41 protein-coding genes are annotated in these 42,520 nt (G+C 33.7%); 17 read left to right on the top strand and 24 right to left on the bottom strand.

Features of this window, described 5'->3' with window-relative positions; genetic code table 11:
* Nucleotides 1–423: 423 nt before the first annotated feature.
* Together OEW74_RS13140 and OEW74_RS13135 are read left to right on the top strand one after the other, a co-directional pair.
* Entirely contained in the window at nucleotides 424–1,119 is a 696-nt protein-coding gene (locus tag OEW74_RS13140; RefSeq protein ID WP_265428907.1) for a pseudouridine synthase, read from the top strand.
* 331 nt (nucleotides 1,120–1,450) lie between these two features.
* On the top strand, nucleotides 1,451–2,488 hold the full coding sequence (locus tag OEW74_RS13135; RefSeq protein WP_265428906.1) for a quinone-dependent dihydroorotate dehydrogenase: 1,038 nt from the start codon (nucleotides 1,451–1,453) through the stop codon (nucleotides 2,486–2,488).
* Between the two features lie 145 nt (nucleotides 2,489–2,633).
* Here the strand turns inward: OEW74_RS13135 and OEW74_RS13130 are convergent, their stop codons facing one another.
* Both OEW74_RS13130 and OEW74_RS13125 read right to left on the bottom strand, forming a co-directional pair.
* Nucleotides 2,634–3,878 (bottom strand): DUF445 domain-containing protein, encoded by a 1,245-nt coding sequence (locus OEW74_RS13130; RefSeq protein WP_265428905.1) that lies wholly within the window; start codon nucleotides 3,876–3,878, stop codon nucleotides 2,634–2,636.
* Between the two features lie 117 nt (nucleotides 3,879–3,995).
* Nucleotides 3,996–5,732 (bottom strand): APC family permease, encoded by a 1,737-nt coding sequence (locus tag OEW74_RS13125; RefSeq protein WP_265428904.1) that lies wholly within the window; start codon nucleotides 5,730–5,732, stop codon nucleotides 3,996–3,998.
* A gap of 266 nt (nucleotides 5,733–5,998) precedes the next feature.
* Here OEW74_RS13125 and msrB point away from each other — a divergent pair, with 266 nt between their 5' ends.
* Together msrB and OEW74_RS13115 are read left to right on the top strand one after the other, a co-directional pair.
* Nucleotides 5,999–6,442: a peptide-methionine (R)-S-oxide reductase MsrB gene (gene msrB / locus OEW74_RS13120; protein ID WP_265428903.1), complete on the top strand. Its 444-nt coding sequence runs from the start codon at nucleotides 5,999–6,001 to the stop codon at nucleotides 6,440–6,442.
* Between the two features lie 111 nt (nucleotides 6,443–6,553).
* Nucleotides 6,554–7,315, top strand: a complete 762-nt coding sequence (locus OEW74_RS13115) for a murein L,D-transpeptidase catalytic domain family protein (protein ID WP_265428902.1) — start codon at nucleotides 6,554–6,556, stop codon at nucleotides 7,313–7,315.
* A gap of 203 nt (nucleotides 7,316–7,518) precedes the next feature.
* Here the strand turns inward: OEW74_RS13115 and fabF are convergent, their stop codons facing one another.
* The 9 genes from fabF to OEW74_RS13070 all read right to left on the bottom strand — a co-directional run bounded on the left by fabF (nucleotide 7,519) and on the right by OEW74_RS13070 (nucleotide 17,017).
* On the bottom strand, nucleotides 7,519–8,760 hold the full coding sequence (gene fabF, locus OEW74_RS13110; RefSeq protein WP_265428901.1) for a beta-ketoacyl-ACP synthase II: 1,242 nt from the start codon (nucleotides 8,758–8,760) through the stop codon (nucleotides 7,519–7,521).
* An 89-nt stretch (nucleotides 8,761–8,849) separates the two neighbouring features.
* On the bottom strand, nucleotides 8,850–9,275 hold the full coding sequence (locus tag OEW74_RS13105; protein WP_265428900.1) for a PaaI family thioesterase: 426 nt from the start codon (nucleotides 9,273–9,275) through the stop codon (nucleotides 8,850–8,852).
* A 5-nt stretch (nucleotides 9,276–9,280) separates the two neighbouring features.
* The gene (locus OEW74_RS13100) at nucleotides 9,281–9,889 is read right to left on the bottom strand and encodes a TetR/AcrR family transcriptional regulator (RefSeq protein ID WP_265428899.1); all 609 of its coding nucleotides are present in this window, start codon (nucleotides 9,887–9,889) and stop codon (nucleotides 9,281–9,283) included.
* A gap of 311 nt (nucleotides 9,890–10,200) precedes the next feature.
* The gene (locus tag OEW74_RS13095; protein ID WP_265428898.1) at nucleotides 10,201–10,617 is read right to left on the bottom strand and encodes an OsmC family protein; all 417 of its coding nucleotides are present in this window, start codon (nucleotides 10,615–10,617) and stop codon (nucleotides 10,201–10,203) included.
* Nucleotides 10,618–10,772: 155 nt separating this feature from the next.
* Nucleotides 10,773–13,466: a TonB-dependent receptor domain-containing protein gene (locus tag OEW74_RS13090; RefSeq protein WP_265428897.1), complete on the bottom strand. Its 2,694-nt coding sequence runs from the start codon at nucleotides 13,464–13,466 to the stop codon at nucleotides 10,773–10,775.
* Between the two features lie 109 nt (nucleotides 13,467–13,575).
* Nucleotides 13,576–13,938, bottom strand: a complete 363-nt coding sequence (locus OEW74_RS13085; RefSeq protein WP_265428896.1) for a hypothetical protein — start codon at nucleotides 13,936–13,938, stop codon at nucleotides 13,576–13,578.
* 22 nt (nucleotides 13,939–13,960) lie between these two features.
* Nucleotides 13,961–14,587 (bottom strand): hypothetical protein, encoded by a 627-nt coding sequence (locus tag OEW74_RS13080; protein ID WP_265428895.1) that lies wholly within the window; start codon nucleotides 14,585–14,587, stop codon nucleotides 13,961–13,963.
* Between the two features lie 159 nt (nucleotides 14,588–14,746).
* Nucleotides 14,747–15,433 (bottom strand): response regulator transcription factor, encoded by a 687-nt coding sequence (locus OEW74_RS13075; protein ID WP_074230805.1) that lies wholly within the window; start codon nucleotides 15,431–15,433, stop codon nucleotides 14,747–14,749.
* Between the two features lie 36 nt (nucleotides 15,434–15,469).
* A complete protein-coding gene (locus OEW74_RS13070) occupies nucleotides 15,470–17,017 on the bottom strand; it encodes a sensor histidine kinase (protein ID WP_265428894.1) in 1,548 nt (515 codons plus the stop codon).
* Between the two features lie 181 nt (nucleotides 17,018–17,198).
* On the opposite strand from OEW74_RS13070, the gene OEW74_RS13065 reads away from it, so the two are divergent.
* Nucleotides 17,199–17,696, top strand: coding sequence for an SRPBCC family protein (locus tag OEW74_RS13065; protein ID WP_265428893.1), 498 nt, complete (start codon nucleotides 17,199–17,201; stop codon nucleotides 17,694–17,696).
* A gap of 162 nt (nucleotides 17,697–17,858) precedes the next feature.
* Here OEW74_RS13065 and OEW74_RS13060 read toward each other — a convergent pair whose 3' ends face one another.
* The 5 genes from OEW74_RS13060 to OEW74_RS13040 all read right to left on the bottom strand — a co-directional run bounded on the left by OEW74_RS13060 (nucleotide 17,859) and on the right by OEW74_RS13040 (nucleotide 22,010).
* A complete protein-coding gene (locus OEW74_RS13060) occupies nucleotides 17,859–18,200 on the bottom strand; it encodes a hypothetical protein (RefSeq protein WP_265428892.1) in 342 nt (113 codons plus the stop codon).
* Between the two features lie 46 nt (nucleotides 18,201–18,246).
* Entirely contained in the window at nucleotides 18,247–18,429 is a 183-nt protein-coding gene (locus OEW74_RS13055; protein WP_265428891.1) for a hypothetical protein, read from the bottom strand.
* A 26-nt stretch (nucleotides 18,430–18,455) separates the two neighbouring features.
* A complete protein-coding gene (locus OEW74_RS13050) occupies nucleotides 18,456–20,498 on the bottom strand; it encodes a S9 family peptidase (RefSeq protein WP_265428890.1) in 2,043 nt (680 codons plus the stop codon).
* A 90-nt stretch (nucleotides 20,499–20,588) separates the two neighbouring features.
* On the bottom strand, nucleotides 20,589–21,329 hold the full coding sequence (locus tag OEW74_RS13045; RefSeq protein ID WP_265428908.1) for a uroporphyrinogen-III synthase: 741 nt from the start codon (nucleotides 21,327–21,329) through the stop codon (nucleotides 20,589–20,591).
* Nucleotides 21,330–21,341: 12 nt separating this feature from the next.
* Nucleotides 21,342–22,010 (bottom strand): DUF4271 domain-containing protein, encoded by a 669-nt coding sequence (locus tag OEW74_RS13040; RefSeq protein ID WP_265428889.1) that lies wholly within the window; start codon nucleotides 22,008–22,010, stop codon nucleotides 21,342–21,344.
* 75 nt (nucleotides 22,011–22,085) lie between these two features.
* Between OEW74_RS13040 and OEW74_RS13035 the strand changes: the two genes are divergently transcribed.
* From OEW74_RS13035 to OEW74_RS13020, 4 genes are all read left to right on the top strand, one after another.
* Nucleotides 22,086–22,802, top strand: coding sequence for a polyprenol monophosphomannose synthase (locus tag OEW74_RS13035; RefSeq protein WP_265428888.1), 717 nt, complete (start codon nucleotides 22,086–22,088; stop codon nucleotides 22,800–22,802).
* Nucleotides 22,775–23,173: a DUF4296 domain-containing protein gene (locus OEW74_RS13030; RefSeq protein WP_265428887.1), complete on the top strand. Its 399-nt coding sequence runs from the start codon at nucleotides 22,775–22,777 to the stop codon at nucleotides 23,171–23,173. The genes OEW74_RS13035 and OEW74_RS13030 overlap by 28 nt, the downstream gene beginning before the upstream one ends.
* Nucleotides 23,174–23,214: 41 nt before the next feature.
* Nucleotides 23,215–24,345, top strand: coding sequence for a tRNA guanosine(34) transglycosylase Tgt (gene tgt, locus OEW74_RS13025; protein ID WP_265428886.1), 1,131 nt, complete (start codon nucleotides 23,215–23,217; stop codon nucleotides 24,343–24,345).
* Between the two features lie 75 nt (nucleotides 24,346–24,420).
* Nucleotides 24,421–25,533 (top strand): LptF/LptG family permease, encoded by a 1,113-nt coding sequence (locus tag OEW74_RS13020; protein ID WP_265428885.1) that lies wholly within the window; start codon nucleotides 24,421–24,423, stop codon nucleotides 25,531–25,533.
* On the opposite strand, the gene OEW74_RS13015 is transcribed toward OEW74_RS13020, so the two are convergent.
* Nucleotides 25,527–26,243, bottom strand: coding sequence for a biotin--[acetyl-CoA-carboxylase] ligase (locus OEW74_RS13015; RefSeq protein ID WP_265428884.1), 717 nt, complete (start codon nucleotides 26,241–26,243; stop codon nucleotides 25,527–25,529). The two genes, OEW74_RS13020 and OEW74_RS13015, sit on opposite strands and share 7 nt — an antisense overlap.
* Nucleotides 26,244–26,329: 86 nt before the next feature.
* On the opposite strand from OEW74_RS13015, the gene rsfS reads away from it, so the two are divergent.
* From rsfS to OEW74_RS12985, 6 genes are all read left to right on the top strand, one after another.
* Nucleotides 26,330–26,698 (top strand): ribosome silencing factor, encoded by a 369-nt coding sequence (gene rsfS / locus OEW74_RS13010; protein WP_265428883.1) that lies wholly within the window; start codon nucleotides 26,330–26,332, stop codon nucleotides 26,696–26,698.
* Nucleotides 26,699–26,714: 16 nt separating this feature from the next.
* Nucleotides 26,715–28,727 (top strand): ATP-dependent zinc metalloprotease FtsH, encoded by a 2,013-nt coding sequence (gene ftsH / locus OEW74_RS13005; RefSeq protein WP_265428882.1) that lies wholly within the window; start codon nucleotides 26,715–26,717, stop codon nucleotides 28,725–28,727.
* 139 nt (nucleotides 28,728–28,866) lie between these two features.
* Nucleotides 28,867–29,448, top strand: coding sequence for an LUD domain-containing protein (locus OEW74_RS13000; protein WP_265428881.1), 582 nt, complete (start codon nucleotides 28,867–28,869; stop codon nucleotides 29,446–29,448).
* Between the two features lie 23 nt (nucleotides 29,449–29,471).
* Entirely contained in the window at nucleotides 29,472–30,344 is an 873-nt protein-coding gene (locus OEW74_RS12995; protein WP_265428880.1) for a phosphatidate cytidylyltransferase, read from the top strand.
* A 63-nt stretch (nucleotides 30,345–30,407) separates the two neighbouring features.
* Nucleotides 30,408–31,061, top strand: a complete 654-nt coding sequence (locus tag OEW74_RS12990; protein ID WP_265428879.1) for a phosphatidylserine decarboxylase family protein — start codon at nucleotides 30,408–30,410, stop codon at nucleotides 31,059–31,061.
* Between the two features lie 195 nt (nucleotides 31,062–31,256).
* Nucleotides 31,257–32,585 (top strand): peptide-N-glycosidase F-related protein, encoded by a 1,329-nt coding sequence (locus OEW74_RS12985; protein WP_265428878.1) that lies wholly within the window; start codon nucleotides 31,257–31,259, stop codon nucleotides 32,583–32,585.
* A gap of 57 nt (nucleotides 32,586–32,642) precedes the next feature.
* On the opposite strand, the gene OEW74_RS12980 is transcribed toward OEW74_RS12985, so the two are convergent.
* From OEW74_RS12980 to OEW74_RS12965, 4 genes are all read right to left on the bottom strand, one after another.
* On the bottom strand, nucleotides 32,643–32,990 hold the full coding sequence (locus OEW74_RS12980; RefSeq protein WP_265428877.1) for a DUF1801 domain-containing protein: 348 nt from the start codon (nucleotides 32,988–32,990) through the stop codon (nucleotides 32,643–32,645).
* Nucleotides 32,991–33,012: 22 nt separating this feature from the next.
* Complete coding sequence (locus OEW74_RS12975; protein ID WP_265428876.1) at nucleotides 33,013–34,851, bottom strand: ABC transporter ATP-binding protein; 1,839 nt, start codon at nucleotides 34,849–34,851, stop codon at nucleotides 33,013–33,015.
* Between the two features lie 50 nt (nucleotides 34,852–34,901).
* Nucleotides 34,902–35,825, bottom strand: coding sequence for a M28 family peptidase (locus OEW74_RS12970; protein ID WP_265428875.1), 924 nt, complete (start codon nucleotides 35,823–35,825; stop codon nucleotides 34,902–34,904).
* A 453-nt stretch (nucleotides 35,826–36,278) separates the two neighbouring features.
* Nucleotides 36,279–36,668: a DUF4293 domain-containing protein gene (locus tag OEW74_RS12965; RefSeq protein ID WP_265428874.1), complete on the bottom strand. Its 390-nt coding sequence runs from the start codon at nucleotides 36,666–36,668 to the stop codon at nucleotides 36,279–36,281.
* Nucleotides 36,669–36,813: 145 nt separating this feature from the next.
* Here OEW74_RS12965 and rho point away from each other — a divergent pair, with 145 nt between their 5' ends.
* The gene (rho, locus tag OEW74_RS12960; protein WP_265428873.1) at nucleotides 36,814–38,691 is read left to right on the top strand and encodes a transcription termination factor Rho; all 1,878 of its coding nucleotides are present in this window, start codon (nucleotides 36,814–36,816) and stop codon (nucleotides 38,689–38,691) included.
* Between the two features lie 59 nt (nucleotides 38,692–38,750).
* Here rho and OEW74_RS12955 read toward each other — a convergent pair whose 3' ends face one another.
* Nucleotides 38,751–39,344 (bottom strand): hypothetical protein, encoded by a 594-nt coding sequence (locus tag OEW74_RS12955; protein ID WP_265428872.1) that lies wholly within the window; start codon nucleotides 39,342–39,344, stop codon nucleotides 38,751–38,753.
* A gap of 149 nt (nucleotides 39,345–39,493) precedes the next feature.
* Between OEW74_RS12955 and OEW74_RS12950 the strand changes: the two genes are divergently transcribed.
* Complete coding sequence (locus tag OEW74_RS12950; protein WP_265428871.1) at nucleotides 39,494–40,090, top strand: superoxide dismutase; 597 nt, start codon at nucleotides 39,494–39,496, stop codon at nucleotides 40,088–40,090.
* A gap of 58 nt (nucleotides 40,091–40,148) precedes the next feature.
* On the opposite strand, the gene OEW74_RS12945 is transcribed toward OEW74_RS12950, so the two are convergent.
* Both OEW74_RS12945 and OEW74_RS12940 read right to left on the bottom strand, forming a co-directional pair.
* Nucleotides 40,149–41,834 (bottom strand): T9SS type A sorting domain-containing protein, encoded by a 1,686-nt coding sequence (locus OEW74_RS12945; protein WP_265428870.1) that lies wholly within the window; start codon nucleotides 41,832–41,834, stop codon nucleotides 40,149–40,151.
* Between the two features lie 3 nt (nucleotides 41,835–41,837).
* Nucleotides 41,838–42,497: a hypothetical protein gene (locus tag OEW74_RS12940; protein ID WP_265428869.1), complete on the bottom strand. Its 660-nt coding sequence runs from the start codon at nucleotides 42,495–42,497 to the stop codon at nucleotides 41,838–41,840.
* Nucleotides 42,498–42,520: the final 23 nt, after the last annotated feature.

Genomic DNA, 42,520 nt, shown 5'->3' with positions numbered 1-42,520 from the left:
CGTCTGAGTTGCAAAAATAGTGAAAAAGCGGGAAGTAGGGAGATGGAAGATGGAAGTTTTTAACTTTGAAATTATTAGGAGCCGGGAACCTGCTTTCGCTACTCGCTATTTTCTTAGATTTTTTGCGGCGGCGGAGCCGCCGCAAAAAATCTAAGAAAATGAGCTCAAACATGTCGCTCAATCAGGGCTAAAATTATTCGAGAGTTTCATTTTTTCGCAAAATTCAAACCTAATGGGTTTTCGAAACCCGTTAGGTTTTTAGTACTACAACTTATATCAAAGATGAGGATAAGAATTTCCTAGTGAGCTTTGCATTAAAAAAATATTATTAAACTGTTTTTCAATTTTTTTGAAAAACAGACTTTTAAAGTAATTTGAGTAAAGGTTCTTATCAAATAGATTTGAAATCTCTACTTTTGCCGAATGTTAGAAATTCTTTATCGAGACGAGCATCTTATTGCCATCAATAAACCAAGCGGATTATTGGTTCACAAATCTTTTTATTCCGGCGAAGCAGATACGTATGCAATTCAGGAATTGAGAAATCAGATCGGGCAAAAAGTGTATCCTGTTCATCGTTTAGACCGAAAAACTTCGGGCGTTTTGTTGTTTACTTTAGATAAAGATACGCTGAGAATAATGAGCACTCAATTTGAGGAAAAAAAGGTTGAAAAGAAATATATAGCCATTCTGCGAGGCTGGGCAAAAGAAGAAGAAACCATCGATTATGATTTGATTAATGAAAATGAAGTCAAACAAAATGCAGTTACAAATTATCGTCGTTTGCAGACTTCAGAAATAGATTTACCTTTTTTAAAACATCAAACTTCAAGATATTGTTTGGTAGAGGCAATTCCTGAAACAGGAAGATTTCATCAGCTGAGAAAGCATTTTAAGCATATTTTACATCCGATTTTGGGGTGCCGTAAACACGGTTGCAACAAGCAGAATAAATTGTGGCTTCAAACATTTGGTATTAGCAAAATGACGCTTCACGCTCATCAATTGATTTTTAACCATCCTATTTCTAACGAAAGAATCAAGGTAAATGCGACTATAGATGATGATTTCAAAAGAGTAGGAGATATTTTAAATTTTGATTTGAGTTTGTATAGTTGAGAGTTTAAGAGAATTTATTTAAACGCAAAGATTTATTTTAATATCACAAAACTTCAAGGAGCAAAGAGGAATCAACAAGTTGATTGATGAAGCTGACGTTCAAGCTTTGCGCAGCAAATTTATTTGCCTTTGCCTCTAAAAATAAGAAGCTTATTCAATAAATATTTGCGTTAAAAAACTCTCGCAGATTTAGGAAATTAAGCAGATTTTAATTGTCTATTCGTGCAAAATATTTGTGTTTAAAAGAATTAATAACCTTTATTCAAATAAAATATCACACATCAAGAATTCATTCAATTTAAAATGAGTATTTTTGTAAAACTTTTTTTCAATGTACAAATCGCTCATTCGTCCGATTCTTTTCAAATTTGATCCCGAAGAAGTGCATCACTTTACTTTTTCGATGCTTAAAAACTTTGGATTCTTAACTAAATTATTCCTTCCAAAACCTATTGTAGACAAATGTCTGGAAAGAGAAGTTTTCGGATTGAAATTCAAAAATCCAGTTGGCTTAGCGGCAGGTTTTGATAAGAACGCTGTTTTATTTAATGAATTAGGAGATTTAGGTTTCGGATTTGTGGAAATTGGAACAGTCACTCCAAAAGCTCAGGCTGGAAATCCTAAGAAAAGATTGTTCCGTTTGATTGAAGATGGCGGAATTATCAATAGAATGGGCTTCAATAATGACGGTTTGGAAGCTGCCATTCAAAAACTGAAAGGCAATAAAGGAAAAATTATCATTGGTGGAAACATCGGAAAAAACACCAATACAACGCCTGAAAACTATACTCAGGATTACTTAGATTGTTTCGAAGGTCTTCATCCTTATGTAGACTATTTTGTACTGAATGTAAGTTGTCCGAATGTTGGAAGTCACGCAAAACTAGAAGATGTAGAATATCTGAGAGAATTGATTACTGCTGTAAAAGGAATTAATCAAACTAAAGTAAATCCTAAACCGATTCTTCTAAAAATTGCTCCAGATTTAAATAATCAGCAATTAGACGAAATTATCGAACTGATTGCAGAAACAAAAATTGATGGGATTGTGGTTTCAAATACATCAGTCAACAGAAAAGGTCTGAAAACTTCTCCTGAAGTTTTAGCAGAAATCGGTAACGGTGGTTTAAGCGGAAAACCGATTCGTGAAAGAAGTACAAAAATGATTAAATATCTTTCAGACAAAAGCAACCGAGCATTCCCAATTATTGGAGTTGGCGGAATTCATTCTGCAAAAGATGCCATGGAAAAACTGGATGCGGGAGCGACCTTAGTTCAGCTATACACCGGATTTATCTACGAAGGGCCACAATTGATCAACGATATTAATCAGGAACTTTTAACGAGAGCAAGTAGGATTTCGAGGTAAATTTTACTTTAAAATATATTGAAAAGCAAAATCGATATGGTTTTGCTTTTTTTCTTAAAAAATATCTCGCAGATTTAAAATATCTCGCAGATTTTATTATAATTTTTATCTGCGGAATTTGCTGAATCTGCGTGAGAAAATTAATCTAAATGAAAAAATGTGAGATCGTATAAATAATCAATCCAACCAATCCGCCAACTAAAGTTCCGTTCACACGGATAAATTGGAGATCTTTTCCAACTTCAAGTTCCAGTTTTTCGCTGAGCTCTTTTCCTTGCCAGTTTCCGACGGTTGAACTGATGAGGTTTCCGGCTTGATGGGTATTTTTCAGAATATATTTATAAGCGGTTACTCTTACCCAATGATCGATTTTATTCTGAAGATTTTCATCAGTTTTCAGATTTTGAGAAAACTCATTCAAGTTTTTTGTGATGTATTTTTTTAATGAAGACTCTTCTTCTTGCAGTTCTGTGCTTAATGTTTTTTTGATGGAAAGCCAAATGTCATTAGAATATTCTTCCAGTTTGTCATTTTTAAGGAAATCATTTTTGATGGTTTTAAACTCATCATTCCATTTTGGGTCTTCCTTTAAATCATTAGAAAATTCGTAAATCTTTTTTGTAATTAAACTTCTGATTTCGTGATCAGGATCTTCTTCAACTTCTTTAAAAAAATCTGAAAGTCCGCTTGCAATTTTGTCGGCAATTTTATTGTCTACAAACGAAGGTATAAAAGAATAACTGCCCTTTTTTACCCTTTCCTGGATCATTTCATCATTCTCGATTATATAATCTTTAATTTGTTTTGAAAGATTGGTAATGATTTTTTGATGATCATTTTTATCTAAAAGATAGATAATTCCGTTTCCGAGAATAGCATTTAGTTTAATATTATCAGTCATTTCAGATACTTTTTTGCTGATAAACTGGCTTACTTCAGAATCATCAAGCTTGTTTAGAATATCTAAAATAATTTCCGAAACATTTTTAATTAAAATTTCCTGATTTTTCTCCTTTCCCAGCCATTCTCCTACAAAACCAGAGATTTTCAGTTTCTGAATATAAGGTCGGATTGTTTTTGGCGAAAGAAAATTAGATACAACAAAAGTTCCCAGATTATCACCCAGTTTTTCTTTGCTGTTTTCAATTAAATTGGTGTGTGGAATCGGAAGTCCCAAAGGATGACGGAAAAGCGCCGTTACTGCAAACCAATCTGCTAAAGCACCGACCATTGCAGCTTCAGAAAATGCACGAACATAACCAATCCAATGAGAGTCGTGAGTCTTTTGTAAAATTGTAGTAACAATGAAAATAATCGCCATCAAAACAAAAAGTCCTGTGGCAAAAGCTTTATATTTTCTGAGCTGTTTTCTTTTGGCTTCATCAGTCATATTCTCAAAAATTATAAGTAAAAATGGCGTTTTTTAATATTACATCAAAAAACAATCCATATTTATTCAAAAATATTAAGTAAAATTATCTATGCTAAAATAGTCAATATATATAACTTACAGAATAAGTCTTACGCCGCCTAAATCTTCCACTCTGTGACTGAATCGCTCTCCTGGTGAAGAAATAAACATGAAGTTTTTTGGGATATTCCAGCGGTTGCTGAGCTCATCTACTTTTTGTGGCGTAAACTGTCCTTGTTCGATAATATATTCCATATCTACTTCCGGATAAGCCCTGTCTAGCGCATCAAAGTCTGAAAGAAACTGATTCGTAGGCATTTGATATTCTTCCAGTACAGATACTATTTTTATTCTGTTGGTAACTTCGTTCTCATTAAGGTACATCATTACTTTGTTTAATGTAGAAATATCATCTCCTTTAGAGAAAAATACAAACTGCTGCTCGGTAAGTCTTTTGATGGAGCTGTTTAGTGATCTTTCACTTTTAATAATATGTTTTCTGTAGTTTGGGTTGGTAGATTTAAAAGTTTTTACAATAAAAAACATAATATCTTTCCGAGCCAACATTGCAGAAACGATCAATACCGAGGGAAGAAAATAAGTAAGAAAAGTGAGCAGATATTCTGGTTTTGTTTTTATATTTCCGTAGATAGCAATTATAACGGCAATTAAGGCTATCAATACCGAAATTGGAGATGCATACTCCGGTCTCGGAAGTCTCGCCCTGCGAATTTTAAGCAAAATATTTCCAACTGCAAAAAAGGCCATCACTGTAAGAAAAGATAAGGCATAAACACCTGCCAAAGGACCGATTTCTCCTTTTGTAACAAGAAGAACCGATACACAGAGTAAAAAGAATAATATCAAAATTCTGTACGTACTTCCTTTTTTGTTTTCTTTTAAGAAATAGTTGGGAAGAATCCTGTCCAAGGTCATTCTTTTAATCAATCCATTAACGCCGACAAAAGAGGTGAGAACCGCTCCGCTTAAAACCAGAACTGCATTTACCGAAATAATTGTTGCAAGCGTTTTTCCACCGGTAAGCTCAGCCATGTGTGAAAGAAAAGAGTTTTTATATTCATTTACTTCAGAAAGCGGCATAATTCCTATTGCTAAAATCGCCATTAAAGGATTAAGCACAGAAACAGCAATCCACATATTTTTTAAAGTTTTTGGAAAAATACCGGCTTTTTGTTCTTCCACAAAGTTGGCCGAGCTTTCAAAACCTGAAATTCCGAGCATTGCAGCGCTGAATCCTAATATCAAAGCTTTAAAAATTCCGCCTGTCTGTAGAGGCGAATGCCAATTATGAACGAAGAAATCGATACCGTGCTGGAATATAAAAATGCTGCAGAATATAACCAAAACCACCATGCAGGTAATGTGCAGTATAAAAATAATTAAGGCGACAATAGCACTTTCTGAAATTCCCTGAACGGTAAGAAATAAGAAAAGAAGCAATAAGCAGAATGTGGCGATTATAACATTAAAGCTTGGGAAAATATGATGCAGATAATGCATTCCTTCGGATGCAGATATTACTGCAGTCGCCATATAAGACAGTATGGTGAGTGTAGCAGCAATAGCGGCATTATTTTTTGAAGATGAGTTTAGCAAAACGTTATAAGCTCCTCCATTTAAAGGAAGTGCTCCTACAACTTCACTATATATTTTCCTAAAGAGAAAAAGAGTTCCGGCCACCATAAGTAGAGAAATCCATGCATATTGTCCGGCAACGCCAATCGTAAGAGCAGATACATATAAAGCAGATGAGGTAATATCATTTCCGCAAATAGCGGTAGCGTACCATTCGCCAAGTTTTTTTTGAGACATCAGATGTGTGTTTAGTTACTATTTCAATTAGATTACTAAAATATAGTATATTGCGCATAAAGCGTTATAAAATCGAGTTGTTTTTCGTATTAAAATATAATTTTTAATAGATTTTTTCTAAAATAGAAATTAATTAGTACTAAAAATATTAAATTTAATTCAGCTTTTAATTTTTAAATACAAATAAACTCAACCACAAAAGCACTCTTAAAAAGCAAATATTAAAATAAACTTTTGTGATGTATTACTAATTTTAAATAAATTCTATGCAAAACGAATTAAAAAACAATCCATATTATTCAAGGACTGATACTGCAAAACTGAACGTATCAAATGATGAATGGTTTAAAATTCTTTCACCAGATTTGTACGCTATTGCAAGAGAAGCGGCAACAGAAAGACCTTTTACGGGAAAATACAATGAATTTGATGAATTGGGAGAATATTATTGTGCGGTTTGTGGAAATCACCTTTTCCGTTCTAATCAGAAATTTATGAGCAGCTGCGGATGGCCAAGTTTTTTTGAAGCCGATAAAAATGGAGTAGCTTACAAGCGCGATTCTTCTCATGGTATGGAAAGAATTGAAGTGGTCTGCAAAAGATGTGATTCTCATTTAGGTCATGTTTTTAATGACGGGCCTGCTCCAACAGGGACGAGATACTGCATGAACTCTATAAGTTTAGAGTTTGTTCCGGATTCTGAGAATTAATTTTTCAGAGTTAAAGTTTCTTAAATTGAGTTAAACTTTTTTCATTTTAACTCATTGATAATTATGATTTTATAAATTTGTACCCGGAATTTTAATTTAACATAATATTTAATGAAAGGATTTTATAGCTTATTAGGCATTGTGTACATGGTAACGACTTCTTTTTATGTTTCACCAAAAAACGAGACTGTAAAGAATGAAAATACCAACACAAAAAAAATAGAAACTGCAGTTGAAATTAAATCTAATAAAAGCACAAATGAAATGAGTTCTTCTGAAGAACTTTACAATTCAATACTATTCGAAACAGATCATAAACTCAATTTTGATGTTTTTTCTAAAGCAATTTTAGGTTTTAATAATCTTAAAAAAGCCGGAAAATTAGATGAAAATGCACACTTATTAACAGTTTGTGATTTTTCTATGTCATCAAATACCAAAAGACTTTGGGTGATTGATATGGATCAGAAAAAAGTACTGTTCAATTCATTAGTTGCTCACGGGAAAAATACAGGAGAAGAATTTGCAACCAATTTTTCTAACATAGAAAGCTCACTTCAAAGCAGTATGGGTTTCTATATAACAGAATCAACCTATAATGGTGACAATGGATATTCTTTAAAACTTTTAGGAATGGATAAAGGATACAATGATGCAGCTTACAAAAGAGCTGTTGTAATGCATGGAGCAGATTATGTAAGTGAAGAATTTGCTGCAGCACACAAAAGAATCGGAAGAAGCTGGGGTTGTCCTGCAATTCCGAGAGCATTAACGGAGCCGATTATCAATACAATAAAAGGAAAAAACGTTCTTTTTATTTATTATCCTGATCAGAATTATCTTTCTTCTTCGGAGTGGTTGAAAGAAGCATAAAACAAAAGCAGTCAAAAAAATGACTGCTTTTTTATTTGCATTAAATTGATTCTAATTTTTCCAATGTAATGTCATTTTGATGAAGAGAGAATCGATTAAATCTTTAATCTTAAAAATTTTTTCTCTCTTAGATTTTACAAATGACGTAGATTTTTTATAAATAATTATCTGCTAAATTAGCTTAATCTGCTAGAGAATACAATTTAAGAGAACTTCTTAAATACCAAAGTTGCATTATGTCCTCCAAATCCAAAGGCGTTACTTAATGCAAATTCGATATTTTTTTCTTTTGCTTCCCCAAAAACAATATTTACATCTTTCGGAATGCTTTCATCGATATTGTGAAGGTTAATCGTTGGCGGAATAATTCCTTTTTCAATTGCTTTGATCGAAAGAATGGCTTCTGCTGCTCCTGCTGCACCCAACAAATGACCGGTCATCGATTTTGTAGCGCTTACATCAAGATTCTTACTTCCTTTAAATAATTTGCTGATTCCTTTTAGCTCAACCAAATCTCCAAGTGGAGTAGAGGTTGCATGAGGATTTAGATAATCAATATCTTCAGTATTTGCTCCAGCTTCTTGTAATGCCAATTGCATTGCTTTTATAGCACCAACTCCATCAGGATGAGGTGCGGTCATGTGATAGGCATCGGCAGTCATTGCGGCTCCAGCTAATTCTGCATAGATTTTTGCACCTCTTGCTTTCGCGTGTTCGTATTCTTCCAAAACCAAAGCTCCGGCTCCTTCTCCCATTACAAAACCATCCCGGTCTGCATCGTAAGGTCGGCTTGCTGTTGCAAAATCGTCATTTCTTGTAGACATTGCTTTCATCACCGAAAATCCGCCAACGGAAGCGGGAGTAATGGCTGCTTCAGAACCACCGCTGATAATTACTTTAGCTTTTCCTAAACGGATGTAGTTGAAAGCATCCATCAAAGCGGTATTTCCTGTAGCACAAGCTGAGATCGTTGTGTAATTGATTCCCTGAAGACCAAATTTCATAGAGATCATTCCTGAAGCCATATTGGCGATAAATTTAGGAACGAAAAAAGGGTTGAATCTCGGATTCTGATCATTCGCTGCAAAATTCATTACTTCGCTTTCGAAAGTCCACATTCCACCTTGTCCTGTTCCCCAGATCACGCCGGTATCAAAAGGATCCATTTTTTCAAATTCTAATCCTGAATCTTTGATTGCTTCTGCAGATGAATACATTGCGTATTGCGAAAAAAGGTCGCTTCTTTTTATTTCATTGTGATTTAAATATACTTTGGGATCAAAGTTTTTTACTTCACAAGCAAAGTGTACTTTAAATTTTTCGGTATCGAAATGAGTAATTTTATTTGCTCCGCTTACTCCGTTGATGCTGTTTTGCCAGAATTCTTCAACATTATTCCCTAAAGGCGTCACGGCGCCCAATCCTGTAATGACAACTCTTTTCATAGGTGGTCTTTTATATTTTTTAAGTCATTTAAAATCACAATTTTTACTGTTCTACTTACAAAAGATATTCAGTAATAATGATTTTATATTTAGTTATTAATTTTAAATAAATTTGAGGTTCCTCTTGCGATGAGCCTTGTTTTGTCTGCGTTCCAAATTTCACATTCGGCGTTTACAAACTGCTTTCCTCGTTTGATAATTTTGGTTTCGGCGATGATCTCTTCATTTAATTTAGCGGTAGAAAAATAATCGATGCTGTTGTTGATGGTCACGATAAAATTATTTTCATTTAAAGAAAACATTGTGGCACCAATAATATCATCTATGATTGCCGCCGTAATTCCGCCGTGCATATTTCCCATCGGGTTTAGCCATTCTTCTCTTACGGTATATTGAAATTCAATCTGACCTTCTTCAGCCGAAATAACCACAGGATTCAGCCATCTCATAAAAGGAGAGGGTGATGCTGTAAATTCTTTTCCGACAAATGATTGTAATGCCTGTAATTTATCCATACCATTTATTTTAAAGGATTTTGTTTAATTTCTTTGTCAACGAGTATTAAAATTCTGTCTAAAGCCAAATTTAAATGTTTCTCGTCGCCTGTTGTTTTTGAAAGTAAAATTCCACCTTCAATAAGAATAATGAAAAGTGAAGCATATTGCTCTGGATCTATTTCCTGACTGAACTCATTATTGGTTTGCCCGGTTTTAATAATTTTAGAAATAGTTTCTGTCCAGTCTTGAAAAGATAATTTCACCTGATTGTTTAATGCAGGGAAAGTGTCATCAGATTCTGTTGCTGCATTCATTAGAGGACAACCGCCATGTAGAAAAACCAATTGCCAGTTTTTTCTGTAAAAAGCAACAAAAGCATATAATTTATCAGTCATCGTTGGAAATTCTTCGCTGAATGATCTCATCAAATTTTTTTTGAGAATTCCCGAATTGTATTTGTAAACTTCGAGTGATACTTCGTCTTTGTTTTCAAAATTTCCATAGATGCTGCCTTTGGTGAGACCTGTTGCTTCTGTAATATCAGATAAAGACGTAGCGGTATAACCTTTGGTATTAAACAAAGTTGCCGTTTTTTCAATAATGAATTGTTTAGTCTTTTCTGCTTTTGACATTTTCAAAAATCAACGTACAAATATACGTAAATATACCAATCGGTATATTTTTAAAACTTAAAATTTTATTAATTTATTTGTTGAAATGGAAAGAGTGTGATCTGAAGTTATAGTTCCAAGCTATTTAGATTTGTTTTAAAATGAAAAAACAGGCGTTAGCCCGTTCCTATTGATGATGTAATTTTTATTTTATTTTTTTCAAATTTGTCATTCCGTAGGAATCTAAGCATTGATTTTGTAATGTAATAAATAATACATTAACCCAGATTCTTACAGAATGACAAAAATGCTGTTCGATTTTTTAAATAATCTTAAGCCAAAGTAGCATTCAAGCTAATCTCAAAACTGAAAGCCTGACTTACAGGACAACCTTCTTCGGCGATCTTCGCATACTTTTGAAAATCTTCTTCAGAAATTCCAGGGATTTTAGCGGTTAAAGTCAATTCAGATTTTGTGATTTTTCCTGCTGCAGGATCTAATGTGATTACTGATTTTGTGGTTAATTCTTCAGGTGTAAAACCAGCTTGAGTTAATTCTGCGCTCAGTTTCATGGTAAAACATCCTGCGTGAGCTGCAGCCAATAATTCTTCAGGATTGGTTCCAACTCCATCCTCGAAACGACTTCCGAAAGAATATTGAGTTTGGTTTAAGGTAGTGCTTTGCGTTGTTAAATGTCCTTTTCCTTCCTTTACGGTACCGTTCCAAACGGCTGTTGCATTACGTTTCATATTAAAATTTTTGATGTTTAATTTAACATAAAGATACAAAAAAGCATGATTTGATAATCATTAAATTATCGAAACCATGCCTTTTTAATTTGAGAATTTGAAAATGAGATAATTTGGAAATTAATCAACTTACTATATTAATCTTAGCCTCAATATTAAAATGTTACATCAAACCCAACATAAAAATTGGCTTTCATAATGGGTGCGTAAACCATTCCGCCATCAAAATAATTTCCGAAAGGATTTCTAAAATCCATAATCGCATTTTTTTGGTGATAAGAAGTTAGGTTTTCACCTCCTAAATAAGCTCTTAACTTTTTATTGAAATTTCTAGAAATCTGTGCATTCAAAATGGCATAAGATTCAGAATACATAGGTAATTGAAATTCTGCCGGATTGCTTGACGTATTTGGAAGTCTTTGTTTTCCAACCCAATTCAATGTCGTATCAAAGCTCCAGAATCCTTCGTTTTTATTTTTGTTGGTAGCATAAGCCAGGTTTACGAAACCTCTGTGTTTTGCCATAAAAGGAACTTCACGTCTTCCATCTAAATAATCTGCCTGTACGTCATAGTATTTGTAAGCCAATCTTACATCAAAGTTTTTGAAAGGAGTAAAATCCCACTGTGTTTGGAATGAGTTGGCAAAAGATTTTCCATCTAGATTATAGAACGTCAGTTGCTGAGGCGAACGGTCAAGATCTACTAAAACTTGATTCTGGAAATCTGTTCTGAAAAAATCGGCAACAATAGTAGATTTTTTACCGAAAATTTTAAACTCCTGTTGTAAACTTACCCCGTAATTCCAAGCAACTTCCGGTCTTAAACCATAAATGTCTCCGCCGTTTTGTAAAATCTGAATATTTCTGTTCGATGCAAAATATTGCTGACTTTCTGCAAAAACATTCGCTGTTCTGAACCCTCTTCCCGCAGAAAGTCTAAAAATAGTTTGTGGAGTAAGGTCATATTTAAAATTCATTCTCGGTGTGAACTGTGTTCCTGCCAAGTTGTGGAAATCTGCTCTTGCGCCCGCAACTAAAGTATATTTTAAACCTGTTAAAGTATATTCTGCAAAAACTCCCGGAACAATATCGTTTCTTTTAAAGTTATCAATTAAATAGTTTTCTTCATAACCATCGTATAAGAAACTCGCTCCAGCTTTGTATTTATGGTTGGTATTTCCTAAAATACTTTCAAAGATCAAATTAGAATAATAAGTGTGTTGCTGCCCCGAGTAGTTTCTTAAACCAAAAAAACTGTCTTGCTGATGATAGGTGTATTGGTTCATCCAGCCCAAACTTTGGTAAGGCTTTCCTTTAAAAACATAACCCGTTTTGTTCCAAACCTGAAATCTTGAAATATCAATTCCAACACCGTAAAGTGACTGCTCCTTTTGAGAAAGCTTTTTATCAAATCCTATTTGTCCTGCAGTTCGTTCATCTTTAATGAAATTAATTCCAAAATGCGATCCAAAACCTGAACGCTCTAAATCGTTATAATTCAATAAATAAGCTGCATTGATCTGAGTTCCTTTCGGACGGTCAAGGAAATTGTCATCATTCATATCAGTGTCTCCGAAAGTTCCGTTTCCGTGAAGGAGAAAAGTTTGAGACCATTTATCATTAATCGCTGCTACGTGCGTAACGTTTGCTTCAGCTCTTCCGTTGAAATCGGCAAAAAGGTTTAATGACGTTTCAGGTGTTTTAGCATTCTTAATAAGCTCTGTATTGATTTGTCCGGTAATACTTTCATAACCGTTTGTTACCGTGCTTCCTCCTTTTGTTAACTGAATACTTTCGATCCATCTTCCTGGAATAAAATTCAATCCGTAAGCGGAAGCCAAGCCTCTAATCTCTGGTAGTAATTCTTTCGTTAAACTCGTATATTTTTGGTCTAAGCCTAACATTTTAAGCTGTTTCGTTCCCGTTACAGCATTGCTGAAAGAAACATCAACAGTAGCATTGGTTTCAAAACTTTCAGACAAATTACAACAAGCTGCTTTTAAAAGTTCTTTAGAATCGATATTAAATACTAAACCAGCTTCCTTTTTACTGATAGAAGTTGCTGCTTTTGATGCAGTAATCATTACTCCTTCTATATTTTTCTCACCAGTTGCATGAGAACTGTGGTTGGAAGCTTCTGTGTTGGCTTGTTTTTCTGCAAATTCCTTTTCGGTTTCGTTAGAGTGTACTTTTTCGTTTTTTTCTCCAAACTCAGTATCTCTGTCATACAAACAGCATCCCGGAAGTTTTTTGTAAACATCATCAGTTGTTTTGTACTTCTCATTATCATGACCTACTTCTGCTATTTTTTTAAGAATTTGATCGGCAGATGTTTTAGAAGAATCAAAGTTTAACGTTACTGTTTGTTTTTCAGCGCTCCATTCTGCGGAATTTGCTCTGGCAGATTTTGCCACTTTTTCTATTCTGGCTTTGCATGATTCGCAATTTCCTTTCACGAAAAATTCGTTTTCACCTTTAGTATGATTGTGATTTTCTACGTTTGAATTTTCCGTTTTTAGGCCTCTGTCGTAATGACAACATCCCGGAAGTTTCTCATACGTTTCATCAGAAGCTTTGAATTTTTCATTGTCATGACCAGCTTCTGCAACATTTTTTAGAACGTCTTCGGGCGAAACTTTTTCTGAAGTTTCTATAGTAAGAGTGTGTGAATCTATGGAATATTGTGCTGATTTTGCACCTGCTTTTTTAGCCGTTGTTTCTATTCTCTCTTTGCACATCTCGCAGTTTCCTTTTACCTTAAATTGGTTTTTAGAAAGGTTTTGAGCTGATACAAATGTTGCGAATAGTAAGAATACGCCAAGGATTACCTTGGTAAAATATAATTTCATTTTGTTTAAAATTTAGATTAATTGAATTAATGTAACATTCTAACAATGTAAATAGCCTTACAATCATTGGAAGATTGGTAAACTGATACATCGTTAAATTAATTTTTAATTAACCTAGTTTAGGCGGTTGCCAGATTTCTTTTAAACCGTTTGAAATGTAAGGATCAGCGTACTGAACCTGAATTTTTGAGATTGTTTTGAATGAGGGAATTCCCCAAGTATTGTTTTTCGCAAAATTATTTTCTACGAAAGTATTGCAGGTCATGCAAGACGAACAACAATCATCATTACAAGATTTATGGTTGCTTTTATTGTCTTTAGAATTGTGCTTGTCGTGATTTTTTTCACAACACGACATTTTAGATTCAGATTTGCAGCAAGTTTCTTTTGAAGCTTGAGCATAAAAATTATCTTTAGGAATTAAAAAAATTCCCAGACAAAAGATAATTAATAGTAGCTGAATCGGTTTCACAGTACAAATTTACAAAAAATAATTAAAGTGGCGCACCTACTTGTTTTGCGCAGTCATGCCAAGGTTGACCATGCGCAGGATTATTTTTTGGCTTTGGTCCTGTATTGGCAACTACCGATTGCGGAGTTGGAGCTGGTTGTGGAGCTTGTACAGGAGTTGTATTTTGAGCTGTAGGTTTACTGTTTAAAGGTTGTCCAACGGCAATATCACATCTATGACCAGGTTCTCCGTGTGGAGGATTCATTCCTGGAGCCGTTTTTACAGGTTGATTGTTTTGGGTAGGTGTAATTTGCGTAGGCTTTACAGAATTTGGGTCAATCTGAACAGTATTGTTGCCATTTACCTGAATAGCTTGAGGTGCAGAATTTTGAGCTGTAGGAGCACTGTTTAAAGGTTGACCAACAGGAATTTCACATCTGTGACCCGGTTGTCCATGAGGAGGATTCATTCCTGAAGCAGTGACCATTGTAGATCCGCTGGAAGTTTTTATTCCTGCCTGATCAATTAAAGAAGGTTTTGGAGTATTATTCATTGCAACATTGGGTTGCTGAGTTCCATCTTCATCTTTTAAATATGTTGGTTTTTCGTCTTTTTTACAAGAAACAGCAATTAAAGAAGTTGCCAAAAGCCCAAAAAGTAAATTTTTCATAATTAGATTTCTATTTTTCCTGACAATAATTAAGTTTGTATTTACTTTTATTCAAAGTTTACAATTTTACATTAAAAATTGCCCTGAAAAACAAAATTAGCAAAACATTTTGAATTGTTTTGCTAATTTGAATTTTTATGTTGCTATTTTAACGTTCGGTTAGTTCTTAACCAAAAGTCTGAAACCTTCACCATGTACGTTGATGATTTCTAAACCTTCATCGTCTTTCAGCAATTTTCTAAGTTTGGCAATATAAACGTCCATACTTCTTGCTGTAAAATAGTTTTCTTTTTTCCAGATTTTTCTTAATGCTAAATCTCTAGGCATAAAGTCGTTTCTGTGAAGACAAAGTAATTTTAAAAGTTCATTTTCTTTAGGCGAAAGTTTGTATTCGTTATCACCAACTCTCAATTGTCTCAGCATAGAATCAAAGAAAATATTACTGATTTTAAATTGCTCCTGCTCTTCATTTTCCAAAGTAGAGCTTCTCTGAAGAATCGCTTTAATTTTATATAAAAGTAATTCAGTGTCAAATGGTTTTGTGATGTAATCATCTGCTCCCAACTGATATCCTTTCAAAATATCTTCTCTCATGTTTCTTGCGGTCAAGAAAATGATCGGAGTATTTTTATCAATCTTTTTTACATCTTCTGCTAATGAAAAACCATCTTTTTTCGGCATCATCACGTCGAAAATACAGATGTCAAATTCACTCTCTGTGAATTCTTTTAGACCTTGTTCGCCATCTACGGCAAGGGTAACCTCAAAATTGTTTATCGTAAGATAATCTTTCAGTACCGCACCGAAACTCTGATCGTCTTCTACTAATAATATCCTGTTGCTCATATGTTTTTATATTTTATTATTTGTTTAAATTATTTTTTATGCCATTGGAAGTTTGATAATAAACTTGCTTCCCAGATCTTTTTGTGATTCTACAATGATTTGCCCTTTATGGAGCTCTACTATTTTTTTAACATAAGAAAGCCCCAAACCTTGCCCTTTTACATTATGAATATTTCCGGTTTCTTCTCTGAAGAATTTTTCGAAAATTTTGGTTTTGTTGTGGGTTTCCATTCCCATTCCCTTGTCTGCAACTTCCAGAACGTACCAGTTTCCTTCGTTTTTAGTTTTAATGCTGATTTCAGGAGCTTCCGGTGAATATTTGTTGGCGTTGTCTAAAAGATTCACCAGCATATTTGAAATATGGAATTCGTCAATTTTAAAGTTGTAATGAGTTGCATTAAATTCCTCAGTAAGCTTTCCGTTTCTCTGTTGGATAATCAGATTAAATGATTCTGTTGTCTTCTTAATTAATTCTCGTACGTTGGTTTCTTTTAAGAATAACTCTACTTCATTTCGTTCTAATTTAGACATGTTCAGAACATTTTCAACCTGCTTTTTCATCCTCAGATTTTCCTGTTTAATAAGGTTTGAGTAATATTTTACCTTATCAGGATTGGTCGCAATTTTATCATTAGCCAAAGAATCTGTAGCTACAGAAATTGTTGCGAGTGGCGTTTTGAATTCGTGCGACATGTTATTGATGAAATCAGTTTTTACTTCTGCCAGTTTTTTCTGTCTCATCATATAATTAATTGAGATGATATAAATTCCCAAAATTGTCAAAAGTGAAAGAAAAGTTCCCAAAAGCATCGGCCAATTGTTCATTGCCAAAGAGTATTCTTTTTTAGGGAAAACCAAAGCCAAAGTATATAAAGTACGGTCTTTATTATCGGTAAATAAGGGGTAAGAGTAAGAATTGGCATCTTTTTTCTCTTTAAAGACTTTGTTTACAATGTTCGTTAGTTTATTGTTTTTATCTGTCACTCCATAGCCGAATTCTGCACTGATTCCTTTCATTCTAAGTTCTTTAGTAATCACAGAATCTAAAACTGCACGGTCTACTCTTTTATCAAGAGGAAGATTGTTTCCATATACTTCAACAAATTCTTTTAGGCTATAATCACCACTTCTAATATCCTGATTCAGTTCTGAAGTGAGTATTTCTCGTTTAGTTGTATCTTTTTTTACTTTATATGCTGCGTCGTCAGTATACATGGTTGTGAGGCGCAGAGAATCTCCCTTGAGAGAAATAGGGAGCTTTATAGTTTCAGTAAGGTTTCTGTAATATACAATCGATTTTTGAGTTCCTGAATCCTGTGTCTGTTGAATCGTAGTGAGGGAGGGCTTGTCTTTATTTGCTTTTACATTGTCTCTTAAATTTGCATAATTCTCATTAAAAAGCTTTTCTACTTCAATTTCTGCTATGTTTTTTGAAGTATTTTCCAAAGCGGAATAAACTTTGTTAGAAAACTCTTGTTCTAATGCAACGTAATAATTTTTAAGCCAATAAAACTGCAGCGTGACAAATACAATGAGAGATATCGTCATAAAAACCGAGATTATCGGGATGAATTTGTTATTCATTGCATTGGAAAATTAAAGTTGTGAATGTTAAAATTACTCATTTTAAGATTTGATAAACAAAAAATGCGCCAAAATATTGTTTATTTTTTCTTAAAAATAAAGCTTTTAACATTTTATTATAAATTTTGACTAATTTTCTTAAAGAAACTTGTGATAATTATTAACCAAAATCAAAATAACTATGAGCTCAAAAATTGTTTTTAATCAAGATTTTCATACCAAAAGTATTTATGTGATGAAGATCTATTCTGCCGAAGTATCGAAAGTGTGGGAGTATTTTACAAAACCAGAATTACTGGATCTGTGGTGGGCTCCCAAACCCTGGAAATGTGAAACCGAAAAATTAGATTTTCAAGAAGGTGGAGTCTGGTTATATTCTATGAACGGACCGGAAGGAGAAAAAATATTTTCGCTGGTAAAATACGGTAAAATAGATGAGCATAGAAGTGTAGATGGGATTGATGCTTTTTGTGATGCCAATGGAAATGTTGACGAGAGATTTCCGCAAACACAATGGCTGATTGGTTTTACAGGAGTTGAGCAAGGAACGAAAATTTCTCTCAACATTCATTTCAATTCTGAAGATGATATGAAAAAACAATTGGAAATGGGCTTTGAAGAAGGTTTTAAAATGGGTTTAAACCAGCTGGAAGAGATTTTTAGTAAGTTGAAAATTTGAAAATTTGAGAATGTGTTAATTTGAAAATTATTAATTGAAAAAAACTCTATGTGATTTTTTGAAAATTTACTTCAACTGATGATTTCTAAAAAAACAAAATGGAAAGTAAAAACTTACTCTCCATTTTTTATGTAATTAACCAATTTTCAAATTCTCTCATTTTCAAATTAATTGCTCATCCTGAAAATACTGAATGATTGCTTTTTTCATCAGGATTTGTTGCTCGTTCGGTTTAAGTTCCGGAAGCTTTTCCGTTTCCTCAAAATGAGGATAACCGTCGTCGTCGTAATGTGAAAATTTAAAATATCCGAAAGGTTCCAGCAAACGACAAACGGCAATGTGAAGAATGTTTAGTTTGTCATCTTTGGTATATTTTTGTTGTCCGCTTCCCAATTCCTGTACTCCGATTAAGAATAAATAGGTTTCAATCGGAGCGTTTTTTTCGGTATCAAAATTTTCAATAAAAAATTGTTCTATTTTTTGCCAAATTTCACTTTCTGTCATAATATATGGTCTGTATTCATCCAGCTTTTAGAATGATACATTTTATTTAGAGATTGTTTTGTTCTTCTTTTTTCTTTAAATCTTCTTCTTTTGCCTTTTTTAGAAGTTCGGCAAGTTTTTCTTCCTGTTTAAATTTTAAAATCTCCCTCTTTTCATTTCTAATGATCCTGTCTCTTTGAATAAGATAGTAAATGACAGTGATCGTAATCATTATTATAAGAAGTATCATATCATTGAAATTTGAGTTAGATTAAATTACATTTTGTCAATTTTCAGCAAGAATGCATATTCTAATGCGTCTTCCTTTAATGATTCAAATCTTCCACTTGCACCACCGTGTCCTGAGCTCATGTCGGTTTTGAAAATCAAAAGATTATTGTCTGTTTTTAATTCTCTTAGTTTTGCGGTCCATTTTGCAGGTTCCCAATATTGCACCTGAGAATCGTGGAAACCAGTCGTAATCAATGTGTGCGGATAATTTTTTGCTTCAACATTGTCATAAGGCGAATATGCTTTCATATAATGATAATATTCTTCGTCATTCGGATTTCCCCATTCGTCGTATTCTCCGGTTGTTAAAGGAATGGTTTCGTCCAACATCGTAGAAACTACATCCACAAAAGGAACCTGCGCTACAATTCCGTTGAATAGAGTAGGTTCATAATTCATCACAGCTCCCACCAATAATCCTCCTGCGCTTCCGCCCATTGCATACAAATGCTTTGAAGAGGTGTAATTTTCTTTAATTAAATGCTTCCCTGCATCAATAAAATCGAAGAATGTATTTTTCTTAAACAGCATTTTTCCATCTTCATACCATTCTCTTCCCAGATATTCTCCACCACGAATATGAGCAATGGCATAAATAAATCCTCTGTCTAGAATTGATAATCTTACATTAGAAAAACTTGCATCAACTGTATGACCATAACTTCCGTAACCATATAAAAGAACTGGGGTTTCTGCAGATTTTTTTGTGTCCTTATGATAAACCAAAGAAATAGGGATTTGTTCTTCGCCATCTCTTGAGTCTGCCCAGATTCTTTCAGAAATATAATTTTCAGGGAAAAACTTTCCACCCAAAACTTCTTGTCTTTTCAAAAGCTTGGTGGTTTTTTCTTTTAAATTATACTCGTAAGTCGAATTTGGCTGTGTTAAAGAAGTATATCCATAACGAAGAACTTCGGTATCAAATTCTAAATTAGTTCCAATATAAGCAGTATATGTTGGGTCTGAAAAAGGTAAATAATACGATTCCTGAGTTTTTTCGTCGATGATTTTTATTTGCAATAAACCTTCTTTTCTTTCTTCAAGAATGAGATAATTTTTAAAAATCTCAAATCCTTCCAATAAAACTTCTTCACGATGCGGAATAACATCTACCCAGTTTTCCATTCCGCAATTGTCGATTTTTGCTTTTACAATTTTAAAATTGGTAGCGTCATCTGCATTGGTAATAATATAAAATTCATCTTCATAGTGTTCTACAGAATATTCTAAATCATCAATTCTTGGCTGAATGACTTTCCATTCTGCAAAAACATTATTTGCCGGAATAAAATGATGCTCATCTGAAATCGTACTTGAGCTCGCCATGAAAATGTATTCCATAGATTTTGTCTTGAAAACATTCACATCAAAAGTTTCGTCTTCTTCATGGAAAACCAAAACATCTTCAGAAGTGTCGGTTCCTAATTTATGTCTGTAAACTTTATAAGCTCTTAAACTTTCATCTTTTATGATGTAGAAAACATGTTCGTTATCATTTGCCCAAACAGCTTTTCCGGTTGTATTTTCAATTTTATCAGAAAGAATTTCATTGGTTTTTAAATCTTTAAAATTTAAAGTATAAATTCTTCTTCCTACATTGTCTGATGAAAATGAAGCTAATTTGTTATTGGGACTTACCGCAACATTGGCTACTTCAAAAAACTCTTCTCCTTCTGCAAGAATATTAACATCAAGAACAATTTCCTCTTCGTTTTCGAGAGTTTTATATTTACGGCAGAAAATCGGATATTCTTTTCCTTCTTCGTAACGCACGATATACCAATATTCATTAAAGAAATAAGGCAAAGACTCATCATCCTTTTTATATCTGGCTTTCATTTCCTCGAAAAGTTCTTCTTGAAATTCCTCAGAATCTTTCATTACAAAGTCTGCGTAGGCATTTTCTTCTTCAAGATATTGTATAACTTCCGGATTTTCTTTTTCATTCATCCAGAAATAATTGTCAATTCTTCTGTCACCGTGTATTTCGAGTACTTTTTCTATTTTTTTTGCCGTGGGAGCTTTCATTAATGTTAATTCTTGTTCAAATTTAATTAAAAAAAAACCATCTTTTCTTTTTATCGAAAAGACGGCTGTTTTGTATCAAATATTTTAAAACTATTTGTGTAGGCTTTTGATGTATTTTTCAAGTGCCATAGTCATAGAAGGCGTTTCTTTTGTTGGAGCCATTAAATCTATTTTTAAACCTGCATCTTCTGCTGCTGCTGAAGTTGTAGGTCCGAAAACTCCTATTTTGGTGTCTTCCTGTTTGAAATCCGGGAAGTTTTGCTGTAGAGATTTTATTCCTTGCGGGCTAAAGAAAATCAACATATCGTAATCTTTAATGTTGATGTCTGTTAAATCACTGCAAACCGTTCTGTACATAATTGCTCTTGTCCATTCGATGTTGGCTGCATCCAAAGTTTTTGGAATATCCGGGCTCAAAACATCCGAAGAAGGCAATAAGTACTTTTCCGAAGGAAATTTTTTGAAAAGAGGCAACAGGTCGGCAAAGTTCTTTTCACCAAAACTGATCTTTCTTTTTCTATACACAATATGCTTCTGAAGATAATTGGCAATCGCCTCAGACTGACAAATGTATCGCATTGTGTCTGGTACGGCAAACCTTAATTCTTCAGCAAGCCTGAAATAGTGGTCTATCGCATTTTTACTGGTAAAAATAATACCGGTATATTGCGTAAGATCTATTTTCTGTGTTCTAAGTTCTTTGTTGTCTACTCCTTCGACGTGGATAAAAGGGCGGAAGTCAATCTTTATTTTTTCCTTCTTCGCAATTTCCAGATATGGAGAAGACTCACTAGGCGCTGGTTGAGAAACCAATATTGACTTTATTCTCATCATGTACTTTTATTAAATAAATAATAACTTCCAAAGCATCAACAGTGGTGCGATTTGGAGGGTGCAAATATACAAAAATTTATAATACCATTTTTGTGGTAAGATGTTGTTTCTGTGAAACAAATAAAAAAACACCTTGAAAATGAACACAAAAGAGAAAAAATAAATATAATAAATAAATGCGCTATTTCTGTCTATCGGGAAATAGTAGTGGGTTACACACAAAATAATCAGTAAAACTGAAAGAATGAAGTGGAATTTTGTGGAGGTAAAATAAAAAATACTCCATTTTTTACCATCACCTATCGCTTGGTAAAATAAAAAGCCAAAGGCTGTTCGGATGAAATAAAAAAGTGAAATAATAATTAAAGTATATCCTATTTTATTAAGTTGATAACCAAAAGGTTGGAAATCGGCAACATATTTGGGCACAATCGGGATGTATTGAGATACCAGAACACTTAAGCTTAAAGCGGTAACAAGCGAAGTAATTATCCAGCTCGGAAGATTATTGCTTGCATCATAGTATTTCTGCAAAAGAAAGTCTTTAAGGTTGGCTTCACGTTCTATCACATTCATCATAAAAATGTACAAAAAAAGGCAGCCGATAAGGATAAAAACTACCCAATCATTATTTTCAGGTATTCTTACTTCGTTTTTGAAAGTTTGTAATAATGGCAAAGGAAATTTTTTGCAAAATTATAGATTATTTTGTATAAAATAAAAAACTTAAATAAACTATCTTTGCAAATTGAAATGAAAAAACTCGTCATAATTCCGACCTATAACGAAAAGGAGAATATAGAAAATATAATTTCCGCTGTTTTTGCATTGGAAGAAGAGTTTCACGTCTTGGTAGTAGACGATTCTTCGCCAGATAAAACGGCAGACATTGTAAAAGAACTTCAAAAAAAATTTCCTCACACTCTTCATCTTTCCATAAGACATATTAAAGATGGCTTAGGGAAGGCATATATTCATGGTTTTAAATGGGCACTTCAAAACAATTATGATTACATTTTTGAGATGGATGCCGATTTTTCTCATGATCCAAAAGATTTACCAAAACTTTTTGAAGCCTGCCAAAATGCAGATATGGCAGTTGGATCACGTTATTCTAAAGGAGTGAATGTTGTGAATTGGCCAATGGGAAGAGTTTTGCTTTCTTATTTTGCTTCGAAATATGTGAGATTTATTTTAGGTCTTCCAATTCATGATACAACGGCGGGCTTTGTGTGTTTCTCAAGAAAAGTTTTAGAAGAAATCGGTTTAGATAATGTAAGATTGAAAGGGTATGGTTTTCAGATTGAAATGAAATTCAGAACTTTCAAAAAAGGATACAAAATTGTAGAGGTTCCTATCATTTTTACCAACAGAATTTTGGGCGAAAGTAAAATGAATGGCGGAATCATCCATGAAGCAGTGTTTGGTGTTTTAAATTTAAAATGGAAATCAATTATCAACAGATTATGAAAAAGCTGATTTTCTTTTTTGTTTTAATGTGTTTATTTTCATGTAATGAATATATAGATAAACCGAAAAATCTTGTTGGGAAAACCAAGATGGCAGAAATTATTGCTGATTTGGCGATTAATGATCAGGTTATCTATCTTTATCCTAAAACAAATTTAGAAAGCGGAACAAGATTTATTTTAAAAAATCATGAGGTGAAAACTGAAGATTTTCTTGCGAGTTACCGTTATTATATCGTAAAGCAAAAAATGAAGGGGATTGTAGAAGATGCCCAGAAAATTATTATAGAAAAAGACCCGAAGTCTGAAAAGAAAATAAAAGGTGATATTGATTTAAAAGATACAAAATTACCAAAACTGGAAAGACGATAATGAAGTAATGCTTTCTCGCAAAGCAGTTAAAATGTATAAGAATGAATTTTTTTAATATAGAAAAAACCTCAGAAGGCAAAGCAAGAGCCGGAGTTTTGAATACAGACCACGGAACTGTTCAAACACCGATTTTTATGCCTGTAGGAACTGTAGCAAGTGTAAAAACCGTTCACCAAAGAGAAATAAAAGACGATATTAAAGCTCAGATTATTTTGGGAAATACGTATCACCTTTACCTTCGTCCGGGAATGGAAGTGATGGAAGCTGCAGGAGGTTTGCATAAATTTATGAATTGGGATCTTCCGATTCTTACCGACTCAGGAGGTTTTCAGGTATTTTCTCTTTCAGGAAGCAGAAAAATGTCTGAAGAAGGCGTAAAATTCAAATCGCACATCGATGGAAGTTATCATTTGTTCACTCCGGAAAAATCGATGGAAATCCAAAGACAAATCGGAGCAGATATCTTTATGGCTTTTGATGAATGTGTTGCTTATCCTGAAGAATATAATCAGGTGAAAAAATCGATGGAGATGACGCACCGCTGGTTAAAAAGATGTCTCGATTATAATGCAGAAAATCCTGAATTATACGGTTATAAACAAAGATTCTTCCCAATCGTTCAAGGTTCTACTTATTCAGATTTAAGAAAAATTTCGGCAGAAGTTATTGCAGAAGCAGGAGCAGAAGGAAATGCTATTGGCGGACTTTCTGTAGGCGAACCTGAAGAAGAAATGTACAGAATTACCGATGAGGTAACCGATATTTTGCCAAAAGATAAACCAAGATATTTGATGGGAGTAGGAACTCCGTGGAATATTTTAGAATCAATCGGTTTAGGAATCGATATGATGGATTGTGTGATGCCTACAAGAAACGCAAGAAATGCTATGCTTTTCACTTGGCAAGGTGTGATGAATATGAAAAACGAAAAATGGAAGAAAGATTTTTCTCCGTTAGACGAGTTTGGGACAAGTTTTGTAGATCAGGAATATTCGAAAGCTTATCTGCGTCATTTGTTTGTGTCTAAAGAATATTTAGCGAAACAAATTGCATCAATCCATAATCTTGCATTTTATTTAGATTTGGTGAAAGTGGCAAGAGAACATATCTTAGCAGGAGATTTCTATCAGTGGAAAGATTCTATAGTTCCTGTGTTGAGACAAAGACTTTAGAAATAAAAATGAGAAATCCTGAATGAAGGATTTAATAGAAAATAGGACGGAATTTTATTTAAAAAATAAATAAAAATGCTTAAAATAGTAGACGGATATATCGTAAAAAAATACCTTGGAACTTTTAGTTTCATGTTGATATTGCTGTCTATTGTGGTTTTGGTAATCGATGTTCAGCAGAAAATTCCAAGAATTGAAAAAGCAACTGAAATTGATCCTAAATTAGATTTAACCTACTTTCTTATTCACTTTTATCCATATTGGATTATCAATTTGGTGATTACATTCTTGGCGATTCTTGTTTTTATATCGGTGATTTATTTTACCTCAAGAATGGCAAATAATACCGAGATTGTTGCGATCATAAGCAGTGGTGCCAGTTTTCACAGGTTTGCAAGACCTTATTTGCTGACTTCTTTATTTATTGCTCTTATTTCTTTAACGGTGAATCACTTTGTTTTGCCTTGGGCAAATGTTAAGAAAAACCAGTTAGAAGCCTATACTTACAATGCCGCTGCTAAAGAAAAAATTTTAGGAACCGCTCCTGTTTCTGCGCAGATAAGTAAAACCGAATATATTTTCATTAACTCCTGGAATAAAAGAGAAAAAAGAGGATATGGTTTTCTATATCAGAAGTTTGATAAAGATAGAAAACTCATTTATGAACTTAAAGCAACCGATGTTTTCTGGCAAGAAGACAAAAAAAGTTTTGTGCTGAATAGTTATTTGGAAAAGACCATCAATAAAGATGATCCCGAAAAACTGGGACAGGGTTTTGAGTTGAAAAAAAATTACGGCCAAGATCCCGAAGAGTTATTTCCAAACGAACTTTTAGGTCAAAATAAAGTAACTCCGGAGCTTATAAAATTCATTGAGCGTGAAAAAAATAAGGGAAACAGCAACCTGAATTCTCACCTAAACGAGTTGCATCAGCGTACTTCAATGCCGGTTTCAATTATTATTCTGACGTTTTTGGCGCTTTCTCTTTCATCACAAAAGAAAAGGGGAGGTTTGGGAATTAACCTTGCGATTGGTATTTCTTTGGCGTTTGTATTTGTATTCTCTTTTGAAGCTTTAAAAGTGGTTTCGGAAAATAAAAGTATGTCGCCCGCATTGGCGATGTGGTTCCCGAATATTATTTTCTTCCCGATTACTTTGTTTTTATATTTAAAACGTGCTAATCAATAAAGGAGCTTGATTTCTTTGTGATAAAAAGATTGCAGTCCGGATTGTTCCAATTCTATCCAGATATTACCATTTTCGTCGGCATTTTTAATGATGCCATTTTGTCTTACTTTGTTCAATTCGAAAACTGAAACTTCATCTTTTCTGAATAAATTTGAATTAAACTGAGCCAAGATTTCTTCGTCATCAGGAATATGGGTTAGTTTTTCAATTAAAAATAAGTGCAGATCTTTTGTGAATTGTTTTAGATTAAATCTTTTTCCGGTTTGCGTTAAAAGTGATCCTGCATTAGAAATTTCGTCAAATTTTTCCTGTAAAATATTAATTCCTATTCCAATAATAAAATAATTTTCCTGATTGATTTTTTTCTTTTCAATCAGTATTCCTACAACTTTTTTATTTTTTACGATAATATCATTGGGCCACTTTATTTTTACTATCTTTTCAGTCAGATTGGCAAGATAATTTTGTACAGCGATTGCGGTATAATAATTGAACAAGAAATCTGAGTGAAGAATGCATGAGGTTTTTACAGCCAATGTATAAGCAAGATTCTGTTCTGCTACTGATGCCCAAGAGTTTCCGTATTGTCCCCGCCCTTTTATTTGATTGAATGTGTAAAGACCAACAAAATTTGATTGCGGATAAAGTAAAACGTCAGATATTTCGTCATTAGTAGAAGAACACGCATTGCGGTAAAATAGCTCACTCATTTAAGAAAACTTTAAGACTTTAAAACCCTAAAAGTAAGGCTAAAGTAAAAGAAAAACAATAAATTTGCAGATTATAGTATATTTTAATGAATAAAACAGCAGAAAAGCAAGCGCTAATAGATAAAATTGTAGAGGCAATTCAAGACGTAAAAGGGGAAGACATTATGATCTTTGACCTTACTAAAATCGAAAACTCAGTTGCAGAAACGTTTATAATTTGTAGCGGAAACTCAAATACACAAGTTTCGGCATTGGCAGGAAGTGTAGAAAAAAAGGTAAGAAACGATCTACAAGACAGACCTTGGCATGTAGAAGGTACAGAGAATTCAATGTGGGTATTGGTAGATTACGTTACCGTGGTAGTGCATATTTTCCAAAAGCAGACTCGTGAATATTACGACATCGAAGAACTTTGGGGAGATGCAAAAATCACAAGGATAGAAAGTGAAATATAAATTTTAAAAGTAATAAATGAATAATAAAGGATTTAACTGGTTTTTCCCTGTCATAATTATAGCACTTGTGCTATTTTTTATCGCCAGCTCTATGGGTGATAACAGTGCAAAATCGATCGATGAAGATTCATTCTTCAAAGAGATGCAGGCTGGGAAAATTCAGAAAGTGTTAATAGACAAGCAAAAACAAAACGCTGAAGTTTATTTAACGCAAGCTGCTAAAACGGAAACGGTAAAAGCTCAGGATAAAAGTTCTAACCCGTTCTCATCATTGGGAATGACTCCGAAAGCAGATTATACACTTAAGTATGGTGATTTACAGTTGTTTTTGTCAAAGTTTGAAACTTTGAAAGCTGAAAATCCCGCATTAAAAACAACAAAAGATTATGCAGAAGGCGAAAGTCCGTTAATGAGCATTCTTATTCAGGCATTAATCTGGATTGCAATCTTAGGACTTTTCTATTTTATTCTTTTCAGAAAAATGGGCGGCGGTGGCGGTCCTGGTGGACAAATTTTCTCTATTGGAAAATCTAAAGCTAAACTTTTTGACGAGAAAGAAAGAATTCAGGTAACATTCAAAGATGTTGCAGGTTTGGAAGGTGCTAAAGAAGAAGTACAGGAAGTGGTAGATTTCTTGAAAAACTCTGAAAAATATACAAAACTGGGAGGCAAAATTCCTAAAGGTGTACTTTTGGTAGGTCCTCCGGGAACAGGTAAAACTTTATTGGCGAAAGCTGTTGCGGGTGAAGCTAAAGTTCCTTTCTTCTCATTGTCGGGTTCAGATTTTGTTGAAATGTTTGTTGGGGTAGGTGCTTCTAGAGTAAGAGATCTTTTTGCTCAGGCTAAAGCTAAATCTCCTGCAATTATCTTCATCGATGAGATTGATGCTATTGGTAGAGCAAGAGGTAAAAATAATTTCTCAGGCGGAAACGACGAAAGGGAAAATACCTTAAACCAGCTTTTAACAGAAATGGATGGTTTTGGAACCGATACCAACGTTATTGTAATGGCGGCAACCAACAGAGCAGATATTTTGGATAAAGCCTTAATGAGAGCAGGTCGTTTTGACCGTTCGATTTATGTAGACCTTCCGGAACTTCATGAGAGAAGACAGATATTTGATGTTCACTTAAAGAAAATCAAATTAGACGAAAATATAGACAGAGAATTTTTATCTAAACAAACTCCTGGGTTTAGTGGAGCAGATATTGCAAATGTTTGTAACGAAGCAGCATTAATTGCAGCAAGAAACAATCATGAGTCTGTTACAAAACAAGATTTCCTGGATGCTGTTGATAGAATTATTGGTGGTCTTGAAAAGAAAAATAAAGCAATCAAACCTTCTGAAAAGAAAAGAGTTGCTTATCACGAAGCAGGTCACGCAACGATTTCTTGGTTGGTAGAGCACGCTTCACCGCTTCTTAAAGTAACAATTGTTCCGAGAGGACGTTCTTTAGGGGCAGCTTGGTATCTTCCTGAAGAAAGACAGTTGACAACAACCGAGCAAATGTTAGACGAAATGTGTGCTACTTTAGGAGGTAGAGCTGCAGAGCAGGTAATATTCAATAATATTTCTACAGGGGCGCTTTCTGATCTTGAAAGTGTTACTAAAAGAGCTCAGGCAATGGTTACAATCTACGGTTTGAGTACAAATATTGGTAATATTTCTTATTACGACAGTTCAGGTCAGTCTGAGTATTCTTTTGGAAAACCTTATTCTGAAGAAACGGCTAAGAAAATTGATGTTGAAATCAAAAGTATTATCGAAAATCAGTACGACAGAGCAATTCAGATTCTTACAGATAATAAAGATAAGCTGGATGCTTTGGCAAACAAACTTTTGGAAAAAGAAGTAATCTTCCGTGAAGATTTGGAAGATATTTTCGGGAAAAGAGCTTGGGATCCTGAGTTGACAGAAAAGCCGGTAACCAACACTATTCCTTTGAAGGAAAAAGAAGAAGAGCCATCAAGTGAGCAAGAAGTAAACGAAAGTGAAATTCAGGCTCCTGAAAGTTCTACTCAAATCTAAAAATATCCTTATTGGATTTAAAATAACTCCCGACAAATAAATCTATTTGTCGGGTTTTTTGTTATTTAAACTATATTCTTAGACGAATTATAATTATATTTTCTATTTTTGTATATAAGTTGACTAAAAATATACTAAGTTGAGTTTATTTAAAAGAATTGTAAGCAAACTAACCAACCAGCCCGAAGATGATGAAAAACAGAGCCTGGAAAAGCTTGGAGATTCGCTGAAAAATGCTGATCTCGACTACAAGTTTGCGCAATTATTTACGCATTCTGGTGGCTTTTTCAACTATTGTGCAGATGAATCAGAAGCATTGCAGACTTTGAATCAGATTTTAAAAATCGAGGGAATTAATTCTGTTTTTTGCTGTGATAAAGATCTTCAGGGATTTTTGAACGTAATAAAAATTAATAATACGCCCGAGCTGGAATCGCGTAACGATGCCGCTTTTATATCATGCGAATACCTTATTGCGTACGATGGCAGAATCATGCTTTCGCACAATAACATTCTGCATTATCATTCTTCAAGACTGCCGAGCAAAATAATTATTATGGCAAATGTTTCCCAAATCGTCAATAATCTGAATGATGCAATGGGCAAAATAAAACGCACCGGAAACATCAAAAACCTTACTTCAATCAGCGGAAACCACTCTAAGCTGGATGCTGCTGCAAACAATAATACGAAGCTATTTTTACTTTTACTGGAAGATTAGCATCGCTTTCTAAATTTTAAATTTTGGACAAAAATCTTATTCAGAGAACGCTTTCAGGGCTGGTTTATGTAGCCGTAATATTTCTTTGTGCAACACCTTTTGGTGCACAGCTTTTAGACTCGGTTTCTCCCGGTCTCGTTCAGCAGCAATATTTGTATTATGCTTTAATAAGCTTTCTTTTGCTGGTTGGAACATGGGAATGCATGAAAATTATGAAATTCGGAGACGGATACGAAAAGTGGATTGTTTTTCCGTTAGTCATTTTTATTTTCTATGTTTTCTCTAAACGATATTTTCAGCACGGATTTTATTTTGATTTCAGGCTGTCGGAAATATTAGCCCTTTCTTTAACGGTTATTGCGGTTATTACTTTATTTAAATTTTCAAACGAACTTTATATCGACAGCGGAAAACTTATTTTTACCGTAATCTATGTCGCTTTACCGTTTTCTTTTGCCTTAGGTTTGCCTAAATATTCTTCAATTGAAAATACATTTTCGCTTGAAGTTATTTTCTTATTTATTTTAATTTGGAGCAGCGATACCTTTGCCTATCTCGTTGGGAAATTCTTCGGGAAACATAAAATGGCACCGAAAATTTCACCAAAAAAAACCTGGGAAGGTTACATTGGAGGTGTTGTTCTAACTTTAGTGCTTTCTTATTTTGTTGAGCTGTATCAACCACAGCTTCGCGGAAACTGGATGGTTGTAGGTTTTCTGATTGCTGCATTTGCACCTTTGGGAGATTTGGTAGAAAGTCAACTGAAAAGAAATTTTGGCGTAAAAGACAGCGGAAACATCATTCCGGGACATGGTGGAGTATTAGATCGATTAGACAGTTTTTTAATTTGTGTTCCTGTCGTATATTTGTACTTTATTTTAGAAAAATTTATTTAAACCTATATTTTTGTTATACTTCGTAAACTGCGTTGGCAATAACAAACAACAATTAATACCATTATGAAATTACATAAAGAGTCGAAAGGAACCATCACGGTAGCGTCTATACTTTTCGCAATTATTGCTGCTGCATCTATTTATTTTCTTGAAATATGGTCGCTTTTGATCATTGTACCATTATTGGTTATTTACAGTTTGGTATTTTGGTTCTTCAGAGTTCCGAATCGTGATATTTTGGATCACGTAGAAAATGTAATTGCTCCTGTTGACGGAAAAGTGGTGATGATTAAAGAAGTAGAAGAGGATGAATTCATTAAAGGAAAGGCAATTCAGGTTTCTATCTTTATGTCTCCTTTGAATGTTCATATTTGTAGATATCCGGTTTCTGGAGATGTAATTTATAAAAAATATCACCCTGGGAAATACTTGGTTGCATGGCACGAAAAATCGTCTACAGAAAATGAAAGAACAACGGTTGCGGTACAAAGTTTAACCAATCATAAAGTGGTTTTCAGACAAATTGCGGGATATGTAGCGAGAAGAATTGTTTTCTATTGCAATGAAGGGGATGCTGCAAAAGCGGGTCATGAGTTTGGTTTCATTAAATTCGGTTCAAGAATGGATGTTTTCTTGCCGCTCGATACCGAGATTATCTGTAAAATAGGTGATATTACCAAAGGTGGAATCGATGTGATTGCTAAAATGAGAGATTAATATTTAATGAAAATATATAAAGACCGTTTCGAGAGAAGCGGTCTTTTTTTGTTTCAAATAAATCATAATATTTTTATTGAATCGAGATTAAAAATTAAAATGTATTGTTATTGTGATACTCATTTAATACTTTGATGCTTGTAAATACTATTTTACGTTGTAGTTTTGATGCCAAATCAAAAATCTAATTTTTTAATGAAAAAAATTCTACTTCCTTTAATGGTCTTTACCGGACTTTTTAACACGTATGCTCAAACCAATATTAATGTATTTTCCCAAATCGTTTTTTATGACGGATATGCATCGAATGTATCCAACCCGGTTCCTGCAAATACAATAAGACTTGCTAATTACAGATACGCTAAAAAACTTACAGATGCCGAGCTGAATTCTTTTCAGAATAAAATTACCATGAATGTTACCATTGGAGCTTTATGTGATAATTATGACAGAATTGGAGGGGTACATTTGGCTTTAGTTCCAAAAGATCAATTGACTTATTCTTTAAGTGATACAAATGTCAAAAGAATTGAAATTGGAAGATATATTACTCCTTTTATGAATAAAAATATTTCTCCGACTTCTGTTCCTTATACCTATAATGTTGATAATTTGTATTCTATTTTCAGTAATACAACTTTAAGAAATACCTATGATATTTATGTGGAGCTTGATGTTTTTGGAGTTCCTTATGCTGCAAATACGCAAGTTGCGGGTTGTTCAGGAAGAAATGATGTCTTTGCCGGAACGCTTGATTTTGTTACTTCTAATGATCCTGCAATCACCACTTCTTACAATAATTTACTTCCGTTATTAGATTCAAACGAACTGAATAATTATAACAATACAGATCAACCCGGACAAACGGTAAGACTGGTTAATTTTAATTTAAACCAAAGTACAGACAATGCAAAGTTTTTTATTATCTCTACACCACACGGAGCAGGTTCTGGCGGTGAAGAATACGTAAGAAGACAAAACTTTGTTTCTTTAGACAATACTCAGGTTTTAACGTTTACACCGGGAGGAAAATCTTGTGAACCTTACCGAATGTATAACACACAAGGAAATGGTATTTATGGACAAAACGCGCAAAGTCAGTCTTGGTGGACATCCTGGAACAATTGGTGTCCCGGAGATTCTGTCCCTATTCGAAGCTTTACTACACCTACGCTTTCAAGCGGAAGTCACACTTTGAAATATGAAGTTCCTGCCGCTGTTTTCAATGGGCAAGACGGTAGAGTAGTGCTTTCTATTTATATGCAAAGCAACAATCAGTTGTTATCTGTAAAAGACGTTTCTACGGTTGATGTTTCTGTTTTTCCTAATCCTACTGCAGATTTTGTGAATATCAGATCCGATAAAAAAGTAAGAAATGTAATTATTTACTCACTTGATGGAAGAAGATTGAATGAAACTAAAGATTCTAAAATTGATTTATCAGCATACCCATCCGGAAATTATTTGTTAGATATTACATTGGAAGGTGGAACTCAGTTTAAGCATAAAGTTATTAAAAAGTAGTTTAAACATTCATTATAACAGAAAAGAGAAGCCAATTTAATTGGTTTCTCTTTCTTTTTATTTAATATGCGTTTTCACCTCTGTAATGAGGCTTAAAATAAATTCCAAGGGCAAATCCTCATTTTCATCAATTAGAAGGATTTTAAACTTCTTTCTGCCTTCACTAATGAGTAATGGATGGTCTAATCGATCGCCGTGATAAAAGCTGATGTAATGTTTCTTATGCTTTTTGCTGTAATAAAGATAGCAGAGCATTTTCTTTTTAAACTTAAAAAAGGGCAGTCCGAAACTCAGAGTTTCTGTAATGTTTTCGGGATCAGATTCTAAGATTTTTTTTCGTAAAAACAAAAGAGTACTTCTTTCAGGCTCATCGATTCTGTAGAAGTACTCTTGTATAGGATTCATTTTAAATAGAATTTAAAATTGTTTAGTCAAAATTCTGAAGCTCTACCAATTTGTGATAAGTGCCTCTTTTTGCCATTAATTCTTGGTGGCTTCCCTGTTCTACAATGTCACCTTTCTCCATCACTACAATCCAGTCTGCTTTCTGAATGGTTGAAAGTCGGTGAGCAATAACCAGTGAAGTTCTGTTTTCCATCATTTTCTCAAGGGCATCTTGTACAAATTTTTCAGATTCTGTATCTAAAGCAGAAGTTGCTTCATCCAAAATCATAATCGGTGGGTTTTTCAGAACGGCTCTTGCGATAGAAACTCTCTGCTTTTGTCCGCCGGAAAGTTTTCCTCCGTCGTCACCGATGTTGGTATCATACCCATTTGGAAGCTGCGTAATGAAATTATCTGCGTTGGCGATTTTTGCTGCAGCAATTACTTCATCTCTTGTTGCTTCAGGTTTACCCATCAAAATATTGTTGTAAACGGTATCATTAAACAATACAGACTCTTGAGTAACCATTCCTAAAAGTTTTCTGTAATCGGTTAATTTTAGATGTTTGATATCAGTTTCGTCAATTAAAATCTGACCTTCTGAAACATCGTAGAATCTGGCTAAAAGATTGGCAATCGTCGTTTTTCCACTTCCACTTTGTCCTACCAATGCAACTGTTTTTCCTTTTGGAATTGTTAAACTGAAATTTTTTAGAATCAAATTAGATTTATCGTAATAAAAACCAATATTTTTAAACTGTATTTGTTTATCTAAAGTAGAAATAGAAACAGGTTCTGCAATTTCCTCTATTTTTACATCAGCTTCAAGAATTTCCAAAACTCTGTGTAGAGAAGCTTCTCCTTTTTGAACATTAGAAATAGAAGCCGATAAGCTTTTCACAGGAGGTAAAATCTGGAAGAACATTCCCAAAAACACCAGAAAGTCTTCCGGAGCAATACTTTGGTCTACAATAATCTGTTTACCGCCATACCAAGCAATAATTAAAAAAGTAACAGAGCCTAAGAATTCGCTTATTGGAGAAGCTAGTTCTTTTTTTCTACCCAATCTGATCGAGCTGTTGATCCATTTCTGCATAGAGCCCATAAAACGGTTGTCCATGATTTTTTCAGCGCTGAAAATCTTGATCACCTTAGAAGATTTCAAAGTTTCATCAACGATTGAGAAGATGGTTCCCATTTCGTTTTGCGCTTCGTGAGAATCTTTTTTAAGACTTTTTCCGATCAAAGCAATCATGGTTCCCATTACCGGTAAAACCAAAAGAGAGAAAAGCGTAAGTTCAGAGCTTAACCAGAAAAGACTGATTAATGTACTGATTAACATAAACGGAGCGTTGATTAATTCAACCAAACTTCCTAAAATGTTTCCTTCCACTTCGCCTACGTCATTCGACATACGAGACATCATATCTCCTTTTCTGCTTTCTGTAAAAAATGAAACAGGTAAAGATAAAACCTTACGATACATTTCACCTCTAAGATCTTTGGTAACGCCAACACGATAATTAATTAAAAGAAAAGATCCCAAATATCTGAAGACATTTCTCAATAAAAACATGAATGCAGTGATGATACAAAGCCAAGCCAAAACATTCAGCGTACCATAATCATCAACTAAAGTCTGAATATAATAATTAGAATAGGTCTTTAGATATGAAAATAAATCTACAAGATCTCCGGAATAGACAGGAGCAGATTTAAAGTTTTCACGTTTGATGGTGCCAAAAAGCATCCCTAAAACCGGAAGTATGGTTCCTAAAGAGGCAATCTGAAACACAGAATATAACAGGTTGAAGAATAAACTTCCGTAAATGTATTTCTGATGCGGACGGGCGAATTTGAGTATTTTTTTATATTCGTTCATTCAATAAAATTGGATAGCAAAATTACTTAAAATATAAATGATAGACGTTTTTAATTGAAATTTACTTTATCATTATACTTCGGATTGAAGTTTTTAGGGCTTAATTTCTCTAAAGTTTTTGCAAAGTTATTGATAATCTGCGTCATATTTTCAGAATTTACGATGCTCATATCGTCATTTGCCTGATGATAATGGGTGATTTTACTCATGTCTGCAGTAGAAATAGAATGGGCAATAATTTTCTTTTTTACAAAACTTACATTGTCTGATCTGTAAAACAATTGTTGCTTCGCATAAGGATCGGGATAAATTTTTAAACCGTTTACGGCATTTTTATTAAACAATTCATCCAAATCAGAAAACTCGTCCCCGGTAATGAATACTGTGTTTTTTCCAAATTCAGCTTCTGTAGCAACCATTTCGAAGTTGAATAAAGCTGAAAGATTATTGTAGATATGATCTAATTTTTTGTCTTCAGAAATAGCGATTGAACCCAACATTCCTTTTTCTTCTCCATTAAATGCCATGAAAACCATTGAGAATTCGGGAGTTTTATTTTTAAAATAATCGGCAATGCCTACCAAAGTTGTAATTCCGCTTGCGTCATCATCTGCACCATTGTTAATATTGTCTCCGGATTTATTGCTAACTCCGATATGATCAAAGTGACCAGTAAATCCTAAAAACTTTTCAGATTTTCCTTTTTTAATTCCACAAACATTGTAAGCTGTTTTTCCTTTATAATTAAAAGGAACGAGATAAGAATTACCTGTACAATATTCCAGATTGTTTTCTTTAAAAAGCTGTGCAATATATTCTGCAGCTTTGTCGTTTTCGGGAGTTCCAATTTCACGACCTTTCATTTCGTCTGAAGCCAGAGTTGAAATAACGGTTTTTACTCTCTCTTCAGAAACATCCTGTGCAAAAGCTGAAATTGCGAAAAATGATAAGGAAAGATAGATTAGCTTTTTCATATTTAAATTGTATTATTTCTTTATACTAATTGAATAAGTAGCGGTTTTATATAAAATGTTGCAAAGTGATTCAAAATATCTAAATGATCTGTTATGCATTTTTGTATTTCGGAAATAAGTGAAACGCCTTTGTTTATCTTATTTTCATAGCATGAGTTGATTTTCTTAGTCTTGCTTTGCGTTTAATTATCGCAAGGTTAAACAAAGTCTTTTTGAAAAGAAAATTATTTTTTAAGATAAAAGGCACTTCGTTTAAGTAATACAAATAGTTTTGATTGATCTCAATTTATTTAATTCCCACAGATTTCACGAATTCTCACAGATTTTATTCTCTATTCTAAATTAATAATATCATTTTATTTCCAATCATCTGTGTAAATCTGCGAAATCTTTGGGAAATAAAAAACAGCTCCCAAAAAGGAAGCTGTTCTCACTCAAAAAATCGTTGTAAGGTTATCGTAGTCTGTCTACAGATTTTACGAGCCTCTCATCTTTCTTGATAAAAATATTTGCCAAAAACAAACAAATTACCGCAATCGATGGGAAAACCGGCTCAATACCCTTCTCAGGAAAATCTATTCCTCCGGATAAGTTTTGCATCCAGTACACCAATACACCAATCAACAAAGCGTTTATAATAATGCTGATCGTATTCAGCAAGATTTGTCTTTTTCTGTTTTTAAAACTGAATAAACTCAATGCTCCTACCAAAACTAAAACAATTGACGAGATACTGATAATCGGAGTTTTTCCGAAAACATCTACATCTTGTCCTGTAATATATAAGAAAGCTGCTGCTAAAACAGACAGCAAAATCCAAATGGTCTGTATTCTCTGTAACATAGAATTTTAAATTCAGAAGCAAAAATAACATAAATTTTGCACAATTCAAAAATAAGTGTAGATTTGCAACATACAATGTACTTGAAAACAAAAGTCACCCGACTTACTTTTCTTACTCACAACTAATTACATTTTTACATTAAATATGTTTAACATAGAAACGTTAAGGTCAAAATCTGTAACGGAATTGACTAAAATCTTAAAAGATTTGGGCGTTAAGGTTGCAAGAAACAGCAATGAAAATGATAAAATCTTTGCTATCCTAGATTTTCAGGCTTCCAACCCTAAAGTTACAAAAGATTATTTCAATACCACAGAAGTAACAGCTGCAAGTGCGGATGAAAAACCAGCTGAAAAAGCGGTTAAAGCTGCTCCTAAAAAGGCAGCTCCTAAGAAGACCGCAAAACCTAAGGTAGAACCAAAAGCTGAAGCTGAGCCAAAAGAAACTCAACCTGCACCGGAGCCGGAAATTGTTAAAACGGAAGAAGCTCCAGTGGAAGAAGTAAAAGCAGAAACACCACAGATTGATGTTGAAGAGAAAACTGCTCCTTCTAACAACAGACAAAAAAGAAAAAGAGTTTCACCTCCTTCGCAAAGCAGCGAGATTGAAGCAAAAGGAACAATAGAACTTCCTTTAAATATAGATTCTCAGCCAAGTGCACCTGCACAAGCTAAAGAAGAAAGACCTAAAAGACCACAGCAAGGTCAGCCTCAACAACAAAAAGGTCAAAACCATCCACAGCAAAACAGTGGAAATTCTCAAAATAGAAATCAGAACAATAACCAAAATCAGAATTCTAATCAAAACAACCCTAATCAAAACCAGAATCCTAATCAGAACAGACAGCAACATGCTGAAAGAGCTGAGAGACAAGAGGAGCAACACGAGCAGAAAAAAGAGTTCAGCTTCGACGGAATGGTTAGTATTGAAGGGGTTTTAGAAATTTTACCAGATAATTACGGATTTTTACGTTCATCAGACTTCTCTTATATTTCTTCACCGGATGATGTGTATGTTTCGACAGCACAGATCAGAAATTTTGGTTTAAAAACCGGAGATACCGTAAGAGGAATTGTAAGACTTCCGAAAGAAGGTGAAAAATATTTTTCATTACTAAAACCAACAGAAGTAAACGGTCGTGATTTAGCATATATTAAAGATCGTGTCGCTTTCGAATATCTTACGCCATTATTCCCTGAAGAGAAATTTAATCTTTCTGGAGATAATTCTACGATGTCAACAAGAATTGTAGATCTTTTTGCACCTATCGGAAAAGGTCAAAGAGCGATGATCGTTGCTCAGCCGAAAACCGGTAAAACAATGTTGTTGAAAGATATTGCCAACTCTATCGCAGCCAATCACCCAGAAGTTTATATGATGGTGCTTTTGATCGACGAACGTCCTGAAGAAGTTACCGACATGGAGAGAAGTGTGAATGCAGAAGTAATTGCTTCTACATTTGACGAAGCTGCAGATAAACACGTAAAAGTTGCTAATTTAGTTTTAGCGAAAGCGCAAAGAATGGTAGAATGTGGTCATGATGTGGTGATTCTTTTAGATTCAATTACAAGATTGGCGAGAGCTTACAATACCGTAACTCCTGCTTCTGGAAAAGTACTTTCCGGTGGTGTTGATGCAAATGCTCTTCACAAACCGAAAAGATTCTTCGGAGCTGCAAGAAAAATTGAAAACGGAGGATCATTAACGATTATCGCAACTGCTTTAATTGATACAGGTTCTAAAATGGATGAAGTTATTTTTGAGGAATTCAAAGGTACCGGAAACATGGAGCTTCAATTAGACAGAAAAATTGCGAACAGAAGAATTTATCCTGCTATCGATTTGGTTTCTTCAAGTACAAGAAGAGACGATTTATTGCTTGATGAGGTCACTTCACAGAGAATGTGGATCTTCAGAAAGTATCTTTCAGAAATGAATCCTATCGAAGCAATGGAATTTGTCAACAAAAACATCAGAGGAACTTTAAATAATGAAGAGTTCTTGATGTCTATGAACAGATAATAAAGTATTTTACTTTAAAAATATAAAAGCAGTCAAAATTTTGACTGCTTTTTGCTTTATTAATGGCGAATATACCATTCATTATGTTCTTTAATTAAACTAATTGTATTGAATGAGCATTCTTTGTTATTCATCTTTTTACATTTAGTATAAAAAATCATGGCTTTATCTTTAGCATCATTAAATATTACACGTTCCAACTTAATTTTGCCTAAGAAATTTTCTGGATTATTTACTGTCTTTACTCTTGTGTAATTTTCAGGAAATCGCAACATTTCACTGTTCATTACTGCTTTGGGTAATTTTTCAACACTCGGAATCAAACTGTCAATTTTTAAATCAAAGGTGTATTTTCCGCTTTTGGTATCTGTTTCTGCAAGAGTATCTACAACAGCAAACTCATATCCTCTTCTCGACGAGATGATTTCATTAATTTTTTTTGAATCTTCCTGACTTATACGGGTAATATCAATATTATATTCTCTCGCAATTTCATTAAGTTCTTCGGTATCGGTAAAAGTTGTTCCGTAAGGCTGTAAAATATGACCAATTGCTTTATTGATCACTAAATATTCATCGGACGAAATTTTTTCTCCTGAGTTACAGCTTATCAATAATAAAAATAATGTTGAGAGTATGTAAATTTTCTTCATAACGACAAATTTAAAAAAATAATGGATTTATCAATATTTAGATGCCTTTTTGTTATTATCAATGTTAAAGATTTATTAAAGTAATCTTCAATTTTTGATAATGGCTTGAATATTGGCTAACTTTGAATCATAACATTAAAAATAAACTTATGTCATTTGAATTACCAAAATTAGGATATGCTTATGAAGCTTTAGAGCCAACAATTGATGCAAAAACAATGGAAATCCACCATTCAAAACATCACCAAGCGTATGTTGATAACTTAAATAAAGCAATCGAAGGAACTGATCTTGAAGGATTATCTATCGAAGAAATCTGTAAAACAGCTGTTGAAAAACCAGCAGTAAGAAATAACGGTGGAGGTCACTTCAATCACTCTCTTTTCTGGGAAATATTAACTCCGGGAGGAAGCAAAGAGCCTGTAGGAAGCGTAAAAGCTGCTATCGAAAATTATGGTGGTCTTGAAAAATTCAAAAATGATTTTTCTGAGGCTGCTAAAACAAGATTTGGTTCAGGATGGGCTTGGTTGGTAAAAAATGAAGACGGATCTGTTTCTGTAACTTCTACTCCAAATCAGGATAACCCATTAATGCCTGTTGCTGATGTAAAAGGAACTCCTGTTTTAGGATTGGATGTTTGGGAGCATGCATATTACTTAAACTATCAAAACAGAAGACCTGATTATGTATCTGCGTTCTTCGACGTTGTAAACTGGGATAAAGTAGAGGAATTATTCAACAAATAATTTTCTATTGTTTAAAATAAAAAAGGTTCAGAATTTTCTGAACCTTTTTTTTGTTGTATTATTTAACAGAAACTTTTTTAGATATATTTTTCCCGTTTTCAAACAAGATATTAATCATGTAAATTCCCTTTATAAAATCCTTTACATTAATTTTACTCGAATTGCCTTTTGAGATTTGCTTTACAGATAAATCATACACCTTCCAAGATTTGATCTTCAATTGTGAATTGATATTAACAAAATCTGACGCTGGGTTTGGGAAAATATTTACATTATCTCGTAGAACATCTTTATCCAACTCAAATTTTATGTAAACTTTCTGTTCACTTTTTTTATTTACTTCAGGTATTACTCCTTCACAGTTTTCAATCTTAGCAAGTAGTTTCGCTCCATACATAATGTGTGTGTTAGGATTGAAGGTAATACTCTTTCCAGCTATCATCGTAATATCTTTACGCGGTTTTATCAAGTAATCATCTTGGGTAATAATTGTATTGCTTGCCTGATGAGTATAAACTGTATTAAGTTCTTCTGTTGTAAGTAAAATATTTGTAAGACATTGGTTGGGATTAGGTGGAGAATGCTGTATGCCCGGAATAAGCTGCGGAAGTCCCATTTGTGTTGTTCTTCCATTTAAAAAAATTTCATTAACATTTACTGAGCTCCCTCCAAATACATTAGGGTTATTAATTTTACTTAGATAAGGCTGATTTCTGAAACTGATGTAAATATCATCATATTTATTTCTTTGTATTGCAGCACATGTTAAGTCATTCTGACTAAAAATTTGATTGTAAACCAAAGAAGTTGTGGAGGCTACAAGATTAACGGCGTATACAGCCGTATTGTTTTCATGCCTGCCTAAATATAAAATACTACCGTCTTTACTAAATTCTGCCGAATAAGTAGATAGCTGACTACTCATATCTAAAACATATTGATTGGTAATCTGCCCTGTAGTTGCATTGAAAGAATACGTTTTAATACCCGCTGTTCCATTCCATGTATTAATACAGATAAAATTAGAAAAGTTAAACGCAGGATTATTTAATTTTGGAGAAGCCTTTATATTAAAATAATATCCTGTCTGCAAATTAGCCGGAAAATTGATGTTACTTACAACCGGTGTAGGATGAAACCCCTGATTATCTACAAGGTAGCTGAATAATTTTGTTCCATAAGGAATAACAACCCAAAAACCAACTCCATTGGTGTGGGGAATAGCAGTAATAGCCTCACTTTTGAAAGTGTTTCCATTATTATCCAAAATAGGAATATTTTTAAAAGCAGGCATTACAGCACCTAAAGGCTGTCCTGTACCATTAGCTCCTAAAGACATATCAACTATAGAATATGCAATGTAATTATTTATAACAGGAGTAGAAATCGTGATTCCAGTTGTAAAAATAAAATATTTTCCTGGGTTATTAGGATATTTTACAATCTGCAATTGTTGATTAGAATTATGACCCAATAAACCCGATCCATTTTGCATTATTTGATTTTGTCTATTCCAAATATCTGAACCGTTGGTATAGAATAATAATTCTCCATTGCTATCACTTGCTGTACCTACCGCTTCAAAGCCCGAAATCTGGCTATTGTTAATTACAACAGGTGATATTCCTGAAAAATTGATAGCGGCTCCTGCACTAAAATGCCAATTATCATTCTCTCCTTGGGAAAAAACCTTGATAAATCCCAAACAAAACAGACATGTTAGATAAATATTTTTTGTTTTCATCAATTATCTGTTTTTTTGATTGTTAAGATTCATCTGCTTTTTAAGCAGCTCAATTTCTTCTTTTTGAATTTTGAGTTGTTTATTCTGCTCAATCGTATATAAAGTCAATTCCTCTATTTTTTGCAAGAGTTTAATTTGAAATTCACCTACATTCACACCTTCTTTTTCCATTTGCTTTGCTGAGGCAACTTCAGGTAAATGCTTTTTCTCTTTAATATGTTTTTCAACATCCTCTAATTTTGGAAGGTCATAATCTTCTGCGAATACAAAGTCTGCGGTTGGGGTAAGAGTTACTTTTATTTCTTTAGCTTCAAGTTTTCCTTGAACCATGGCGTTTCCGTTTTCGCCATTAATGATGAATGCTTTGTCCCATTCCCAATTTGAGTAATCTGTATCTCCAGGACTTCTAAAAGCAAAATGTATTGTTTTTCTTCCGTCATCAGGAGTGTGGATTCTCCAAGAATTTGAGCCTGAACTAACAATATCACTAAAGATTGCTGTGCCTGCAACTTCTAAAGTGGATTTAGGATCATTTGTTCCTATACCAATATTAGTAGATGTTGAATTTAATGTTGTGCCAATTGTGCTACCTGTAGGAGCGTAAATTTGTGCGGATAATGTAGCTGCAGAAGCGAAAAGTGATGTCATTAAGATTTTTTTCATAGTATTAAATTTTATTTTTTATT

The organism is Chryseobacterium sp. YIM B08800 (assembly GCF_026163565.1).
Lineage (GTDB): Bacteria > Bacteroidota > Bacteroidia > Flavobacteriales > Weeksellaceae > Chryseobacterium.
The sequence above is the reverse complement of the archived record's forward strand: the minus strand, read 5'-3'. Positions and strand labels throughout refer to the sequence as shown.

Bases quoted from the DNA above. Each gene is read 5' to 3' on its own strand.
- OEW74_RS12985 (WP_265428878.1), top strand. From the start codon at position 31,257: ATGAAAAAAATTCTACTTCCTTTAATGGTCTTTACCGGACTTTTTAAC.
- OEW74_RS13060 (WP_265428892.1), bottom strand. From the start codon at position 18,200: ATGACAGAAAGTGAAATTTGGCAAAAAATAGAACAATTTTTTATTGAA.
- OEW74_RS13070 (WP_265428894.1), bottom strand. From the start codon at position 17,017: ATGAATAACAAATTCATCCCGATAATCTCGGTTTTTATGACGATATCT.
- OEW74_RS13140 (WP_265428907.1), top strand. From the start codon at position 424: ATGTTAGAAATTCTTTATCGAGACGAGCATCTTATTGCCATCAATAAA.
- OEW74_RS12940 (WP_265428869.1), bottom strand. From the start codon at position 42,497: ATGAAAAAAATCTTAATGACATCACTTTTCGCTTCTGCAGCTACATTA.
- OEW74_RS12980 (WP_265428877.1), bottom strand. From the start codon at position 32,990: ATGAATCCTATACAAGAGTACTTCTACAGAATCGATGAGCCTGAAAGA.
- msrB (WP_265428903.1), top strand. From the start codon at position 5,999: ATGCAAAACGAATTAAAAAACAATCCATATTATTCAAGGACTGATACT.
- OEW74_RS13045 (WP_265428908.1), bottom strand. From the start codon at position 21,329: ATGAGAATAAAGTCAATATTGGTTTCTCAACCAGCGCCTAGTGAGTCT.
- OEW74_RS13095 (WP_265428898.1), bottom strand. From the start codon at position 10,617: ATGAAACGTAATGCAACAGCCGTTTGGAACGGTACCGTAAAGGAAGGA.
- OEW74_RS12950 (WP_265428871.1), top strand. From the start codon at position 39,494: ATGTCATTTGAATTACCAAAATTAGGATATGCTTATGAAGCTTTAGAG.
- OEW74_RS13115 (WP_265428902.1), top strand. From the start codon at position 6,554: ATGAAAGGATTTTATAGCTTATTAGGCATTGTGTACATGGTAACGACT.
- OEW74_RS13015 (WP_265428884.1), bottom strand. From the start codon at position 26,243: ATGAGTGAGCTATTTTACCGCAATGCGTGTTCTTCTACTAATGACGAA.
- OEW74_RS13105 (WP_265428900.1), bottom strand. From the start codon at position 9,275: ATGGATAAATTACAGGCATTACAATCATTTGTCGGAAAAGAATTTACA.
- fabF (WP_265428901.1), bottom strand. From the start codon at position 8,760: ATGAAAAGAGTTGTCATTACAGGATTGGGCGCCGTGACGCCTTTAGGG.
- OEW74_RS13130 (WP_265428905.1), bottom strand. From the start codon at position 3,878: ATGACTGATGAAGCCAAAAGAAAACAGCTCAGAAAATATAAAGCTTTT.
- OEW74_RS13065 (WP_265428893.1), top strand. From the start codon at position 17,199: ATGAGCTCAAAAATTGTTTTTAATCAAGATTTTCATACCAAAAGTATT.
- tgt (WP_265428886.1), top strand. From the start codon at position 23,215: ATGAATTTTTTTAATATAGAAAAAACCTCAGAAGGCAAAGCAAGAGCC.
- rsfS (WP_265428883.1), top strand. From the start codon at position 26,330: ATGAATAAAACAGCAGAAAAGCAAGCGCTAATAGATAAAATTGTAGAG.
- OEW74_RS13030 (WP_265428887.1), top strand. From the start codon at position 22,775: ATGGAAATCAATTATCAACAGATTATGAAAAAGCTGATTTTCTTTTTT.
- OEW74_RS13055 (WP_265428891.1), bottom strand. From the start codon at position 18,429: ATGATACTTCTTATAATAATGATTACGATCACTGTCATTTACTATCTT.
- OEW74_RS13090 (WP_265428897.1), bottom strand. From the start codon at position 13,466: ATGAAATTATATTTTACCAAGGTAATCCTTGGCGTATTCTTACTATTC.
- OEW74_RS13100 (WP_265428899.1), bottom strand. From the start codon at position 9,889: ATGTCAAAAGCAGAAAAGACTAAACAATTCATTATTGAAAAAACGGCA.
- OEW74_RS13125 (WP_265428904.1), bottom strand. From the start codon at position 5,732: ATGTCTCAAAAAAAACTTGGCGAATGGTACGCTACCGCTATTTGCGGA.
- OEW74_RS13080 (WP_265428895.1), bottom strand. From the start codon at position 14,587: ATGAAAAATTTACTTTTTGGGCTTTTGGCAACTTCTTTAATTGCTGTT.
- OEW74_RS13050 (WP_265428890.1), bottom strand. From the start codon at position 20,498: ATGAAAGCTCCCACGGCAAAAAAAATAGAAAAAGTACTCGAAATACAC.
- OEW74_RS13075 (WP_074230805.1), bottom strand. From the start codon at position 15,433: ATGAGCAACAGGATATTATTAGTAGAAGACGATCAGAGTTTCGGTGCG.
- ftsH (WP_265428882.1), top strand. From the start codon at position 26,715: ATGAATAATAAAGGATTTAACTGGTTTTTCCCTGTCATAATTATAGCA.
- OEW74_RS12965 (WP_265428874.1), bottom strand. From the start codon at position 36,668: ATGTTACAGAGAATACAGACCATTTGGATTTTGCTGTCTGTTTTAGCA.
- OEW74_RS12975 (WP_265428876.1), bottom strand. From the start codon at position 34,851: ATGAACGAATATAAAAAAATACTCAAATTCGCCCGTCCGCATCAGAAA.
- OEW74_RS13035 (WP_265428888.1), top strand. From the start codon at position 22,086: ATGAAAAAACTCGTCATAATTCCGACCTATAACGAAAAGGAGAATATA.
- OEW74_RS12970 (WP_265428875.1), bottom strand. From the start codon at position 35,825: ATGAAAAAGCTAATCTATCTTTCCTTATCATTTTTCGCAATTTCAGCT.
- OEW74_RS13135 (WP_265428906.1), top strand. From the start codon at position 1,451: ATGTACAAATCGCTCATTCGTCCGATTCTTTTCAAATTTGATCCCGAA.
- OEW74_RS13020 (WP_265428885.1), top strand. From the start codon at position 24,421: ATGCTTAAAATAGTAGACGGATATATCGTAAAAAAATACCTTGGAACT.
- rho (WP_265428873.1), top strand. From the start codon at position 36,814: ATGTTTAACATAGAAACGTTAAGGTCAAAATCTGTAACGGAATTGACT.
- OEW74_RS12945 (WP_265428870.1), bottom strand. From the start codon at position 41,834: ATGAAAACAAAAAATATTTATCTAACATGTCTGTTTTGTTTGGGATTT.
- OEW74_RS12955 (WP_265428872.1), bottom strand. From the start codon at position 39,344: ATGAAGAAAATTTACATACTCTCAACATTATTTTTATTATTGATAAGC.
- OEW74_RS12990 (WP_265428879.1), top strand. From the start codon at position 30,408: ATGAAATTACATAAAGAGTCGAAAGGAACCATCACGGTAGCGTCTATA.